General features: G+C 53.8%; 48 protein-coding genes and 1 other annotated feature (2 of these 49 cut by a window edge). Of the genes, 21 read left to right on the plus strand and 27 right to left on the minus strand.

Features of this window, described 5'->3' with window-relative positions:
• Together acrB and KWG64_RS00280 are read right to left on the minus strand one after the other, a co-directional pair.
• Positions 1-2,752: the 5' portion of a multidrug efflux RND transporter permease subunit AcrB gene (gene acrB, locus KWG64_RS00275; RefSeq protein WP_218520610.1), read on the minus strand. The gene continues 401 nt to the left of window position 1, outside the view; 2,752 of the gene's 3,153 nt are visible here — the first part of the coding sequence; the start codon lies at positions 2,750-2,752; its stop codon lies off the left edge, out of view.
• Between the two features lie 16 nt (positions 2,753-2,768).
• On the minus strand, positions 2,769-3,944 hold the full coding sequence (locus KWG64_RS00280; RefSeq protein WP_195814287.1) for an efflux RND transporter periplasmic adaptor subunit: 1,176 nt from the start codon (positions 3,942-3,944) through the stop codon (positions 2,769-2,771).
• 141 nt (positions 3,945-4,085) lie between these two features.
• Here KWG64_RS00280 and acrR point away from each other — a divergent pair, with 141 nt between their 5' ends.
• Together acrR and mscK are read left to right on the plus strand one after the other, a co-directional pair.
• Positions 4,086-4,733 carry a multidrug efflux transporter transcriptional repressor AcrR gene (gene acrR, locus KWG64_RS00285; RefSeq protein WP_218520611.1) on the plus strand — a complete coding sequence of 216 codons (648 nt, stop codon included), beginning with the start codon at positions 4,086-4,088 and terminating at the stop codon, positions 4,731-4,733.
• A 180-nt stretch (positions 4,734-4,913) separates the two neighbouring features.
• On the plus strand, positions 4,914-8,297 hold the full coding sequence (mscK, locus tag KWG64_RS00290; protein WP_370628593.1) for a mechanosensitive channel MscK: 3,384 nt from the start codon (positions 4,914-4,916) through the stop codon (positions 8,295-8,297).
• Positions 8,298-8,357: 60 nt separating this feature from the next.
• Here the strand turns inward: mscK and rsmS are convergent, their stop codons facing one another.
• Positions 8,358-8,531 (minus strand): pleiotropic regulatory protein RsmS, encoded by a 174-nt coding sequence (gene rsmS / locus KWG64_RS00295; protein ID WP_101075801.1) that lies wholly within the window; start codon positions 8,529-8,531, stop codon positions 8,358-8,360.
• A gap of 95 nt (positions 8,532-8,626) precedes the next feature.
• Entirely contained in the window at positions 8,627-9,163 is a 537-nt protein-coding gene (gene priC / locus KWG64_RS00300) for a primosomal replication protein PriC (RefSeq protein ID WP_218520613.1), read from the minus strand.
• Between the two features lie 135 nt (positions 9,164-9,298).
• Between priC and KWG64_RS00305 the strand changes: the two genes are divergently transcribed.
• The 9 genes from KWG64_RS00305 (at position 9,299) to KWG64_RS00345 (ending at position 18,978) form a co-directional block, all read left to right on the plus strand.
• Positions 9,299-9,667 carry a DUF454 family protein gene (locus KWG64_RS00305; RefSeq protein ID WP_195814284.1) on the plus strand — a complete coding sequence of 123 codons (369 nt, stop codon included), beginning with the start codon at positions 9,299-9,301 and terminating at the stop codon, positions 9,665-9,667.
• A 184-nt stretch (positions 9,668-9,851) separates the two neighbouring features.
• A complete protein-coding gene (gene apt, locus KWG64_RS00310; protein ID WP_104923034.1) occupies positions 9,852-10,403 on the plus strand; it encodes an adenine phosphoribosyltransferase in 552 nt (183 codons plus the stop codon).
• Positions 10,404-10,478: 75 nt separating this feature from the next.
• Positions 10,479-12,434, plus strand: a complete 1,956-nt coding sequence (gene dnaX, locus KWG64_RS00315; protein ID WP_218520614.1) for a DNA polymerase III subunit gamma/tau — start codon at positions 10,479-10,481, stop codon at positions 12,432-12,434.
• Positions 11,768-11,831, plus strand: a sequence feature (DnaX frameshifting element). It overlaps the preceding gene by 64 nt.
• Before the next feature lie 41 nt (positions 12,435-12,475).
• Positions 12,476-12,805, plus strand: a complete 330-nt coding sequence (locus KWG64_RS00320) for a YbaB/EbfC family nucleoid-associated protein (RefSeq protein WP_013576599.1) — start codon at positions 12,476-12,478, stop codon at positions 12,803-12,805.
• Positions 12,805-13,410: a recombination mediator RecR gene (gene recR, locus KWG64_RS00325; protein WP_095924987.1), complete on the plus strand. Its 606-nt coding sequence runs from the start codon at positions 12,805-12,807 to the stop codon at positions 13,408-13,410. Before KWG64_RS00320 ends, recR begins: the two co-directional genes overlap by 1 nt.
• A 170-nt stretch (positions 13,411-13,580) precedes the next feature.
• The gene (gene htpG / locus KWG64_RS00330; protein ID WP_218520977.1) at positions 13,581-15,446 is read left to right on the plus strand and encodes a molecular chaperone HtpG; all 1,866 of its coding nucleotides are present in this window, start codon (positions 13,581-13,583) and stop codon (positions 15,444-15,446) included.
• A gap of 217 nt (positions 15,447-15,663) precedes the next feature.
• The gene (adk, locus tag KWG64_RS00335) at positions 15,664-16,308 is read left to right on the plus strand and encodes an adenylate kinase (RefSeq protein WP_101075522.1); all 645 of its coding nucleotides are present in this window, start codon (positions 15,664-15,666) and stop codon (positions 16,306-16,308) included.
• Positions 16,309-16,657: 349 nt separating this feature from the next.
• The gene (hemH, locus tag KWG64_RS00340; RefSeq protein ID WP_152327903.1) at positions 16,658-17,620 is read left to right on the plus strand and encodes a ferrochelatase; all 963 of its coding nucleotides are present in this window, start codon (positions 16,658-16,660) and stop codon (positions 17,618-17,620) included.
• Positions 17,621-17,658: 38 nt separating this feature from the next.
• Positions 17,659-18,978, plus strand: a complete 1,320-nt coding sequence (locus tag KWG64_RS00345) for an inosine/guanosine kinase (RefSeq protein ID WP_218520615.1) — start codon at positions 17,659-17,661, stop codon at positions 18,976-18,978.
• Position 18,979: 1 nt separating this feature from the next.
• Here KWG64_RS00345 and KWG64_RS00350 read toward each other — a convergent pair whose 3' ends face one another.
• From KWG64_RS00350 to copA, 6 genes are all read right to left on the minus strand, one after another.
• Complete coding sequence (locus KWG64_RS00350; RefSeq protein WP_218520616.1) at positions 18,980-20,260, minus strand: sensor domain-containing diguanylate cyclase; 1,281 nt, start codon at positions 20,258-20,260, stop codon at positions 18,980-18,982.
• 146 nt (positions 20,261-20,406) lie between these two features.
• Entirely contained in the window at positions 20,407-22,098 is a 1,692-nt protein-coding gene (gene ybaL, locus KWG64_RS00355; protein ID WP_218520617.1) for a YbaL family putative K(+) efflux transporter, read from the minus strand.
• Positions 22,099-22,328: 230 nt separating this feature from the next.
• On the minus strand, positions 22,329-23,546 hold the full coding sequence (locus KWG64_RS00360) for an MFS transporter (protein WP_218520618.1): 1,218 nt from the start codon (positions 23,544-23,546) through the stop codon (positions 22,329-22,331).
• 61 nt (positions 23,547-23,607) lie between these two features.
• Positions 23,608-24,087, minus strand: a complete 480-nt coding sequence (ybaK, locus tag KWG64_RS00365) for a Cys-tRNA(Pro)/Cys-tRNA(Cys) deacylase YbaK (RefSeq protein ID WP_195814277.1) — start codon at positions 24,085-24,087, stop codon at positions 23,608-23,610.
• Between the two features lie 247 nt (positions 24,088-24,334).
• Positions 24,335-25,135: a TraB/GumN family protein gene (locus KWG64_RS00370; protein ID WP_195814276.1), complete on the minus strand. Its 801-nt coding sequence runs from the start codon at positions 25,133-25,135 to the stop codon at positions 24,335-24,337.
• A 49-nt stretch (positions 25,136-25,184) separates the two neighbouring features.
• Positions 25,185-27,734: a copper-exporting P-type ATPase CopA gene (gene copA, locus KWG64_RS00375; protein WP_218520619.1), complete on the minus strand. Its 2,550-nt coding sequence runs from the start codon at positions 27,732-27,734 to the stop codon at positions 25,185-25,187.
• Positions 27,735-27,928: 194 nt separating this feature from the next.
• Between copA and KWG64_RS00380 the strand changes: the two genes are divergently transcribed.
• The 3 genes from KWG64_RS00380 to cueR all read left to right on the plus strand — a co-directional run bounded on the left by KWG64_RS00380 (position 27,929) and on the right by cueR (position 30,079).
• Positions 27,929-28,849, plus strand: coding sequence for an extracellular solute-binding protein (locus KWG64_RS00380; RefSeq protein WP_218520620.1), 921 nt, complete (start codon positions 27,929-27,931; stop codon positions 28,847-28,849).
• Between the two features lie 16 nt (positions 28,850-28,865).
• A complete protein-coding gene (locus KWG64_RS00385) occupies positions 28,866-29,606 on the plus strand; it encodes a molybdenum ABC transporter permease (protein ID WP_195823985.1) in 741 nt (246 codons plus the stop codon).
• A 71-nt stretch (positions 29,607-29,677) separates the two neighbouring features.
• Positions 29,678-30,079: a Cu(I)-responsive transcriptional regulator gene (cueR, locus tag KWG64_RS00390; RefSeq protein WP_101075534.1), complete on the plus strand. Its 402-nt coding sequence runs from the start codon at positions 29,678-29,680 to the stop codon at positions 30,077-30,079.
• A 9-nt stretch (positions 30,080-30,088) separates the two neighbouring features.
• Here the strand turns inward: cueR and KWG64_RS00395 are convergent, their stop codons facing one another.
• From KWG64_RS00395 to tesA, 5 genes are all read right to left on the minus strand, one after another.
• Positions 30,089-30,544, minus strand: coding sequence for an NfeD family protein (locus KWG64_RS00395; protein ID WP_101075535.1), 456 nt, complete (start codon positions 30,542-30,544; stop codon positions 30,089-30,091).
• The gene (locus tag KWG64_RS00400) at positions 30,544-31,464 is read right to left on the minus strand and encodes an SPFH domain-containing protein (RefSeq protein ID WP_152327915.1); all 921 of its coding nucleotides are present in this window, start codon (positions 31,462-31,464) and stop codon (positions 30,544-30,546) included. The genes KWG64_RS00395 and KWG64_RS00400 overlap by 1 nt, the downstream gene beginning before the upstream one ends.
• A gap of 235 nt (positions 31,465-31,699) precedes the next feature.
• Complete coding sequence (locus KWG64_RS00405) at positions 31,700-32,557, minus strand: co-chaperone YbbN (protein WP_218520621.1); 858 nt, start codon at positions 32,555-32,557, stop codon at positions 31,700-31,702.
• A gap of 95 nt (positions 32,558-32,652) precedes the next feature.
• Entirely contained in the window at positions 32,653-33,429 is a 777-nt protein-coding gene (locus KWG64_RS00410) for an SDR family oxidoreductase (RefSeq protein ID WP_218520622.1), read from the minus strand.
• 111 nt (positions 33,430-33,540) lie between these two features.
• Positions 33,541-34,170 (minus strand): multifunctional acyl-CoA thioesterase I/protease I/lysophospholipase L1, encoded by a 630-nt coding sequence (gene tesA / locus KWG64_RS00415; protein WP_255562075.1) that lies wholly within the window; start codon positions 34,168-34,170, stop codon positions 33,541-33,543.
• Between tesA and ybbA the strand changes: the two genes are divergently transcribed.
• Together ybbA and ybbP are read left to right on the plus strand one after the other, a co-directional pair.
• The gene (ybbA, locus tag KWG64_RS00420) at positions 34,141-34,827 is read left to right on the plus strand and encodes a putative ABC transporter ATP-binding protein YbbA (protein ID WP_165059341.1); all 687 of its coding nucleotides are present in this window, start codon (positions 34,141-34,143) and stop codon (positions 34,825-34,827) included. The two genes, tesA and ybbA, sit on opposite strands and share 30 nt — an antisense overlap.
• Complete coding sequence (ybbP, locus tag KWG64_RS00425) at positions 34,824-37,256, plus strand: putative ABC transporter permease subunit YbbP (protein WP_218520624.1); 2,433 nt, start codon at positions 34,824-34,826, stop codon at positions 37,254-37,256. The genes ybbA and ybbP overlap by 4 nt, the downstream gene beginning before the upstream one ends.
• 158 nt (positions 37,257-37,414) lie before the next feature.
• Here the strand turns inward: ybbP and purK are convergent, their stop codons facing one another.
• The gene (purK, locus tag KWG64_RS00430; protein WP_195823619.1) at positions 37,415-38,479 is read right to left on the minus strand and encodes a 5-(carboxyamino)imidazole ribonucleotide synthase; all 1,065 of its coding nucleotides are present in this window, start codon (positions 38,477-38,479) and stop codon (positions 37,415-37,417) included.
• On the minus strand, positions 38,476-38,985 hold the full coding sequence (gene purE / locus KWG64_RS00435; RefSeq protein ID WP_195814268.1) for a 5-(carboxyamino)imidazole ribonucleotide mutase: 510 nt from the start codon (positions 38,983-38,985) through the stop codon (positions 38,476-38,478). Before purE ends, purK begins: the two co-directional genes overlap by 4 nt.
• A gap of 180 nt (positions 38,986-39,165) precedes the next feature.
• Here purE and KWG64_RS00440 point away from each other — a divergent pair, with 180 nt between their 5' ends.
• Positions 39,166-39,798, plus strand: a complete 633-nt coding sequence (locus KWG64_RS00440; RefSeq protein WP_195823618.1) for a tRNA-(ms[2]io[6]A)-hydroxylase — start codon at positions 39,166-39,168, stop codon at positions 39,796-39,798.
• On the opposite strand, the gene lpxH is transcribed toward KWG64_RS00440, so the two are convergent.
• Positions 39,782-40,504: a UDP-2,3-diacylglucosamine diphosphatase gene (lpxH, locus tag KWG64_RS00445; RefSeq protein WP_218520625.1), complete on the minus strand. Its 723-nt coding sequence runs from the start codon at positions 40,502-40,504 to the stop codon at positions 39,782-39,784. The two genes, KWG64_RS00440 and lpxH, sit on opposite strands and share 17 nt — an antisense overlap.
• Positions 40,505-40,515: 11 nt before the next feature.
• On the minus strand, positions 40,516-41,010 hold the full coding sequence (ppiB, locus tag KWG64_RS00450; protein ID WP_152327925.1) for a peptidylprolyl isomerase B: 495 nt from the start codon (positions 41,008-41,010) through the stop codon (positions 40,516-40,518).
• A gap of 228 nt (positions 41,011-41,238) precedes the next feature.
• Between ppiB and cysS the strand changes: the two genes are divergently transcribed.
• Both cysS and alkA read left to right on the plus strand, forming a co-directional pair.
• Positions 41,239-42,630 carry a cysteine--tRNA ligase gene (gene cysS / locus KWG64_RS00455; protein ID WP_218520626.1) on the plus strand — a complete coding sequence of 464 codons (1,392 nt, stop codon included), beginning with the start codon at positions 41,239-41,241 and terminating at the stop codon, positions 42,628-42,630.
• A gap of 64 nt (positions 42,631-42,694) precedes the next feature.
• Entirely contained in the window at positions 42,695-43,567 is an 873-nt protein-coding gene (gene alkA, locus KWG64_RS00460) for a DNA-3-methyladenine glycosylase 2 (RefSeq protein WP_255562057.1), read from the plus strand.
• Here the strand turns inward: alkA and KWG64_RS00465 are convergent, their stop codons facing one another.
• From KWG64_RS00465 to KWG64_RS00475, 3 genes are all read right to left on the minus strand, one after another.
• The gene (locus KWG64_RS00465) at positions 43,568-45,835 is read right to left on the minus strand and encodes a PAS domain S-box protein (protein WP_218520628.1); all 2,268 of its coding nucleotides are present in this window, start codon (positions 45,833-45,835) and stop codon (positions 43,568-43,570) included.
• A gap of 205 nt (positions 45,836-46,040) precedes the next feature.
• The gene (gene mgtE, locus KWG64_RS00470) at positions 46,041-47,480 is read right to left on the minus strand and encodes a magnesium transporter (RefSeq protein ID WP_195823613.1); all 1,440 of its coding nucleotides are present in this window, start codon (positions 47,478-47,480) and stop codon (positions 46,041-46,043) included.
• Between the two features lie 9 nt (positions 47,481-47,489).
• Positions 47,490-47,702: a YfgG family protein gene (locus KWG64_RS00475; protein WP_195823612.1), complete on the minus strand. Its 213-nt coding sequence runs from the start codon at positions 47,700-47,702 to the stop codon at positions 47,490-47,492.
• A 514-nt stretch (positions 47,703-48,216) separates the two neighbouring features.
• On the opposite strand from KWG64_RS00475, the gene KWG64_RS00480 reads away from it, so the two are divergent.
• Positions 48,217-50,448 carry an EAL domain-containing protein gene (locus KWG64_RS00480; protein WP_255562058.1) on the plus strand — a complete coding sequence of 744 codons (2,232 nt, stop codon included), beginning with the start codon at positions 48,217-48,219 and terminating at the stop codon, positions 50,446-50,448.
• Positions 50,449-50,520: 72 nt separating this feature from the next.
• On the opposite strand, the gene ppx is transcribed toward KWG64_RS00480, so the two are convergent.
• From ppx to purM, 5 genes are all read right to left on the minus strand, one after another.
• Positions 50,521-52,071, minus strand: a complete 1,551-nt coding sequence (gene ppx / locus KWG64_RS00485; protein ID WP_152327932.1) for an exopolyphosphatase — start codon at positions 52,069-52,071, stop codon at positions 50,521-50,523.
• A 22-nt stretch (positions 52,072-52,093) separates the two neighbouring features.
• Entirely contained in the window at positions 52,094-54,163 is a 2,070-nt protein-coding gene (gene ppk1 / locus KWG64_RS00490; RefSeq protein WP_152327933.1) for a polyphosphate kinase 1, read from the minus strand.
• 304 nt (positions 54,164-54,467) lie between these two features.
• Positions 54,468-55,043 (minus strand): spermidine N1-acetyltransferase, encoded by a 576-nt coding sequence (speG, locus tag KWG64_RS00495; protein ID WP_218520630.1) that lies wholly within the window; start codon positions 55,041-55,043, stop codon positions 54,468-54,470.
• 224 nt (positions 55,044-55,267) lie between these two features.
• Complete coding sequence (gene purN, locus KWG64_RS00500; RefSeq protein ID WP_218520631.1) at positions 55,268-55,906, minus strand: phosphoribosylglycinamide formyltransferase; 639 nt, start codon at positions 55,904-55,906, stop codon at positions 55,268-55,270.
• Positions 55,907-55,933: 27 nt separating this feature from the next.
• On the minus strand, positions 55,934-56,971 hold the full coding sequence (gene purM, locus KWG64_RS00505; protein WP_104922996.1) for a phosphoribosylformylglycinamidine cyclo-ligase: 1,038 nt from the start codon (positions 56,969-56,971) through the stop codon (positions 55,934-55,936).
• Between the two features lie 231 nt (positions 56,972-57,202).
• Here purM and upp point away from each other — a divergent pair, with 231 nt between their 5' ends.
• Positions 57,203-57,671, plus strand: the 5' portion of a protein-coding gene (upp, locus tag KWG64_RS00510; protein ID WP_104922995.1) for a uracil phosphoribosyltransferase. Its footprint extends 158 nt past the window's final position; only the first 469 of its 627 coding nucleotides appear in the window; its start codon is at positions 57,203-57,205; its stop codon lies beyond the right edge, outside the window.

The following is a 57,671-nucleotide window of genomic DNA, read 5'->3' on the forward strand; positions in this document are numbered from 1 at the left end:
GCATTGTTGCGGCCAGAAGAGCACCGACCACACCGAGCGGAACCACCAGCATAACCGAGAACGGTATAGACCAGCTTTCATACAACGCTGCCAGACACAGGAAGACGACAATCAGTGAGATGGCGTACAGCGCCGGCGCCTGGTTACCTGACAGACGTTCCTGATAAGACAAACCAGTCCAGTCAAAGCCGATGCCGTTTGGCAGTTTAGAAGCCAGAGACTCCATCATTGCCATCGCGTCACCACTACTTTTACCCGGTGCTGGCTGACCCAGAATTTCCATCGAAGGCAAACCGTTATAACGTTCCAGACGCGGTGAACCGTATTCCCATTTCGCGCTCGAGAACGCGGAGAACGGTACCATCTGGCCTGCGCTGCCACGAACATACAGATTATTAATATCTGAAGGCAGCATGCGGTATTTGTTTTCAGCCTGCACGTACACCTTCTTCACACGACCACGGTCGATGAAGTCGTTGACGTAGCTACCACCAATCGACGCACCTAGTGTGGTGTTGATGTCGGAAATTGAAACGCCAAGAGCCGTTGCTTTTTCCTGATCAATTTCGATTTTGAACTGTGGTGTATCTTCCAGACCGTTTGGACGAACCTGAGTCAGCAAGTCTGGATGTTGAGCAACCATGCCCAGCAACTGGTTACGTGCCTGTGTCAGTTTGTCATGCCCAAGGTTAGCCTGGTCAATCAGCTGGAAGTCGAAGCCTGTTGCCGTACCTAACTCAACAATTGCCGGTAAGTTGAACGGGAACACCAGTGCATCTTTGATGGTACTGAAAGCATGCATTGCACGGCCTGCGATAGCCGGAACTTTGTTTTCAGCGCCGCCACGTTCAGACCAGTCTTTCAGACTGATAAACGCGATACCGGTGTTCTGCCCACGACCCGCAAAACCAAAGCCGTTAACGGTAAACACGGAGTTCACGTTGGCTTTTTCTTTGGTCAGATAGTAGTCGCTGACTTCATCAAGCACTTTCTGCGTACGTTCCTGCGTCGCACCTGCTGGCAACTGCGCCATGGTCAGGAATACGCCCTGGTCTTCTTCCGGCAGGAAGGAGGTTGGCAGGCGAATAAACAGGAACGCCATGCCGACAACGATCAGCAGATAAATCACCAGATAACGACCTGTGCTGCGCAGAATGTTGCCTACGCTGTCGGTGTAGTGGTGCGTGCTTTGCTCAAATTTCTTGTTAAACCAGCCGAAGAAACCTTTCTTCTCGTGATGCTCGCCTTTGGCAACCGGCTTAAGCATGGTCGCACACAGCGCAGGCGTCAGGATCATCGCCACCAGAACAGACAACACCATGGCCGAAACGATAGTGATGGAGAACTGACGGTAGATAACACCGGTAGAACCGCCGAAGAAGGCCATCGGGATGAATACTGCGGACAGTACCATCGCGATACCGACCAGAGCACCCTGGATTTGCTCCATGGATTTCTTGGTGGCTTCTTTTGGCGGCAGGCCGTCTTCGACCATTACACGCTCGACGTTTTCTACCACCACGATGGCATCATCGACGAGCAAGCCTATCGCAAGCACCATCCCGAACATCGTCAGCGTGTTTATCGAGTATCCGAATGCTGCCAGAATCGCAAACGTACCGAGCAATACGACCGGAACCGCAATGGTTGGGATCAGCGTTGCGCGGAAGTTTTGCAGGAACAGGAACATAACGAGGAACACCAGAACGATAGCTTCGAACAGTGTTTTACCCACTTCCTTGATCGAGATTTTAACGAACGGCGTTGTATCGTACGGATAAACGACTTCCAGGCCAGCCGGGAAGAATGGCTGAAGCTTAGCCAGCGTTGCCTTGACCGATGCTGCTGTATCAAGGGCGTTAGCGCCGGTCGCCAGTTTGATCCCTAAACCAGATGCAGGTTGTCCGTTGAAGCGGGCAATAACATCGTAGTTTTCACCACCGAGTTCAATTTTTGCCACATCTTTCAGACGTACCTGAGAGCCATCCTGATTCACTTTCAGAATGATTTTGCCGAACTCATCAGCGGACTTCAGACGCGTCTGCGCCACGATAGAGGAGTTCAGTTGCTGGCCCGGAACCGGTGGTGTACCACCGAGCTGGCCTGCGGCAATCTGGTTGTTCTGAATTTTGATTGCGTTGATGACATCAACCGGCGTCAGCTGGAAGTTGTTCAGTTTGTTCGGATCCATCCAGATACGCATCGCGTACTGGGCACCAAACAGCTGAACGTCACCCACACCGGCGGTACGGCTCACCGGGTCTTTGATGTTCGAACCGACGTAGTCGGCGATGTCATCCTGGGTCATCGTACCGTTGTTGGAGATAAAGCCCGCTACCATGAGGAAGCTGCTGCTCGATTTCTCAACGGAGATACCCTGTTGCTGAACTTCCTGCGGCAGCAACGGTGTTGCCAGCTGCAGTTTGTTCTGTACCTGAACCTGCGCGATATCCGCGTCGGTTCCAGAAGCAAAGGTCAGGGTGATCTGAACCGTACCAGAAGAGTCACTGGTCGACGACATGTACATCATGTTGTCGATACCGTTCATGTTCTGTTCGATAACCTGCGTGACCGTATCCTGTACCGTCTGCGCATCCGCACCCGGGTAAGTTGCGGTCAGCTGGATAGCCGGTGGCGCAACGGTTGGATACTGTGCAATAGGCAATTTAAGAATTGCCAGTGCCCCCGCCAACATGATGATGATGGCGATCACCCATGCAAAGATGGGACGATCTATAAAAAACTTAGCCATGAATTACCGGCTCCTATTAAGACTTCGTCGCTGTAGCGGGTGCTGCTGCGTTTTGATCAACTTCCTGTGCAGTAACCGGTACGCCTGGCTTAATTTTTTGCAGACCTGTCACGATAACTTTATCGCCACTTTTCAGGCCATCGGTCACGACCCATTTGTCGCCGATTGCCTGCGTTGTGGTGACAGTGCGAAGTTCAACTTTATTGTCAGCACCTACCACCATCGCTGTCGCATCACCGCGTGGGTTACGGGTGATACCTTGCTGAGGAACCAGCAGAGCGTTGTTGTTTACCCCTTCATCAAGACGTGCGCGCACGAACATGCCCGGCAGCAACGAACCTTGTGGGTTAGGGAAAATGGCACGCAATGTAATGGAGCCCGTCGTTTCATCAACCGTCACATCAGAGAATTCTAATGTACCCGCCTGCGTATATTCTTTACCGTTATCCAACAGCAGCTTGACCTGTGCTTTACCGTCCACCTGTTTCAGGGAACCATCGGCCAGTTCTTCTTTCAGACGCAGGAAGTCATTGCTCGACTGGGTCACGTCAACATAGATAGGATCCAGTTGCTGCACGGTCGCCATCGCGTTTGTCTGGCCGGTAGAGACCAGCGCGCCTTCGGTCACAGAGGAAATACCAATACGTCCGCTGATAGGGGAGGTCACTTTGGTGTAAGCCAGATTGATACGCGCCGTTTCAACAGCCGCTTTGGCTGTCACAACAGCTGCATCGGCCTGCGCTGCGGTCGCTACAGCAGTATCGTAATCTTGCTTACTGATGTAGTTGGTGCCGAGCAGAGGTTTGTAACGGGTCACGGTAAGACGAGAAATTTGCGCATTAGCCTGCGCTTTTACCAGATCGCCTTTAGCGCTGTCATACGCGGCCTGATAAGTGGCTGGATCAATTTGATATAAAGAGGTCCCGGCTTTAATTTCGCTGCCTTCAACGAAGTTTCGTTTCAGAATGATGCCGCCAACCTGCGGACGTACTTCAGCGATACGGAAAGAAGCAGTACGGCCAGGAAGTTCGGTAGTCACATTAAGCGGTTCTGTTTTCAGTGTAACGACGCCTACCTGAGGGGCTTGCGGCGCACCTTGCTGGGCGTCTTTATCGTTACATCCTGTAAGTGCTAAACTTCCGGATAGCATCAGAACTACCGCCAGAGGCGTTAACCCTCTGTTTTTGTTCATAAATAAACCTCAAGTGTCCGATTTCAAATTGTCCAATGGATCACAAGACTTAAAATCCATTGCTGCGCTCTTAGTATGTGCATGCTATGTTACATACATTCAAGAATGTATGTAAATCAAACTCCCCTGAAAGATAACCCTATGGCACGAAAAACCAAATCACAGGCGCTCGAAACCAGACAACACATACTGGATGCGGCTGTGCGTGAGTTTTCTGCCCGGGGAGTATCGTCGACATCACTGACTGATATTGCGAATGCAGCCGGTGTGACGCGGGGCGCAATTTATTGGCATTTCAGGAACAAAGTGGAACTGTTTAACGCGATTTGGGAGGCCTACGAGTCCCAGATTAAAGTACTCGAACTAGAGTATCAGACAAAGTTTCCGAATAATCCACTGCGTATTTTGCGTGAAATCCTGATTTACATTCTGGTCGCCACGGTCACTGATCCTCAGCGTAAGGCATTGATGGAAATTATATTCCATAAATGTGAATTTGTTGGGGAGATGACGTCCGTTCACGAGGCCAGGAAATCCCTCTATATGGAAGGATACGGTAAAATTGAACGTATTCTTGAGAGATGTATTAAAGAAAAACAATTACCTGTCACGCTGGATACCCGTCAGGCCGCCGTTATTTTGCGTGCTTATCTGACCGGGCTGATGGAAAACTGGTTGTTTATCCCCGAAAGCTTTGATTTACAAAGTAATGCTGAGCGGTTTGTGGACACCTATCTCGACATGCTCCGCCACTCCTCTTTCCTGGTTCTCCCGCCCAAAACCGTGTAATCGTTTCCTCCTAATTAATAAGTCTGCAATCTTTATTGACCCTTCCGCCCTGAAATTACACTTTCTAATGTTGTATTCAGATACGCTTTTCTCCTTCCTTTAAAGTCGAACGCTGCTATTGTCATCTTCATATTATTCATTCGGCAAATGAGTTGAAGCTGACGTATGTTTATCCGGTGTATGACCGTTCCTTCAGATAACGTTTCTGACCTGAAAAGAAATGGGATTTGGCGTGTTTTCGCGCTCGTGATTTATCTCTCATTATTGATATTTTCCCTTCCCGGTCACGCCGCCAGCAACGATATTCCGACCCGCAATGAAGTCCAAAATCAGCTTGATGCGTTAAACCGGCAGAAGAACCTGACGCCGGTAGATAAATTGTCGCAGCAGGATTTGATTCACACGCTGGAATATCTGGATGCGTTAGATCGCGTTAAACAGGATGTTACTCAGCTTCATCAGCAGGTTGCCGAAGCGCCGCAGAAACTGCGTGTGGCGATGGACGGGCTCGATCAGTTAAAGAACAGCACCAAAGATGACGTGGATAAAGCGCAGCTTTCCGCGTTGTCACTGCGTCAGCTGGAGAATCGCCTCAACGATACGCTCGATGATCTCCAGTCCTCTCAGGAAGATTTGTCGACGTTCAACACCCAGCTGATTTCGCTGCAAACCCAGCCCGAACGCGTGCAGAACGCGATGTACAGCTATTCTCTGGCGATTCAGAAAATCCGTAATCAGCTCAACGGAATGTCGCCGGGGCAACAGGATCTTCGCAATACACAACAAACGATGCTGGTGACGCAGCAGGCGCTGCTCAGCGCGCAGATTGATTTACAGCGCAAAAGCCTCGAGGCCAACACCACGTTGCAGGATTTACTGCAAAAGCAACGTGACTACACCAACGCACACATAAATCAGCTCGAACATACCGCGCAGTTATTGCAGGAAGTGGTGAATGGCAAGCGGCTGATTTTGTCCGAGCGGACGGCGAAAGAAGCACAGACGCCGGACGATACCTCGAACATTCAGAACGACCCGCTGGTGGCGCAGGAGCTGGGAATTAACCGCAAGCTCAGCGAACGTCTGATTGCCGCTACGGAAGAGGGCAACCAGCTGGTTCAGAAAAATATCACGGTAAAAAACTGGCTCGACCGTTCTGCGCAGGCCGAACATGATCTTAAAGAGCAAATTACCGTGCTGAAAGGCAGCTTATTGCTTTCGCGGATCCTGTATCAGCAACAGCAAAATACCATTCCGCCCTCCGGTCTGATCACCGACATGAGGGCGCACATAGCCGATTTACGTCTCGAACAGTTCACTATTAATCAGCAGCGTGACGCGTTATTCCAGGGCGACAGCTACATTCAGGGCGTCGTCGCCACCAGCAAAGAAAACATTAACGAAGATATCAGCGACGCGCTCGATCAGATTGTGGACATGCGCCGTGAACTGCTCGATCAGCTGAATAAACAACTCGGTAATCAGCTGTCTCTGGCAATCAATTTGCAGATTAACCAGCAGCAACTGATAAGTATTAATCAGTCGCTGACCGAAACGCTGACGCAGCAGATTTTCTGGGTGAGCAGCAATAAACCGATGAACTGGGAATTCATAAAGTCGTTGCCTGACGATGTGAAAAACCAGCTGAGCAGCCTGAGTTTTAATTTCCCGCGCGGCGAACTGATGATGGGCGCGCTGCATTCATTGCCCGCTACGATCCCGGTTTTACTGGTCATTTTGCTTTTGCTCTGGCGAAGGAAATACATCAACCAGCGCATCGAATCACTGAGCAACGATGTTGGCCAGCTCAAGCACGACAGCCAGCTGCACACGCCGCAGGCACTGATCCTTCTGGCGCTTAACGTGTTGCCGGGTGTGTTTCTGACGCTGGGTGTCGGCTACTGGCTTTCACAATGCGATATCGATTCGAGTGATTTTTTATGGACGCTGGCGCAGCGTCTGGCCGTTTTCCAGTTTGTGATGGGCTTCTGTTACCGGATGCTCAAACCGGGCGGCATTAATGAACGCCACTTTAATACGCCGGTTGCCACGTGCGCACATTACCGGCGTTCGGTGATCCGCCTGAGCCTGGTGATGTTACCGCTGATCTTCTGGTCGGTACGCGGTGAAAAAGCGCCGCTGGGGCTGGTGGACGACATCATCGGGCAGATAGTGATATTCCTGACCTTGCTGGCGCTGAGCGTGCTGGTCTTCCCGATTGCCCGCGACGGCTGGCGTGAAAAAGATTCTCACAGCATCCGTCTCGTGATGGTCACGGCTATTGCGTTGGCACCGGTTTTCCTGACCGGGCTGGTGGTCACCGGTTACTTCTACACCACGCTGCGTCTGGCGGGGCGCTGGATTGACAGCCTTTATCTGCTGATTTTCTGGAACATCATGTATCTCACGGCGCTGCGCGGGCTCAGCGTGGCGGCTCGACGGCTGGCTTATCGCCGTGCGCTGGCAAGGCGGCAGACTGCCGTTGCGAAAGAGGGCGCGGAAGGGAATGAACCGGTAGAAGAAGAACCGCCGCTTGGGTTAGATCAGATTAACCAGCAGTCTTTGCGGCTGACCACCATGGTGTTGTTCTTCATCTTCGCCACCGTGTTTTACTGGATTTGGTCTGATTTGCTGACGGTGATTTCATATCTCGACAGCATTTCGCTGTGGCATTACTCCGGCACAGTGGCCGGAACCGTGACGCAACAGACGGTCACGCTGGGGAATTTACTGCTTGGATTCCTGGCGGTGATTGTGGCGTATGTTTTAACGCGCAACTTGCCGGGGTTGCTGGAAGTTGTGGTGCTTTCGCGCCTGCAACTGCGGCAGGGGACGTCGTACGCCATCACCACGATCCTGACCTATTCGATTACGGTGATTGGCGCGATAACTGCACTCGGATCGCTCGGCGTTTCGTGGGACAAATTACAGTGGCTGGTGGCGGCGCTGTCGGTCGGGCTGGGCTTTGGTTTGCAGGAGATTTTTGCCAACTTCGTATCGGGTCTGATCATATTGTTTGAACGCCCGGTACGTATCGGCGATACCGTCACCATCGGTACGTTCTCGGGTACGGTCAGCCGCATCCGTATCCGCGCGACGACTATTATCGACTTTGACCGCAAAGAAGTGATCATCCCGAATAAAGCGTTTGTTACCGAGCGGCTGATCAACTGGTCGCTGAGCGACACCGTGACCCGCGTGCTGATCAAAATCGGTGTGGCTTACGGATCCGATCTCGACAAAGTGAAAGAGATCTTATTGCAGGCGGCGCATGAGAATCCGCGCGTGATGAGTGATCCTTCGCCACTGGTGTTCTTCCTGAATTTCGGTGCCAGCACGCTTGATCACGAACTGCGGGTTTATGTCCGTGAACTGGGGGACCGCAGCTATACCGTCGATGAACTCAACCGCAGCATTGATAAACTTTGCCGCGAAAACGACATCAATATCGCCTTCAATCAGCTGGAAGTGTATTTGCATAACCAGGACGGGAACGAAGTGCAGGAAGTGAAGCGATCGCTGAGACAGCCGGGAGATGAACCGGACGCGCTGCCACAGGGCTGATTACCGCCGGACAATTCAGGGGAAAGCGACGGGTTCCCCTGAAACAGGCAGCCGGAAGGCTTAGAGATAACTGATAGAAAGCGTGTTTTTGCTGTTTTTCAGCTTTTCCTGATAATCGCGCTGAACGATTTCCAGTGCTGCAAGAGCCGTCTCGGGCGCTATTTCATTGCACTCAAGCAGGTAAATCAGATCGACAGCAAGCTGAAGTTCGGGGGGCGCATTTTCTACTGACATATTGGCCAACATTATTAGAAGCAGGTTTTGGACTTATCATTATAGATAAGAAAAGGCGGGCCCTGAATGCCGGATTCAAAAAATGTGATAAAGATTCAAAAACCTTTTTCCTGACGCTCGATTTGTCTCTCAATTTTAGCCAGCGCCTGACGACAACGCATCAGACGGCCTTCCAGCGCAGCCAGTTCTTTCTGTACCCGCTGCTGATCGGCGAAAGTCGCCAGTTGTCCGAGTGTCGTTTCCCGATCTTCAATCATGGCCACCAGACGGCGCTCAAACTGCTGAGTTTCCGCCAGTCGCGTATAATTATCATGGCTTTTGCGTTCCGGCGTCTGGTGCGTTTTCCGTAATGTTTGCGTCGCCAGTTCACGCTGCATGGCGGTAATTTGCGCCACCAGTCGTTCGGCAATAAAAGCCACCTGCGCCGAACGTTTTTCGACAACTTCCTGATTCAGTTGCTGCAAATTGATTTTGATTTCAGCCAGATAATCCCGCAGACGGGTGCCTTTGGTTGAAAACAGGGCGACATCAAAGCGCGCCTGAGAAGCCGACACGTGGGCAATCGGCTCAATTTCCCGCGCCAGCGTTTCTATCTGCTGATCAAGGACATGTAAAATTCGTTCTGTGCTCACGGCGACTCTCCTTGGATGACGCGCCTAGCTTACCTGTAACCCCCGGCGATACAAGTCTCACCCGGATATGACAGCCATCTCACACTTGTTTACACTGGGACACATCTTTCCTCATCCTAGAACCTGAACCTGTCCATGAAACGTATTCTGTTGATTATCGCTGGCTGGATATGTGTCGTGCTGGCCACGCTGGGTGTCGTCCTGCCGTTGCTACCAACGACGCCTTTTTTGCTGCTCGCCGCCTGGTGTTTCGCCCGATCATCGCCACGTTTCCACCAGTGGTTACTCTATCGTTCATGGTTTGGTGGTTACCTTCGACACTGGCAGCAACATCGTGCGTTGCCAAAAGGGGCAAAACCCAAAGCAGTGATCCTGATCGCAGTGACTTTCGCCATTTCGATTTATTTTGTCCCGCTATTATGGGTACGTATTTTATTGGTCTGCATGATGTTTATGTTGCTGATCATGATGTGGCGATTACCAGTGGTTGACCTTGAGCAATAAAAAAGGTGATCATGTCCGGCTGCGGGTTGCTTTTTAAAGCAGCTTTGCATAGATTTGGGCATCTCGTACGTCGGTGCGCTCCCAATTTCCTTCCTTAAACGGCATGCTTTATATGAGCGTGACGGGGGACATTTGACCGCCCGCGTTTAAGTATGAACAGCAGCTTTATCAGGCAATTAACATTATGACCGCTACCGCACAGCAGCTACAGTTTATTAAAGACAGTATTAAAACCATCCCTGACTATCCTAAGCCAGGCATACTGTTCCGTGACGTCACCAGCTTGCTGGAAGACCCGAAAGCTTATGCTGCAAGCATTCAGTTACTGGCCGATCGTTACCGCGACGCCGGTGTGACCAAAGTGGTCGGCACCGAAGCTCGGGGTTTCCTGTTTGGCGCACCGGTTGCCCTGGTTCTGGGCGTGGGTTTTGTCCCCGTTCGCAAGCCAGGCAAATTACCGCGTGAAACTATCAGCGAAACGTATGATCTTGAATACGGTACTGACAGCCTTGAAATCCACGTTGATGCCATTCAACCTGGCGAAAAAATTCTGGTGATCGACGATTTGCTGGCAACAGGTGGCACGATTGAAGCCACCGCGAAACTGATCCGCCGTCTGGGTGGGGAAGTGACCGACGCCGCATTCATCATCAACCTGCCGGAACTCGGCGGTGAGAAACGCCTCAACGATTTAAGCATCAACTGCTACAGCCTGGTTTCTTTCGACGGGCATTGATCCAGACAAGCCTCGCCTGCTCAGGCGAGGCTGTGATAGCATTGCCTTCATGATCCCCTGACTTTCCCGGTATTAATGAGCTATCAGGTTCTTGCCCGTAAGTGGCGCCCCCAAACTTTTGCCGACGTCGTCGGACAGGAACATGTGCTGACCGCACTGGCTAATGGCCTGTCGCTCGGGCGCATCCATCACGCTTACCTGTTTTCCGGTACCCGCGGCGTGGGGAAAACCACTATTGCCCGCTTGCTGGCGAAAGGGCTTAACTGCGAAACGGGCATCACGTCCACACCTTGTGGCGTTTGTGATAACTGCCGCGAAATCGAGCAGGGCCGTTTTGTTGACCTGATCGAAATCGACGCTGCTTCCCGCACCAAAGTTGAAGATACACGCGAATTGCTTGATAACGTGCAATACGCACCGGCCCGTGGCCGCTTCAAAGTTTACCTGATTGACGAAGTCCACATGCTCTCGCGCCACAGCTTTAATGCGCTGTTGAAGACGCTCGAAGAGCCGCCGGAGCACGTGAAATTCCTGCTGGCGACCACCGATCCGCAAAAATTACCGGTCACGATTTTATCGCGTTGTTTGCAGTTCCATCTTAAGGCGCTGGACGCTGAACAGATCCGCAAACAGCTCGAACACGTTTTAACTGAAGAAACCATCACGACTGAACCGCGTGCGCTTCAGCTGCTTTCCCGCGCGGCGGACGGCAGTATGCGTGATGCGCTGAGCCTTACCGACCAGGCGATTGCCATGGGGCAGGGCGCGGTGACGACAGAAACCGTGGCGCAGATGCTCGGTACGCTTGACGACGAACAGCCGCTGGCCATGCTTGAAGCGCTGGTCAGTGCGGACGGTGGCCAGATGATGGCGCAGGTGGAACAGGCCGCATCGCGCGGTGTGGACTGGGAAAATCTGCTGGTGGAAACGCTGGCATTGCTGCACCGCATTGCGATGGTTCAGCTGTTGCCTTCCGTCCTCGACAACCATTACGCCGCGATCGAACAGCGTTTGCGTGAGCTGGCGCGGGTGATTCCGCCAGCCGACGTCCAGCTTTACTACCAGACATTACTGATTGGCCGCAAAGAGCTGGCGTATGCGCCGGACAAACGCATGGGCGTTGAAATGACGTTGCTGCGCGCGCTGGCCTTCCATCCGAAAGTGATTATTGCAGAACCGGCGCCTCAGCCGGTGGCACCTGCAGCGTACGTTCCACCACTGGCACCGGCGCAGTCTGCCGCGCCGTACAATGCGCCTCAGGCTCCACAGAATTATTCGTCACCGCCGCCGCAGGGCAATGCGGAACCGGCGCAGATGCCGGACACCACCGCCCAGCTTTTGCAGGCGCGAACTCAGTTGCTTAGGCAAGGGAGTACCACCCCAAAAAAAGCTGAGCCGGCAGCGCCAGGAAAAGCGCGGCCGGCAAATTCAGCACTGGAGCGCCTCGCTTCGGTGACTGAACGTGCGCAGACCATGGCCAGCGTGAAGAAAGAACCCGCTGCGCCGGTAAAAGAAGAAGCGTACCGCTGGGTTGCGCAGAACGAGCCGGAAGAAGCGCCGGAACCGGTCGCCACGCCAAAAGCATTACGTGCCGCGCTTGAACATGAAAAATCGCCGGAACTGGCTTCGCGCCTCGCCGAAGAAGCTATTGAACGTGACGCATGGGCCGCTCAGATTAGCCAGATGCCAATGCCAAAACTGGTACAGCAGCTGGCACTGAATGCATTTTGTGAGCAACCCGAGCCGGGCAAAATTTGCCTGCATCTGCGTTCATCGCAAAAGCACCTGAATTCGCCGTCGGCGCAGAAAGTACTGTCGGATGCCTTATCGGCACTGCATCAGACTCCGGTTGAACTGACCGTGGTGGAAGATGATAATCTGGCGGTGAAAACGCCGCTGGAATGGCGTCAGGCCATTTATGAAGAAAAGCTGGCGCAGGCGCGTCAGTCTATTATTGCGGATAACAACATTCAGACTTTGCGTCGTTTCTTCGATGCAGAGCTGGATGAAGAAAGTATTCGCCCTATTTAAACGCCGCGGTTGTGACGCGGCCATTGCTGAGAGAGAAGACTATGTTTGGAAAAGGCGGCATTGGTAACCTGATGAAACAGGCCCAGCAAATGCAGGAAAAAATGCAACAAGCTCAGGCGGAAATCGCTCAGCTGGAAGTCACCGGTGAATCAGGCGCTGGTCTGGTGAAAATCACCATCAACGGTGCGCACAACGTGCGTCGCGTTGAAATCGATCCAAGCCTGCTGGAAGACGATAAAGACATGCTGGAAGATCTGATCGCTGCGGCGTTCAACGATGCAGCCCGTCGTATCGACGAAACTCAGAAAGAAAAAATGGCAGCCGTGTCTGGCGGCATGCAATTGCCACCAGGCTTTAAGATGCCATTCTGATGCAAACCAGCCCTCTCCTTGAATCTTTAATGGAGGCGTTGCGTTGCCTGCCGGGCGTTGGCCCGAAGTCAGCGCAGCGTATGGCATTCCAGCTGCTGCAACGCGATCGCAGCGGCGGAATGCGGCTGGCGCAGTCTTTAACGCGCGCTATGTCTGAAATCGGTCACTGTGCCGATTGCCGTACTTTTACCGAGCAGGAAATCTGTACGATTTGCGCCAATCCACGGCGTAAAGAGAACGGTCAGATTTGCGTGGTCGAAAGCCCAGCGGACATTCACGCGATAGAACAAACCGGTCAGTTTTCCGGTCGCTATTTTGTGCTGATGGGCCACCTGTCACCGCTGGATGGCATCGGGCCGGACGATATTGGTTTAGGCCGTCTGGAAGAGCGTCTGGAGAGTGAGAACATCCAGGAAGTGATTCTGGCGACTAACCCGACGGTTGAAGGTGAAGCGACCGCTAACTACATCGCAGAAATGTGCGGCCAGTATGGCGTGCTGGCGAGCCGTATCGCGCACGGTGTGCCGGTCGGTGGCGAGCTGGATATGGTTGACGGCACCACGCTGTCGCATTCTCTCGCCGGGCGCAATCCCTTCCGGTTCTGACTGTTATCGCCGGGCGTACCTTGCTGCGCCCGGCTTTATTTCTGCTATCCCTCTGCATTTCTTCTTAAAAATTTCCCCTTATGCTTGAAAACTCCGGCCCATAACCCCACTTACTCCTCAACGTCTGATTTGGTCACTAACAGTATCTGGATTGAGGTAATTTGATGAGTATGAAAGGACAAGAGACACGCGGGTTCCAGTCTGAAGTAAAACAACTGCTTCATCTGATGATCCATTCTCTGTATTCAAACAAAGAAATTTTCCTGCGCGAGTTAATCTCTAACGCTTCCGATGCCGCAGACAAACTGCGCTTTCGCGCGCTGTCTACGCCTGAACTGTATGAAGGCGACGGCGAGCTGCATGTGCGTCTGGCGTTTGATAAAGAAAAACGCACCCTGACGCTGAGCGATAACGGCATCGGGATGACCCGCGATGAAGTCATCGACAACCTCGGGACTATCGCGAAATCCGGCACCAAGGCTTTCCTGCAATCTGTCGGCTCAGAACAGGCTAAAGACAGCCAGCTGATCGGCCAGTTTGGTGTGGGCTTCTACTCTGCCTTCATCGTGGCTGACAAAGTGACCGTGCGTACCCGTGCGGCGGGCGCCAGCGCTGAGGAAGGCGTGTTCTGGGAATCCGCCGGTGAAGGCGAGTACACCCTGGCTGATATCGAAAAAGCCGATCGCGGGACCGAAATTACCCTGCACCTGCGTGAAGACCAGGACGAATTCCTGGATGACTGGCGCGTGCGTTCCATCATCAGCAAATATTCCGACCACATTGCGCTGCCGGTTGAAGTCGAAACCCGCAACGAAGAAGACGGCACCGTGACCTGGGAACAAATCAACAAAGCGCAGGCTTTGTGGACCCGCGGTAAATCGGAAGTGACCGACGAAGAATACAACGAATTCTACAAACACATTTCCCATGATTTCAGCGATCCGCTGAGCTGGAGCCATAACCGCGTTGAAGGTAAACAGGAATACACCAGCCTGTTGTACATCCCTTCGCAGGCACCGTGGGACATGTGGAACCGTGATCACAAACACGGCCTGAAACTCTATGTTCAGCGCGTGTTCATCATGGACGAAGCCGAGCAGTTCATGCCGAATTACCTGCGTTTCGTGCGGGGTCTGATAGATTCCAACGATCTGCCGCTGAACGTTTCGCGTGAAATTCTTCAGGATAGCCGTATTACCCAGAACCTGCGCAGCGCGCTGACCAAGCGTGTTCTGCAAATGCTGGAAAAACTGGCGAAAGAGGACAACGAGAAATATCTGCAATTCTGGAAACAGTTTGGTCTGGTATTGAAAGAAGGCCCGGCAGAAGACGGCGCGAACAAAGAAACCATCGCCAAACTGCTGCGTTTCGCCAGCACCCGCAACGACAACAGCGCGCAAACACTGTCGCTGGAAGAGTATGTGGCGAACATGGTGGAAGGTCAGGACAAGATTTATTACATCACCGCTGACAGCTATGCCGCGGCGAAGAGCAGCCCGCATCTGGAACTGTTCCGCAAAAAAGGCATTGAAGTTCTGCTGCTGTCTGACCGCATCGACGAATGGATGATGAGTTATCTGACTGAGTTCGATGGCAAAACCTTCCAGTCCGTCAGCAAAGCCGACGACACGCTGGACAAACTGGCTGACGAAAGCGAAGAGCAGAAAGAAGCTGAGAAAGCGCTGGAGCCGTTCGTTGAACGTGTGAAAACGCTGCTGGGCGATCGCGTGAAAGAAGTGCGTCTGACGCACCGTCTGACCGACACGCCAGCCATCGTCACCACCGGCGCGGACGAAATGACCACGCAGATGGCGAAACTGTTTGCCGCTGCGGGCCAGGACGCGCCTGAAGTGAAATACATCTTCGAGCTGAACCCTGAACACGCGCTGGTGAAACGGGCTTCTGACGTCACCGACGAAGCGCAGTTCAGCGAGTGGATCGAACTGCTGCTCGATCAGGCGCTGTTTGCTGAACGCGGTACGCTGGAAGATCCAAACCTGTTTATCCGCCGTATGAATACGCTGTTACAGGCGTAATCATCCGGTCTGTGTGAACAGAAACAAGAAGGGCGTCGCGCAAGCGATGCCCTTTTTTATGGGCGACATTTTGCCACCGGTCTGGTTTGCTTCTCCGGTTAATATGGGGTTTAACTCTCCTTCCCGAATGGCGTGTTCCTTGAGCAAAAGTGCTCAGAATGGTATGGTTGACCGTTTTTCGAGATTCATAAAAATTACATGCAAGGGGATTTACGCAATGCGTATCATTCTGCTGGGCGCTCCGGGCGCAGGTAAGGGTACTCAGGCTCAATTCATCATGGAGAAATTTGGTATTCCGCAAATTTCTACCGGTGATATGTTGCGCGCCGCTGTGAAGGCCGGAAGTGAGCTCGGCAAGAAAGCAAAAGAGATTATGGATGCCGGTAAACTGGTCACCGATGAACTGGTTATCGCACTGGTGAAAGAACGTATTCAGCAGGAAGACTGCCGCAACGGTTTCCTGTTAGACGGTTTCCCGCGCACGATCCCGCAGGCTGACGCCATGAAAGACGCAGGCATCAGCGTGGATTACGTGCTGGAATTCGATGTGCCGGACGAACTGATCGTTGACCGTATCGTTGGCCGTCGTGTACACCCTGGCTCTGGCCGTGTGTACCACATCCAGTACAACCCGCCGAAAGTTGAAGGCAAAGACGATGTCACTGGCGAAGAACTGATCACCCGTAAAGACGATCAGGAAGAAACCGTGCGTAAACGTCTGGTGGAATACCATGAGCTGACTGAGCCGCTGATTTCCTACTACAGCAAAGAAGCCGCTGCGGGTAACACCCAATACGTCAAAATCGACGGTACACAGCAGGTTTCAGCAGTACGTGATGAACTGGCTAAAATTTTAGGCTAATCCTCACAAGTTCTGCACTATCACGGGGTGACTTCGGTCGCCCCGTTTGTTTTTCTGGCATTCCATTTTCCCTGATACCCTAAATAATTCGAGTGGCAGGAAGGCGGCAAGCGAACGAGTCCCGATGAGCTTACTGAAGTAAGTGATTCGGGTGAGTGAACGTAGCCAACGCATCGGCCAATCGAAGTATGACGGGTATTAATAACAATTCGCATTGATAGCTAATGCCGTTGTTCCGATTGTCTTTGTTTTCGTTACAATGACGTGCGCCACTTTGCCACGTCTCAGTTAAACGGCGGCGCCCATCTTTTCACACTGGCTTCAGGGCCTTCAATTTAGGAAATTCCGCATGACGCAGACCAAATTCGGTGTCCTTCTGGTCAATCTCGGGACACCGGAAGCACCAACTCCGCAGGCCGTTAAAAAATATCTGGCTGAGTTTTTGAGTGATATCCGCGTTGTGGATACCCCACGTCTGCTGTGGTGGCCTATTCTGAATTTCGTGATTTTGCCCCTGCGTTCACCGCGCGTTTCTAAACTGTATAAAGCGGTCTGGATGGAAGAAGGTTCGCCTCTGATGGTGTTTAGCCGCCGTCAGCAAAAGGCACTGGCAGAACGTCTGCCGGGGACGCCAGTGGAACTGGCGATGAGTTATGGCAAGCCGGGCATGAAAGAGCCGATTGAAAAATTGCTGGCGCAGGGCGTAACGAAAATGGTGGTTCTGCCGCTGTACCCGCAATATTCCTGTTCCACCAGCGCGGCCGTATTTGACGGCGTGGCGCGTGTGCTGAAATCCCAGCGTCGCCTGCCTTCCCTGAGCTTTATCCGCGATTACGCCACGCATCCGGCGTACATTTCTGCGCTGAAAGCCAGCATCGAACGTTCATTTGCTCAGCATGGTGAGCCGGATCGTCTGGTATTGTCCTTCCACGGGATCCCGAAACGTTTTGTGGCGGAAGGTGATGATTATGAAAAACGCTGCCATGAAACGGCGCAGGCGCTGACCGAGGCGCTGCAACTGCCCGCCGGCAAAATTATGCTGACGTTCCAGTCGCGCTTTGGCCGCGAACCCTGGCTGACGCCGTATACCGATGAAACGCTGAAAGGCCTTCCGGCTCAGGGCGTTAAGCACATTCAGATTATCTGTCCAGGCTTTGCGGCGGACTGTCTGGAGACGCTGGAAGAAATCAAAGAAGAGAACCGTGAGATTTTTATTCATGCAGGCGGCGAGCGCTTCGAATATATTGACGCCTTAAACGACCAGCCCGAGCATATCGATTTGCTGCAACAGCTGGTCACTCAGCACTTCTGACTGAAGCCTGAGCTTTTTGAATTTCCCGAGAACAATGAATGAAATTTCCTGGTAAACGTAAGTCTAAACACTATTTTCCGGTCAGCGCACGTGACCCCTTATTGCGTGATTCCATGTTGCAGGAGATGCAGCCGGAATCAGAAGGCGGCGCGTCTTATATCGTGGGTATCGACCAGACCATGGTAGATATTGAAGCGCGCGTGGATGAAAATTTTGTGGCCCGCTACGGGCTGACGCCCGGCGAATCCAACATTCTGAATGATGATATGTCGGAAGCGCTTTATCAGGAACTGAGAAGTCATGATCTCATTTCTCATCAGTTTGCGGGCGGCACCGTGGGTAATACGTTGCACAACTATTCCGTACTGGCCGATGACCGTTCCGTCCTGCTCGGCGTGATGTGCAGCAACGTGAAGATTGGCGATTACGCCTACCGTTATCTGTGTAACACCTCCAGCCGTGTCGATCTCAATTACCTGCAAGGCGTTGACGGCGCAATTGGCCGCTGTTTCACGCTGATCAGCGATACCGGCGAACGCACTTTTGCCATCAGCCCGGGTAAAATGAACGAACTGCGTGCCTCAAGCGTGCCGGAAGAGGTCATTGCCGGGGCGTCCGCGCTGCTGCTGACGTCCTATCTGTTGCGCAGCAAACCCGGCGAACCGATGCCGGAAGCGACAATGCAGGCGATTGAATACGCGAAAAAACATCAGGTGCCGGTGGTCTTAACGCTCGGTACGCAATATGTCATTGCTGACGATCCGCAGGCCTGGCGTGATTTCCTGCGTGACCACGTTTCGATTCTGGCGATGAACGAAGACGAGGGTTTTGCGCTGACCGGCCTGAAAGACCCGCTGATGGCCGCCGACAAGGCGCTGGAGTGGGTGGATCTGGTGTTATGTACCGCCGGGCCAAACGGCTTATTTATGGCGAGTTATACCGAAGAGGAATTCAAACGCACTACGCAGCATCCGCTGCTGCCGGGCGCGATTGCCGAATTCAACCAGTATGAATTCAGCCGCGCAATGCGCCGCGACTGCTGCCAGCAGCCGATGAAAATTTATTCGCACATCGCGCCGTATATGGGCGGACCGGAAAAAATCATGAACACCAACGGGGCGGGCGATGGCGCATTATCGGCGTTGTTACATGACATCGCGGCGAACGGATTCCACCGCAGTTCGGTGCCCAACTCCAGCAAACATGCGCGTGAGTATCTTACCTATTCATCGCTGGCGCAGGTCTGTAAATACGCTAACCGTGTGAGCTATCAGGTACTGAACCAGCATTCACCGCGCCTGACGCGCGGCCTGCCGGAACGTGAAGACAGCCTCGAAGAGAGTTACTGGGAACGTTAAGTCAGTGTAACGGGGGGAACTCCCCCGTTACCGAACCTCTCGCCGCCTGAACCTGATTTCTGCCGGATGTTTTGGCCTGATAAAGCGCGTCGTCCACACGTTTAAACAGACGGGTAAAATCCTCTCCGGTTTCGTATTGCGCCACGCCAACGCTGACCGTAAGCGCCGGAAGATCCGGGCTGACCCTTTCTTCGACCGTTTTGCGCAAAGATTCCGCCACGTGCATCGCGCCTTCGAGACCCGTCAGCGGAAGCAAAATTAAAAACTCTTCACCTCCCCAGCGGAAAACCGTATCCGTTTCGCGGATCCCCGTTTCCAGCGTTCTGGCCAGCATCACCAGCGCATCGTCGCCTTTGTTATGTCCGTAACGATCGTTAATGGCTTTGAAATGGTCGGCATCCACCAGCATCAGGCTGAAATTGTGCGTTCTCTGCGGGTTCTGCGTGCGGGCATTTTCCACCAGCTGCATAAACTGGCGTCGGTTTCCCACGCCGGTCAGCGGATCCAGCAACGCCGCGCGCTCGAGTTCCTGCTCAAGGCGTTTCTGTTCAGTGATGTCGTGGATGATGCACAACATCAGCCGTGTGCCGTCCACCACCACCGGCCCGGCGTAAGTCTGAACATGGCGCAGATTTCCGTCTGCCAGTTTATGTACAAACGTCAGGGGCTTGTGGCCGCCGGGAAAGCGGGCAATTTCATGCATCACGGGCAACACGTCCTGGCCCATCGCATTGATTTCCCAGGTGTGTTTCATGCACATCTCATCGCGTGAATAGCCGTAAAACCGCGTGGCGGCCTGATTGGCATCGACAATCTGTCCGTTATTTTCAGGGGCGATCAGCAGCATCGGGGCGCTGTTGGTCTGGAAAAAGCGTTCATAGAAACCGCTTTCGTCACGACGGTAAGGCTTTGTTTCATCGGGGAAAGGATTAACCACTGGCACACTGGCAGACGAAGCGTACGAGCCTTCGAACACGATGGCCGGTTCCTGAATCCCGAATTTCGCGAGAGAAAGGCGGCAACTCAGCGGAAATGCGCGGCCTTCTTTATGGATGGTCCAGATTTCAACAATCTGATCGCCTTTCTTCAGATTGGGCAGATAGGCTTCGAGAGATTCCTGGGAATAAACAGAGAACTGGCCGTTGCGCAGGGGCCCCAAAAGGCTGTTGCCTGCCAGCTTTCTTGCCGCGGTATTGGCAAAAAGAATGTGCTGACTGTGCGCCGAAACGATCCAGACCGGCGTACTTAAAATGTTTAACGTTTCCAGATGGGATAACAACATTGCGCCTACCGATCACTATTTGGCATAAACACAGAATACAGAGAATTGATTTGAATTCGAATATTTTTATAGAAGGGAGTTAAAGGAAAAATGCGCAGAGGAAAAAGAGGCTCAGTCAGTGTACTGAGCCTCTGTTTTTTGCCCGATCAGATCGGGCAGAAAGGCCGTTTTTCTTCTTCAGTCATGATATCGATTTGCAGCATATCGATCATGCTGTTGGCAATTTCACGCTCGCCCATCACCACGCGGTCAGCGCCGCGCTCCATGATATACGTGACTTCGTCATCGTAATGCGCGCGGGCGATAATCTCGATATTCGGGCGTTTGGTTCGGGCAGATGCGACGATTTCACCGGCTTCATAACCGTTCGGAATCGTCACCAGCAGCCAGCGGGCACAATCAAGGCGCGCCAGATCCATAATTTCCTGATTGGCGGCATTCCCCAGCACCGTGCTGATCCCCTGTTCGCGCAAGGCTTCCACGCGTGGCCGGGAATTCTCGATGACCACCAGCGGAATTCCTGCAGCCTGAAGCTTCTCGCCAAGCAGGCTTCCCACGCGGCCATAACCGACCAGCAGGGCGTGATTGCACAGATCAAACGGGATCTGTTTTTCGTCTTCCACCGCTTCTTCAACACTCTGATCTTCGATGGTCTCGGTTTTTTCCAGATACTTTTCCAGCAAACTGAACAGCAGCGGGTTAAACATAATCGACAAGATTGCGCCCGCCAGAACCAGATTACGACCATGCTCAGACAGCAGCCCCAGCGAAATACCCAGACCGGCGAGGATAAATGCGAATTCACCGATCTGCGCCAGGCTGACTGAAATCGTCAGCGCCGTGCGCCGCGAATGCCCGAACATCTTCACCAGGAAGAAGGCGGCAATCGACTTGCCGAACACGATAATCGCCAGCGTAGCGACAACTGTCAGCGGTTCGCGCACCAGAATCATCGGGTCAAACAACATGCCCACCGACACAAAGAACAGAACCGCGAAAGCATCACGCAACGGCAAGGTATCGTGCGCGGCACGCTGGCTGAGTTCGGATTCGTTCAGCACCATCCCGGCGAAGAACGCGCCCAGTGCAAATGACACGTCGAAGAATTCGACCGCGCCGTAGGCGATGCCCAGCGCCAGTGCCAGAACCGACAGCGTGAACAGCTCGCGTGAACCGGTGCTGGCGGTTTTTGCCAGGATCCAGGGGACCACGCGGCGGCCGACAACCATCATCAGCACCATAAAGGCAATGACTTTGCCGATGGTAATCGCCAGTTCAGTCAGCAGGCCGGTAATGCTGGCGTGGTTGCTTTCGAGCATGCCGCTGAATGCCGGTAAAAGAACCAGCGTCAGCACCATCACCAGATCTTCAACAATCAGCCAGCCGATGGCGATTTGCCCGCGCTGACTTTCAATGAGTTGCCGTTCTTCCAGCGCACGCAGCAAAACCACGGTACTGGCGGTGGACAGACACAGCCCGAACACCAGACCGGTTGCAATGTCCCACCCGAGTAAACGCGATAAACCCATCCCAAGCAGCGTCGCTACCGCGATTTGCGCTACAGCGCCGGGAATGGCTATCGACTTTACCGCGAGTAAATCTTTCATGGAGAAATGCAAACCGACGCCAAACATCAGCAATATGACGCCGATTTCGGCCAGCTCCGGTGCAAGTGAAGTATCAGCAACAAAGCCCGGTGTAAAAGGCCCGGCCAGCACGCCTGCGGCGAGATAGCCAACCAGAGGGGATATTCGCAGGCGGTTGGCGAGCATTCCTAACAGGAAAGCGAGTACCAGACCGCCGACGATGGTAGTGATGAGAGGCGTAGAATGATGCATTCAGACTCCTTCTGGTTATGCATGGCACAAATGTGTTGCAGATTGTTTCTAAGTTTATGGTAAAAATCGTTTACGCGTTGGTATTTTTTGGCCTTTTTTGCGCTAAATGCCCGACAGACCGAAAAAAAAATTCGAACGGACGATTTAAATGGGTTTTCGCGGGCGAATCTCAAGAGGCAACGGCTTTTTTTGCTGCCGATAAATGATTATCGGCAGCGGAAGGGAATGCTTCAGGCTTGTTTACGTTCAATATTTGGCAGGAATGCGGTCAGTATCCCCAGCAATGGCAGGAAGGCACAAATTTGATAAACCAGCTCGATGCTGGTTCTGTCCGCCACATAGCCCAGCACCGCAGCGCCGAGGCCGCCCATGCCGAACGCCAGGCCAAAGAACAGCCCCGAAACCATACCGACTTTTCCCGGCATCAGTTCCTGGGCAAACACCAGAATCGCCGAAAATGCCGAGGCCAGAATCACGCCGATAATGACGCTCAGAACGCTGGTCCAAATCAGATTGGCGTGCGGCAAAAGCAGGGTAAATGGCGCGACGCCGAGAATTGACGCCCATATGACGTATTTGCGCCCAATCTTATCCCCAACCGGACCGCCGATAATGGTCCCGGCCGCCACAGCGAACAGGAAAACGAACAGATGGATTTGCGCGTTCTGCACTGAAACACCAAATTTATGAATCAGATAGAAGGTGTAGTAACTGCTCAGGCTGGTCAGGTAAAAATACTTCGAGAATACCAGCACCAGTAAAATCCCCAGCGACATCGCCACCGTTTTACGCGGCAATACGGTTACGGTATTTTTCACCGGCCCGCGCTTTTTCGCGATCAGATGCTGCTGGCGATACCACTTACTGATTTGCAGCAGAACGACAATGCCGAGCAGCGCCGCCAGAGAGAACCACGCGACGTTGCCTTTCCCGTAGGGCGCGATGATTAACGCCGCCAGCAACGGGCCGAGCGATGCCCCGAAATTACCGCCAACCTGGAACAACGATTGCGCCAGCCCATGACGTCCGCCGGAAGCCATACGCGCCACGCGTGACGATTCGGGATGGAACACCGACGAACCTGTACCGACCAGCGCGGCTGCCAGCAGTACAACCGGGAAACTTTGCGCCACGGCCAGTAACAGCAGGCCCGACAGCGTAAATCCCATGCCGATGGGCAGCGAATACGGCTGCGGATGTTTGTCGGTGTAATAGCCAATCAGCGGTTGCAGCAGCGACGCGGTAATCTGATACGTCAGCGTGATCAGGCCAATCTGAGTAAAACTGAGTGAGAATTCGTTTTGCAGCAACGGATAGATCGCCAGGATCAGCGACTGAATCATGTCATTAAGCAGATGAGAAACGCTGATCGCCGCCAGAATAGAAAACGCAGTCTTTTTGACTGCGTCTTTCTGCGGGCTGTCTGGCGTGGCCGTATTGTCGGTCATAGCAGATGAACCTGTCTTATTTGTGCATATAGGAATGCGTGTCGGGAATGCATCGATACGGTCAGCCGGCTTTTGCGATCTCAGCAAACTGGCCTTTCAGTAAGCGGCAAAGATCGCCTGCCGCCAGTTCAAGATCAAGCCCGCGTTTACCACCTGAAACATAAATGGTGGAGAAAGTCTGCGCCGGGCTGTCGATCACCGTCGGCAGCAGCTTTTTCTGCCCCAGCGGGCTGATGCCGCCCACCAGATAACCGGTTACGCGCTGCGCAATGGCGGGATCGGCCATATCGGCTTTTTTGGCGCCAAGCGCTTTGGCGACTTTCTTCAGATCCAGCATTGATGCCACCGGCGTAACGGCAACGGCGAGATTTTTGGGATCGCCATTCAGTGAAACCAGCAATGTTTTGTAGACCTGACGCGCATCCAGCCCGAGCTTTTTCACCGCCTCGTCGCCAAAGTTGGTTTCTTCGCTGCTGTGTTCATACGGGTGAAGGGTAAAACTGACTTTATTTTTTTCCAGGAGCAATACGGCAGGGGTCATACCTGTCTCCTAATTTTGCTTTTTTGTTCGAAAAAACGTCATCAGCTCAATCTGATGAAATTTAACAACAAAGTATCTTTATTACGCGGAGGGGAAATAGTAGAGCAATGAATGGTTATTGCCAAGACCCGCTACAGGTTGCTACCCTGTGCGCGCCGGTGCTGTGCCTGAAAAGGCTCGCACTGAAGCTATAACAAAAAAATGAAATTCCTCTTTGACTGGCCGGCCTTAAAAACCGGCCATTTTTTTATCCTTTCAGCAATTCCGGCAGATTCCCTTCACCATACAAATGCAGCGCGCCGACGGCGACCACGTAATTTCCTGGCGGAAGTTCGGAAAGCTGTTTTTTCCAGCGTACGTTGCGCTGATTCATCAGAATATCGTAGAGATCGTTGCTGAAAGTATTCGGCAGCTGTTCAATCGCCAGCCCCGGTTTGGCATCAAGCCACCAGCTGATCATGGTTTGCAGCAATCGGGCGTTGGTGTGCCAGTGCGTCAGCGTGTCTTCGAGCAGTGCTCTGCCGCCGTCGGGCAGTTGCTGCAACAGTTCAAACTGTTCCTGCGGCCCTTCCAGTTCAATCACCTGCGTGTTCTGCTGCTTTGCCGATTGCAGCAACTGATAGTCGATGCCGTAATCCCCGCGCAATCCCAGACGCTGTGCCTGTGTTGCCTGCAACATCAGCGCGACCTGCCACGAAGGAAGCGGGTTCAGCGTCCACATAGAAACGCCAAGCTCTTCGCATAAGCGTTCAACGTGGAGATATTCGGATTCGGTCAGACGATCGGCCAGAGGCGGAAATTCACCGGACATGCTGAAAGGGGATTCTGTTCCGCTGATATCGGCTTCGACAATCAGGGCATCGGCTTTTTGCAGGCGGCGTAACAAAGCCGCGGGCAGCGGTTGCATATCCTGCGTGCCCATATGAATGCTGCCGACCAGATGCAGCGAGCGGTTGCCGGGAAGCCGGATATCCATGGCAGGATAGGAATACTCGACAGGAAACAGCCTGCGTAGCCAGCTGAAAGCCTGGTTGAAAAACTGCGCCATATCGCATGGTCTCCCGAAAAATGAGAGACCATGCTAACGCGTCAGCGTTTTAGCGAACAGAGGAAACGTCTTGTTTTTTCGGGGTAAAGCGTAAGAGGCGGTTTGCGTTAGTGACAACGGTAATGGAAGACAACGCCATCGCCGCGCCTGCGACAACCGGGCTGAGCAATGTGCCGGTCAGCGGGTAGAGCACGCCCGCGGCAACCGGAATGCCAATCACGTTATACACAAACGCGCCTAACAGGTTCTGCTTCATATTGCGCAGCGTGGCCTGCGACATCGCCAGCGCATCGGCAACGCCGTTCAGGCTTGGCCGCATCAGCGTGATGGCTGCCGTTTCAATCGCCACATCGCTGCCGCCGCCCATTGCAATCCCGACATCTGCCTGCGCCAGTGCGGGCGCATCGTTAATGCCATCGCCAATCATCGCAACCTGCTGGCCTTTGGCCTGCAACGCTTTAATCGCCTCGGCTTTTCCTTCCGGGCGTACACCCGCAATCACCGTATCGATGCCTGCCTGCGCGGCAATAGCTTGTGCCGTGCGCGGATTATCGCCGGTCAGCATCACCAGCTGATAACCAAGCTGATGCAGGCGTTGCAGTGCGGCAATGCTGTCACTGCGCAGCGGATCCCGCAGGGCGAACAGCGCGGAAATTTCACCGTCTGCCGCCAGAAGTACCGGCGTTGCACCTTGCTCAGACATCGCTTCCAGCAGCGCATCGGCCTGCTGCGTATCGACGCCGTTTTCCTGCATCAGCGCCTGATTCCCCAGCAACAGCGTTTTGCCTTCTGCTTCACCGCGCAGGCCCAGCCCGCCGAGCGTGCGGAAATTCCGCACGTCAGGAATAACCAGACCTTCTGCTTTATCGACAATCGCCTGCGCGAGCGGGTGGTGCGAGCCCTGTTCCAGCGCCGCGGCAAAGCGCAGTGCCTGCTGTTCAGTGACACGGCCGAAGGTGTGAATATTCGTCACTTTCGGCTGGCCTTCCGTCAGCGTCCCGGTTTTATCGAAAACCAGCGTCGAAAGGATGCTGGCTTTTTGCAGGGCATCGGCATCTCGAACCAGCACACCAAACTCAGCGGCGCGCCCGACACCGGCGGTAATCGACATCGGCGTTGCGAGCCCCAGTGCGCAAGGGCAGGCGATGATCAGCACCGTGGTGACGATCACCAGCGTGTACATCAGTTGTGGCTGCGGGCCGAAGAAATACCAGATGGCACCGCTGAACAGGGCAATAAGCACCACGACGGGTACGAAGACGGACGAGATCTTATCCGCCAGTTTGCCGATTTCCGGTTTGCTGCTTTGCGCTTCCCGCACCAGTTTGATGATGCGCGAGAGTGTGGTCTGGCTGCCAATCGCATCCGCGCGGAACAACACGCTGCCGTCTCTGACCAGCGTACCGGCATGCACTTTTTCGCCCTGAGATTTTTGTTGCGGGACAGGTTCGCCGGTCAGCATCGCTTCATCCATCCACGCTTCGCCGCTCTGGATTTCGCCGTCAACCGGAACGCGGTCGCCGGTGGTCAGGCGCAGCGTCATACCCTGCTGCACATCGGCCAGCGGCAGCGTTTTTTCGCCTTCCGGAGTCACCACGCGCGCCGTCGGCGGCGTGAGATCCAGCAGGCGTTCCAGAGCCCGTGATGAGCGCTGACGCCCGCGTTGTTCCAGCGCATGGCCGAGATTAATCAGGCCGATGATCATCACGCTGGCTTCGTAATAAAGATGCCGCGCCTGCATCGGAAAGGCATCCGGCCACAGGCTGACGGAAATGGAAAATATCCACGCCGCACCGGTACCGAGTGATACCAGCGTGTCCATATTGGCACTGCCGTGCATCAGGCTTTTCCACGCGCTGCGGTAGAAATGGCCGCCTGCGACAATCATGATCAGCAGCGTCAGCAGGCCGACAATCAGCCAGCCGGTCTGGTTGCTGGCGGTGACCATCATTTCGCCGCCCAGCAATCCCCATAACATTAGCGGGATACCCGCCGCCAGCCCGACCGCCGCCTGCCAGCTGAAACGGATCATGCTGCTGCGCGCCGTTTGCTGCTGGCGCTCGCGGCGTCTGGTTTCATCAATAATGATTTCAGCGCCGTAACCCGCGCGTTCAACCGCCGCAATCAGGGCATTCTGGTCAGCATCACCGCTGACCAGCGCACTGCGTTCCGCCAGATTGACCCGCGCACGTTCGACGCCGTTCACGCCTTCCAGCGCCCGCTGCACTTTACTGACACAGCTGGCGCAGCTCATGCCGCTGAGCAACAGCTGCACGCTGTCGTCAGAGGCTGAGGTTTTAAGAATGTGGTTTTCAGCCGGAACAGGTGACGCGGCCGCTGACAGGGGTTCCGGCAAAACACTCGCCTTATCGGTCAGCGGCTCAGATTTTGGGGACGCGTCTTCCAGCAGTTGTGCTTCATATCCGGCATTTACGACGGCGTCGATCAGGCTCTGGCTGCTGGCGTCGCCTTTCACAATGGCTTTATCCAGAGAAACTTCAACGGCGGTGGTGCCGTCAACTGCTTCGAGCGCTTTACGCGTTGAAGCCACACAATGCCCGCAGGACAGGCCTTGCAGAGATAATACGGTGGTGGTCATAGTGGTTTTCCTTGGGTTAACTTTCACTAAGGACAGAGGATAAACCTTCCAGCAAGGGGAAGGTCAAGCAACGGTTTCGCCTTACCGGTATTTTTCATTTTTCTCTCATTTACACTTTATTTAGAAATTCCCTTGCGGATTGGCTTATCGTTATCTCCCAAATTATATAACGATGAAGGGTAAGGGGATTTTCAATGGCTAAGATGCAGACAACGCTTCTGCTTATTGCAGGGCTAATGGCGGCGCAGGCTTCCCAGGCTGCGGATGATTTCCGCGTCACCTACGCCGGTTCGATGGGCGTGGTGATGGATAAGTATCTGGGGCCCGATTTTGCGAAGCAGAACAAGGTGAATTATCAGGGCCAGGGGCAGGGCGCGTATGGTATGGCAAACCTGCTGGCATCGAAAAAAGTGGTGGCGGACGTTTTTGTTTCCATCACGCCTGGGCCGGTTGAAATCCTGCAAAAAGCGGGCATGGCCGGGCAGGCGATCCCGGTGGCCAGCACCAGCATGGTCATTGCTTATAATCCGAAAGGAAAGTATGCCGAAAAATTTGCCGCGATAAAGGAAGGCAAAGCGGGCGCTGAACCTTGGTGGAAAGTGCTCCAAACTCCCGGATTACAGTTCGGCCGTACCGATCCGGTCAGCGATCCCCAGGGCCAGAACATTATTTTCACCATGATGCTGGCTGAAAATTACTACAAACAGCCGGGTCTGGAAAAAGCCGTGCTGGGCGATGTGCAGAATCCTAAGCAGATTTCGGGCGAGGGCGGTCTTCTGACCCGTCTGGAAGCCGGTCAGGTTGATGCCGCATCGGGCTACGAAAGCGCCACGATTTCCGCGCACCTGCCGTACATCAAACTGCCGGATGAAATTAATCTGAGCAATCCGCAAATGTCGAAAGACTGGTACAGCAAGGTGACTTTCAACGTGAAAGATTCCACCGGCAAAGAGAAAACGCTTAGCACGCAGCCGCTTGTCTTCTACGCGGTGGTGCTGAACAACGCGCCGCATCCGAAACTGGCGAAAGAATTTATCACTTACCTGCAAAGCGCCAAAGGTCAGAAGCTGTTTGAACAAAACGGCTACGACAAACCTAAAGGCGGAAACCTTTAAGTTGCGCGCGTCAGGAATGGCGGTTCCCGCGCTGGCACTGCTGATGGTGCCTTTTGTCACGCTGCTTTTCCTGACGCCGTGGTCAGATTTTCATCTGGCTTACGGCGACAGCCATGCGGTGGTGGTTTCTCTCGGCCTGAGTCTGATATCGGTCGGCCTGATTATTCTGCTCGGGCTGCCGGTCGCGTTCTGGCTGGCAAAAACGACCTCGCGCTGGCGCACTTTGGTGGAAGTGCTGGTGCTGATCCCGCTGCTGACGCCTCCGCTGGCGATGGGGATTTTGCTGGTGTCGGTTTACGGGCCCTACGGTTCGGTCGGTGAAACACTTTCTGCAATCGGTATGACGCTCAATAACAATGCGCCTGCGTTTGTGCTGGCGCAGATTTATGGGGCGTTGCCTTATTTCATTCTCTCGGCGCGTGGCGCACTGGAAGCGGTGCCGCGCGATGTCGAAGAAGCCGCGCAAACGCTGGGCGCACGGCCTTTTCAGGTGCTTATCCGGCTCACGTTGCCGCTGGCCTCACGCGGAATTGCCGCCGGGATCGCCATTGCCTGGGTACGGGCGATTGGTGAATTCGGCATTGTCATGGTGTTCTGTTATTTCCCGCAGGGTATTCCGGTCAAAATGTTTATCAACTTGCAAAACGACGGCGTGACGTCGGTGTATTCGCTGCTGTGGATCCTGCTTATCGTGACGTTACCGCTACCCATGTGGCTGCTGATGCGCACCAAAAAACAGACCGTGCATTACAGCTGAGCATTTTCGTAAAACAGTAAACGCGTATACTGTTCAGATAAAGTGCAAAAACAGGGCGACGCGGAGGCGAAATGAATATCAGTGATGTGGCGAAAAAAACCGGGCTGACCAGCAAGGCAATTCGTTTTTACGAAGAGAAAGGGCTGGTGACGGCACCGGCGCGCAGCGAGAACGGATACCGCAGCTATGCACAAAAACATATCGAAGAACTGACGTTACTTCGTCAGGCGCGGCAGGTGGGGTTTACGCTGGAGGAGTGCCAGGAGTTAGTGGCGTTATTCCATAATCCGGATCGCCACAGCGCAGATGTGAAAGCACGCACTTTAGAAAAGGCCGCCGAAATTGAGCGGCACATTGAAGAACTTCAGCTGATGCGCCAGCGCCTGCTGACGCTGGCGGAATCCTGCCCCGGCGATGACGGCGCAGACTGCCCGATAATCGATAATCTTTCTGGCTGTTGCCACAAACACTAACGTCAGGCGCTACTGCGCAGGGCGTTCCACGCGCAGCGTCGCGCCCTCAACACCGGTAATCACCACTTTATCACCGACTTCCAGCGGCGAAGCGCATGACGCCCGCCAGCTGCTGTCGCCGATTTGTACCCGCGTATACTGATTTTTCAGCGGTTCGAGCACGGTGGCGTAAGTACCTACTAACTGCTGTCCGCGCTGGTTCAGCGCCGAATTACCGCTGGTTTTGTCCGTGCGCTGATTCAGCCATTTCCACCACAGCCATGCGGCGATAATGGTCAGAAGGGCAAACGCCACGCCTTGCCATTCCCACGGCAGCGGCAAAATCCACGTCACCAGCCCGACCAGCGCCGCCGCTACGCCACTCCACAGTAAGTAACCACTTGCTCCTACCAGCTCTGCCGCCAGCAACAGGCCGCCTAAAGACAGCCAGAACACATGCGGACTTGCCATGAAATCGCGAAGCATTATTTGCCGCCTTTGGTTTCTTTCAGCAGCTCAGCAATCCCGCCAATGGAGCCCATCAGGCTGGTGGCATCAAGCGGCATCATGATGACCTTGCTGTTGTTCGCCGAGCCGATTTTGGTCAGCGCATCGGTATATTTCTGTGCCACGAAGTAGTTGATGGCCTGAACATCCCCGGCAGCAATCGCTTCAGAGACCATTTTGGTGGCCTGCGCTTCCGCTTCTGCCGCACGTTCGCGGGCTTCAGCTTGCAGGAACGCCGACTGACGCTCACCTTCGGCTTTAAGGATCTGCGACTGTTTTTCACCTTCCGCACGCAGGATCGCGGACTGACGAACGCCTTCGGCTTCCAGAATGTCGGCACGTTTTGTACGTTCCGCTTTCATCTGTGCGTTCATCGCAGAAATCAGTTCAGCCGGTGGACGCACATCGCGGATTTCGATACGCGTAATTTTCACGCCCCACGGATTGGTGGCTTCATCGACGATATGCAGCAAACGTGCGTTGATGTTGTCGCGTTGTGACAGCATTTCGTCGAGCTCCATCGAACCCAGCACGGTACGGAAGTTGGTCATGGTCAGATTCACGATCGCCTGTTCCAGATTGCTGACTTCATAGGCGGCACGCGCCGGATCAATAACCTGGATAAAACACACGGCGTCGATGGCGACATTGGCGTTATCGCGGGAAATCACTTCCTGAGAAGGGATATCCAGAACCTGTTCCATCATATTGATTTTGCGGCCAATGCGGTCAACAAATGGCACAACCAGGTTCAGCCCCGGCATCAGGGTTTTGGTATAACGGCCAAAGCGCTCGACGGTCCACTGGTAGCCCTGTGGCACGATTTTGATCCCGGCGTAAACCACCAGCAGCGCCAGTACGATCAGAATAAGGATAGGAATGGGAATGAGGTCAAACATAGTATGAAACTCCTGTAAAACTGTGTCCTGAATATTCCGGCGGAATATTCGAGTAAAAACATGTCCCTGGCGCACTCACCGATAGTAAGGCGCGTGCGCAATTGTCGCACAAATAACTAACGCGTCGTATTAATAAAGGATAGTTCAGGGGATAAAAGGCAGGGAAAAAGGCGAAAAAAAACGCACGTCAGGAAGGGGGGAGTGCCCGACGTGCGTAAGAAATTTTTAGCGTGAATCAGTACAGCAGGGAATATAACTGGCGACGATATTTAGCCGCCAGCGCGTCACCGGTGCCGAGTGCCGCCATGATATCCATCAGCGTTTTGCGCGCAGCGCCGTTAGCCGCACCTAAATCTTTTTTCAGCGGAGCCATCAGCAGTTCCAACGCTTCTTCGTTACGCCCGACCTGATGCAGTTGCAGACTGAGTTTAACCACCAGCTCGGCGTTCTCGGGATCCTGCTGTAATTCCTGTTGCAGCAGCTGAATTTCAGGGGTGTCAGCCGCCTGTTTCAGCAGTTCAATCTGGGCAATCAGCCCCTGATAACGGGAATCTTTATCCTGCAACGGAATGGTTGCCAGCACGGCTTCCGCATCGTCGGAGCGGTTGAGATGGATCTGGGTTTCTGCCAGCAGCAGCCCGATATCACTGCGCTGATTACTTAACTGCCAGGCCTCTTTCAGCAGCGGTAAAGCCTCCGCCACATTGCCTGCCTGCAACAGTTCCTGTGCCTGAGCGAGTTTCAGTTCTTCTTCTTTCGGCAGAACTTTTTGCAGCAATTCGCGGATCACTTCTTCCGGCTGCGGCCCCTGGAAACCATCCACCGGCTGACCGTCTTTGAACAGGTAAACCGCCGGGATAGAACGCAGGCCAAACTGCTGGGCAATCATCTGCTCGGCATCGCAGTCCACTTTCGCCAGAACCAGCTGACCGGCATATTCCGCCGCCAGTTTGTCGAGAATTGGCCCCAATTGCAGGCAATGCTGGCTGCGCTCAGACCAGAAGTAGAACATCACCGGCACCGACATGGATTGTTCCAGCGTCTGATGCAGATTAGTTTCGTTGATATCGATAACAGTAGGTTGTGCAAGCATGGATCAGTTCTCTCTGCTTAAGGCTCAAAATCATTTAACGCTTTAAATATCAAATGGGGGCAGCTTTTACGGCTTCAACCCCCGGCAGCGTTTACTTAGCTGTTTCCGCGCAATATTTTGTCCAGCAAACGTGAAGGTAAAAGGCGTTTCAGGACGGTGAGCGCATGGGCGACCAGCGTCACCGGATACCGCAGACGCGCCTTCGGGTTTTCTAAAGCATGGTGCAATTTCGGCAAAACGGCCTCCGGCGGCAGCGTAAAACGCCGCGCGATCCCCGGGTTTTCGACCGGCCGGTCAGCCTGTGACTGATTCACGTTAGCCGTAAAGTTGCTGCTCAGCGGGCCGGGTTCAATCAGGCTCACCTGAATGCCTGTGCCGTGTAACTCCATGCGTAATGTATCTGACCAGGCTTCGAGCGCGAATTTGCTGGCGGCGTAGGTTCCGCGGCCCGGCGTCGTCACCAGCCCCATCACCGAACTGGTCTGAATAATGCGGCCTTCGCCGTGCGGCAACATTGCGGGCAGTAAAAGCTGCGTCAGCTGATGCGTGCCGAACAGATTGGTGGAAAATTGTTGCTCAAACTGCTCGCGGCTGATGGTGTTCAGCGGGCCGTAAACACCGTATCCGGCATTGTTGAACAGGCCGTAAAGACGATTACCGGTCAGTGCGATAACCTCCGCGGCGGCGAGCTCTACGCTGTGTTCGTCATCAAGATCGAGCGCAATGGTTTCAAAGCCGAGCTGGCTGAGAGTCTCGATATCTGCACTTTTACGGCAGGCGGCCAGCACACGGTAACCGCGAGTCCGTAAATCTTGTGCGGCAACCAGCCCGATTCCGCTGGAGCAACCGGTAATTAATACTGCTTTTTGCATAACTTTACCTGTGAGGTGTCCCTATTTTTTATGGCTGTGATTTACTAGGGAGTCGGATGAAAAAGGTAACGTCTTGGTTTTAATCACGTCACGGTATTATTTATTGTAACCCTACTGCGTCACCAGCGGCGCGAGTTTGTCGGCCATCCAGTCGGCAATAAAAGACTGTGCCGCCAGTGCCGGATGTAAACCGTCGTCCTGCATCCACTCAGGTTTTGCGGCGACCTGTTCCATAAAGAACGGCACCAGCGGGATGTTTTCCTGCTTTGCCAGCGCCGGATAAATGGCGTAGAACGCATCACCGTAACGGCGGCCATAGTTTGGCGGCAGACGGATTTGCATCAGCAGCGGTTCGGCGTTGGCCTGTTTTACCTGACTGATAATCCGGGTCAGCGTTTGTGAAATGTTCTGCGGCGGAAAGCCGCGCAGTCCGTCGTTCGCGCCCAGTTCAATCAGCACCCAGCGCGGATGATGTTGTTGCAGCAAAGTCTCTAAACGGGCCAGCCCTTGTTCGGCGGTATCTCCGCTGATGCTGGCGTTAATAATCGTGGGTTTATCCCCTTCTTTTTGCCACTTATTATTGAGCAACGACGGCCAGGATTCGGCTACCGGAAGGCGATAGACGGCGCTTAAACTGTCGCCGATAATCAGTAAGTTATCAGCAGCTACGGCGCGAAAACTCAGCAATCCCAACAACATAAGGAAGGGGAGATGCCAGCGGAAAACGTTCTTGAAGTTCATCATCTTAGTAAGCACGTCGGTCAGGGTGAAGGTCAGCTCACCATCCTGTCCGGTGTCGAGCTGGTTGTCAAACCTGCCCAGACAATTGCCCTGATTGGCGAATCCGGTTCCGGTAAATCGACGCTGCTGGGGATCCTCGCCGGGCTCGATGACGGCACCTCGGGCGACGTGATGTTGCTCGGCAAATCCCTGAACTCTCTCAATGAGGAAGGGCGCGCCGCGCTGCGGGCAAAAAACGTCGGCTTTGTATTTCAGTCCTTTATGCTGGTGCCGACGCTGAACGCGCTGGAAAACGTGCAACTTCCGGCGTTGCTGCGCGGTGAAAGTGACAGTAACAGCCGTCAGCAGGCAGTGCAGTTGCTGGAAAGTCTCGGACTGGGCGGGCGTTTGAATCATCTTCCGGCGCAGCTTTCCGGTGGCGAACAGCAGCGTGTGGCGCTGGCGCGTGCGTTTATCGGTAAACCTAAACTGCTGTTCGCCGATGAGCCGACCGGCAATCTGGATCGCGCCACCGGTGAACGTATCGTTGATCTGCTGTTTTCACTGAACCGCGATGCGGCCACCACGCTGATTCTGGTCACGCATGACGAGCAACTGGCGGCGCGTTGTCAGCGGCGTCTGCGTCTGCGTGACGGGAAATTGTGGGAGGAAGCATGATCTGGCGCTGGTTCTGGCGGGAATGGCGATCGCCCTCGCTGCTGATTGTCTGGCTGGCGCTTACGCTGGCGGTGGCCTGCGTGCTGGCGCTGGGCAGTATCAGCGACCGCATGGACAAAGGGCTGAGCCAGCAAAGTCGCGAGTTTATTGCGGGCGACCGCGTGCTGCGATCTTCTCATCCGATTACTGAAGCCTGGTTGCAGGATGCCGAAACGCAGGGGCTGAAAGTCAGCCGTCAGCTCTCTTTCATGACCATGACCTTTGCCGGAAACACGCCGCAGCTGGCGTCGGTAAAAGCCACTGATCTGGCGTATCCGTTATACGGCGCGTTGCAGACGGAGCCGGCGGGGCTGAAACCGCAGCCGGGCACCGTTCTGGTGGCACCCCGTTTGCTGGCCCTGCTGAACGTGAAAGTGGGCGATGATCTGGATGTCGGCGACAGTACGCTGAAAATTGCCGGTTTGATCGTTCAGGAGCCGGATGCAGGTTTTAACCCGTTCCAGACTGCACCGCGCGTAATTATGAATCTGGATGATGTGCCGAAAACCGGCGCGGTTCAGCCAGGCAGCCGCCTGACGTACCGCTATATGTTTGCCGGTTCCCCGCAGGCCATTCAAACCTACGGCGACGCCATTAAAGGGCTGCTGAAACCCGATCAGCGCTGGACCGGCATGGAGGATTCCGAAGGCGCGCTGGGCAAATCATTACAGCGTTCACAGCAATTCCTGACGTTGTCGGCCCTGCTGACGCTGATGTTGTCGATTGCCGCCATTGCCGTGTCGATGGGGCATTACTGCCGCAGCCGGTACGATCTGGTGGCGGTGCTGAAAACATTAGGCGCCGGGAAAAAGGCGCTGCGAAAACTGATTATTGGTCAGTGGCTGGCGGTTCTGGTGCTGGCGGGGATTTGCGGCAGCCTCGTCGGGCTGGCCTTTGAAGCCGTTCTGATGAAAGTACTCGCGCCGGTGCTTCCCGCGCAACTGCCGCCCGCCGGTGGCTGGCCGTGGGTCTGGTCGATGGGCGCAATGGTCGTGATTTCACTGATGATTGGCATCCGTCCTTACCGTCAGTTGCTGGCCACGCAACCGTTGCGCGTTCTAAGAAATGACGTTGTGGCGAATGTCTGGCCGCTGCGCTATTTCCTGCCGGTAATGGTGCTGGTTGTCGTCGGGCTTCTGGCCGCGCTGATGGGCGGAAGTGCATTGCTGTGGTCGCTGCTCGGCGGCGTTCTGGTGTTATCGCTGCTGCTGGGCGTGATTGGCTGGGGCGCTTTACTTTTGCTGCGCCGCCTGTCTTTCCGCCAGCTTCCGTTGCGTCTGGCGGTCAACCGTCTGCTGCGACAGCCGTGGGTAACGCTCAGCCAGCTGGCGGCGTTTTCCATGTCGTTCATGCTGCTGGCGCTGTTGCTGGTGATGCGCGGGGATCTGCTGAACCGCTGGGAGCAGCAGCTTCCGCCGGACAGTCCGAACTTCTTCCTGCTCAACATTACCAAAGAGCAGGTTCCGCAGGTGACGGATTTTCTGCATCAGCATAATGCGCAGCCGGAAGCGTTCTATCCGATTGTGCGGGCGCGTCTGACGAAGATTAACGCCGAAGCCGCGACGGACAAAATCAAGCCGGACGATGCGGGCGGGGAAGCGGTAAACCGTGAACTGAATCTGACCTGGATGGACGGATTGCCGGATCATAATCCGCTGACCGCGGGCAATGGCGCACCGAAAGCGGGTGAAGTGTCCATCGATGAAGGGCTGGCCGGACGTCTCGGGCTGAAAATCGGCGATTCGGTGACGTTCACCGGCGATACGCAGGATTTCACCGCCAAAATCACCAGTCTGCGTAAAGTGGACTGGGACAGCCTGAAGCCGAATTTCTACTTTATCTTCCCGACGGGCGCGCTGGATGCCCAGCCGCAAAGCTGGCTGACCAGTTTCCGTTATCACGGCGATGACAGCACCATTACGCAGCTGAACCGTCAGTTCCCGACGCTAAGTTTACTGGATGTCGGTTCGATTCTGCGGCAGGTCGGGCAGGTCTTACAGCAGGTCAGCCGGGCGCTGGAAGTGATGGTGATTCTGGTGATGCTGTGCGGCGGTTTGCTGTTGCTGGCACAGATTCAGGTCGGGATGCGTCAGCGCCGTCAGGAACTGATCGTCTACCGCACGTTGGGAGCGAGTAAAAAGATGCTGCACCGCACGCTCTGGTGCGAATTTGCGGTTCTCGGGCTGGTGGCGGGCATTGCGGCGGCGATAGGTGCCGAAGTGGCGTTATGGTTGTTGCAGCGCAAAGTGTTCGATTTCCCGTGGCAACCTAATTACCTGATGTGGATTGCCGTACCGGTGGTCAGTGCGTTGCTGCTGTCTGTCTGCGGAGGCTGGCTGGGCGTGAGATTACTGCGGGGCAGGGCGTTGTTCAGGCAATACGACGCGTAACCGTCATACTTCGAGCTGCGGATGCGTTGGCTGCGTTCAGTCACCCGAATCACTTACTGGAGTAAGCTCATCGGGACTCCTTTACTTGCCGCCTGCCCGCAACCCGAATTATTTAGGTTCCCAACAGCTCTTCCCGTCAAAGGGGAGAGCCGTTGGATTTAAAGCTTCTCAACGGCCCAGGCGATTCCGCTGGCGTATTCTTCCGGCAACATCGGCACCAGTGCGTTCAGGTTTTCTTTCAGCAGACTGGCGCTGGCGTCGTTGAGATTCAGGTGTCCGACTTTACGACCCGGACGCACTTCTTTCTCGTACCAGTGCAGATTCACCAGCGGCAGGTTCAGCCATTGTTCTGATACATCGGTGCCAATCAGATTGACCATCACTGACGGCGTGCTGACCACCGGTTTCGGCAGCGGCAGCCCGAGGATTGCGCGCAGGTGCATTTCGAACTGGCTGTAGGATGCGCCGTTCTGCGTCCAGTGCCCGCTGTTGTGAACGCGTGGTGCCAGTTCATTAATGAGCAAACCTTCGGCAACCACGAAACATTCCATTGCCATCACACCGACGTAATTCAGTTCGTTCAGAATCGCCGACAGCATGCTTTCTGCCTGCTGTTGCAGCGCAGCGTCCGGCTCCGGCAGTGCAACGCTGGTGCGCAAAATACCGTCCTGATGCAGATTGTGCGTCAGCGGATAAAAGACGGTTTTCCCGTCGTGACCGCGTGCGCCAACCAGTGAAACTTCGCCGGAGAAATTGATGCCTTGCTCAACGATGCATTCACCGTAGCAATCCTGCGGCAGCGCGGTTTCTTCGCCGGAACGCAGACGCCATTGCCCGCGGCCGTCGTAACCGCCGACGCGACGTTTCACAATCGCCAGTTCACCGAGCGTGGCGAAAACCTGCGGCCATTCAGCGGCACCGGCCAGCAACTGCCACGGCGCGGTCGCCAGACCGAGCTGGTCGAGTAACTGTTTTTGCGTGAGGCGATCGGCCAGACGCGGGAAAATATCGCGGTTAACGAACGCATTATGCGTTGCCAGTTCGCGGGTTAAGGCGGTTTCCGGCCAGCGTTCAATTTCAGCCGTAATCACGCTTTGCTGAAAAGGCACCGCTTCCGGCTCCGCATCCAGACCGACCGGATAAACGGCGATCCCCAGCGGTTCACCGGCCTGACGCAGCATTCTGCCTAACTGACCGTTTCCGAGTACGCAAACCGGTTTCATGCTTCTTCCCTCGGATCGGGATTATTCAGCACTTCATCCGTTTGTGCGACACGCCACGCGGCCAGGTTTTCAGCAATTTCGGTATCATGGAGTGCGAGAATTTGTGCAGCGAGCAGGGCGGCGTTGGCGGCTCCGGCTTTACCAATCGCCAGCGTACCGACCGGAATGCCGCGTGGCATCTGGACGATAGAATACAGGCTGTCGATGCCGCTCAGGGCGGCGCTTTGCACCGGCACGCCGAGCACCGGCACCAGCGTTTTCGCCGCCAGCATGCCCGGCAAATGCGCCGCGCCGCCAGCACCTGCGATGATCACATCAAACCCGTTAGCGGAAGCCTGTTCAGCAAAGGTGAACAATTTGTCCGGCGTGCGGTGTGCGGAGACGATATCGACATGGAAAGGAATATTCAGCGTTGTGAGCACTTCGGCGGCGAACTGCATGGTCGCCCAGTCACTTTTAGACCCCATAACGATGGCGATTTTTGCCGGGGTAACGTTGGATGACATGTCTGTATAGCTCCTGTGATTCGGATTTAAAGCGTGCGAGGGCGCAAATGATATCACGCTCACGAAGCAAGGAAAACGGTTGCGTAGCCGGAATACGGTGCATTTTTGATGAGAAGTGCGCAGCAGATTTGTATAATCCCAGGCACGATAATATTCGCCATCCCCACTGGAAACTGAACTATGACGCAGGCTTTACTGGCACCGATTTACGATTTTCTTCACTGTGAAACACCGGCTCTCTGGGTGGATGTTGCGCTGGAAAATCAGACGGTGTTGCTGATTGACCACGCCAACTGTGAAAAAAAAGCGGCGGCCACGGCCATGAGCCTGATGACAAAATATCTGGATCGCACCGAGCTGCTGTTTTGTGCGGCGCGCCTGGCCCGCGAGGAACTTCACCACTTTGAACAGGTGGTGGAAATCATGCAAAAGCGCAATATCGCTTACACCCAGCTTTCGCCGTCGCGCTACGCCAGTGGCATGATTAAGCATACGCGGCATCATGATGATGTGAATATTCTGGTCGACCGGCTGATTATCGGAGCGTATATCGAAGCCCGTTCCTGCGAGCGTTTCGCCAAAATAGCGCCGTATCTGGATGAAACGCTGTCGCGATTTTATACGTCGCTGCTGCGCTCAGAATCACGTCATTTTGCCGATTATCTGGCGCTGGCGGAGCAGTATGCGGGAACCGATATCAGTGAACGCGTGGAGGAGTTTGGCCGGATTGAAGCGGAACTGATTTTGTCGCCGGATGAGCAATTCCGCTTTCATTCAGGCGTACCCGTTTGCAGCCTTAAAACGGGAAGCTGATCAGTTCCACGTTATCGGCGGTGACTTTCACCATTGAGCCTTCTTCGTGCCATGCGCCTAATACCACGCGGTGGCCGGTTTTATTTTCTAAAGGCACGTCATGAATAGCCGGGCGATGCGTGTGGCCGTGGATCATCCACTCGACGCCTGCCGCCTGCATTTCACTGATCACCGCCTGCGGATTCACGTCCATAATCTCCAGCGATTTTCCCTGATTAGACGCTTTACTGTTGGCGCGCATTTTTGCGGCAATCGCCAGCCGCCATTTCAGGGGCAGCATCAGGAATAATTTCTGGATAAACGGGTTGTGAACTTTTTTGCGGAAATTCTGGTAGGCAATGTCATCGGTACACAGCGTGTCGCCGTGCAGGATCAGCACGCGGCGGCCATAAAGCTCGAGAACTTTTTTCTCCGGCAGCAGCGTCATCAGGCTTTCACGCGCAAAACGTCTGCCGAGCAGAAAATCGCGGTTACCGTGGATGAAAAAGCAGGGGACGCCTTGCTGGCGGAGCTGGTTTAACGCCGCAGCGATTTCTGCGTGTAACGGTTCCGGGTCATCGTCGCCAATCCAGGCTTCGAATAAATCCCCGAGAATGTACAGCGCATCGGCCTGCGGCGCATCTTCGCGAAGAAAACGCAGAAAACCGGCAGTGATTGCCGGTTCCTGTGCGCAAAGATGGATATCTGCGATAAAAAACGTGGTCATCCCGACGCTAATTATTCGCTGATGGTGACGCTTTTGATCACAACATCTTCTTTTGGAACGTCCTGGTGCATACCGCTGCGGCCTGTTTTCACGGCTTTGATCGCGTCAACCACGTCCTGACCTTCAACCACTTCTGCAAATACGCAGTAACCCCAACCCTGCGCGTTTTTGCCGCTGTGGTTCAGGAAATCGTTGTCAGTGACGTTGATGAAGAACTGTGCGGTAGCTGAATGCGGGTCATTGGTACGCGCCATAGCCAGCGTGCCTTTGGTGTTTTTCAGGCCGTTATCCGCTTCGTTATCGATAGGTGCGTCGGTGTTTTTCTGGTTCATGCCTGGCTCAAAACCGCCGCCCTGGATCATGAAACCGTTAATCACACGGTGGAAAATTGTGTTGTCGTAGAAGCCTTTACGGCAATAGTTCAGGAAGTTTTCAACCGTGGCTGGCGCTTTGTCAGCGAAGGTTTTAATGACGATGTCGCCGTGGTTGGTGTGGAAAGTGACCATATTTATCATCCTGCTAATGTTAATGTGTGCTCTCTGTCAGAGCGGCTACTATAGCCTTTTCTTATACCATAACTCAAAAGTTGCCGTCAGCACTGGCTTTGTGGTGACTAAAGCCCGTCCGGCGGCCTTATGCCGTTTCGGTAAAGCCATTTTCGTTATATTATGAGCCTTAGTGACGCCGAAAAGGCGCCAACGTCATTTTCTACGCCCAACACACGGAATAGCCTGATGCTGAAGATTTTTAATACCCTGAGTCGCCAAAAAGAGGAATTCAAGCCAATTCATGCCGGTAAAGTCGGGATGTACGTGTGTGGGATCACTGTTTACGACCTGTGTCATATTGGCCACGGTCGCACCTTTGTGTCTTTCGACGTGGTATCGCGTTACCTGCGTTACCTCGGTTATGACCTGAAATATGTGCGTAACATCACCGACATCGACGACAAAATCATTAAACGTGCCGCTGAAAATGGCGAATCTTTTACGGCATTAACCGACCGCATGATTGCTGAAATGCACGCAGATTTTGCGTCGCTCAATATTTTGCCGCCAGATTCTGAACCCCGCGCCACGCAGCACATTGCTGAAATCATCGATATCGTGCAGAAGCTGATCGACCGCGATCACGCATACGTTGCGGCAAACGGCGACGTGATGTTCTGGGTCGAAAGCGATCCGGATTACGGTTTGTTGTCCCGCCAGGATCTGGATCAGCTTCAGGCCGGTGCGCGCGTGGAAGTTGAAGCCAACGTGAAACGTAATCCGATGGATTTCGTGCTGTGGAAAATGTCCAAACCGGGCGAACCGAGCTGGACCTCTCCGTGGGGCGAAGGCCGTCCGGGCTGGCATATCGAATGTTCTGCGATGAACTGCAAGCAGCTGGGCGCGCATTTTGATATTCACGGTGGCGGTTCTGACCTGATGTTCCCGCACCACGAAAACGAAATCGCGCAGTCAAGCTGCGCACACGACGGCCCGTATGTGAATACCTGGATGCACTCCGGTATGGTCATGATTGACCGTGAGAAAATGTCCAAATCACTGGATAACTTCTTCACCGTGCGCGACGTGCTGAAATATTACGACGCGGAAAGCGTACGTTACTTCCTGATGTCTGGCCACTATCGCAGCCAGCTGAACTACAGCGAAGAAAACCTGAAACTGGCACGTACCTCGATGGAACGTCTGTACACCGCACTGCGCGGCACAGATGCCAGCGCAACGCCAGCCGGCGGTGACGCGTTCGTGGCCCGTTTCCGCGCGGCGATGGACGACGATTTCAACACACCGGAAGCGTATTCCGTGCTGTTTGATATGGCGCGTGACATCAACCGTCTGAAAACCGAAGATCTGACTGCGGCAAACGGTCTGGCCGCAGAGCTGCGCCAGCTGGCGGGCGTTCTGGGTCTGCTGGAGCAGGATCCGGAGCAGTTCCTGAAATCCGGTGCGCAGGCGGATAACGACGAAGAAGTGGTTGAAATCGAAGCGCTGATCAAACAGCGTAACGACGCCCGTGCCAGCAAAGACTGGGGCATGGCCGATAAAGCGCGCGACCGTCTGAATGAAATGGGTATCGTCTTAGAAGATGGCGCCAACGGAACCACCTGGCGCAGAAAATAATCTCCTTCATACTTTTGGTTTCATAAAGCCTCCTTTGCGGAGGCTTTTTTATAAGGATCGTTCTGTGACAAAAACGCTTCTGGCTTATCAGCCGCCGTACGACTGGCAGTGGATGACCGCTTTTCTTGGCGCACGCGCCTTGCAGGGCGTCGAGCAGCAGGATGGCGAGTTTTACCAGCGCACGCTGGCCGTCATACACAACGGAAAGCGGCTGACCGGCTGGTTGCGGCTGCGTCCGTTGCCGGAGAAAAACGTTGTCGAGCTGGACGTTTCGCCTTCGCTGGCTCCGGTTGCAGAAAATGTAGCGCAGCAGGTGAGGCGGTTGCTGGACCTCGACGCGCAGCCGGACGCGATTGCGCAAGGTTTGGGGCGGCTCGCCGAAAACTCGCCGGGCCTGAGACTGCCGGGCTGCGTTAACCGGTTTGAGCTGACGATCAGGGCAATCCTCGGGCAACTGGTCAGCGTAAAAATGGCGGCGACGCTCGCCACCCGCCTGACGGAAAAGTGGGGCGAGCCTGTCACCACGCCTTTCCCGGCGCTGACGCATCTTTTTCCGACCCCCGCGATTGTGGCTCGGCTGACCGTGGAGGATTTACGTGGGATCGGCGTGCAGGCAAAGCGTGCTGCCTGTTTGATTGGAATTGCGCAGGCAGTGGAAGCGGGGCGTTTGCCGCTCGATGAAATGAAAGATGTGCAGGACGGCGTAAAACAGTTGCTGGCGATGCCGGGCATTGGCAGCTGGACGGCGAGTTATGTGGCGATGCGTGCCTGGTCTGCGCCGGATGTTTTTCTGGGCGGCGATTATCTGATTAAGCAGCGGTTTCCCGGAATGACGCCGGGGAAAATCGCCCGTTACGCCGAAGTCTGGAAACCGTGGCGCACTTACGCCACGCTGCATTTATGGTTTAACAATGACTGGCAGCCTGATTTGCCCTGACTACTCCGTTCCGTTCTGAGGCGGCGACGAGGATTGCGGCGCGTGGGCGGTCGCGGTTTTCTGGTCAGCTTCGTATTTGAAAACCTGCCCGCGGCCGTTACGTTTAGCGGTATAACAGGCCATATCGGCCTGCGCCATAAATTCACTGCCGCTGATATGCGGATTACAAATTTGCGTCAGACCTGCGCTGGCGCCGATACGGTACATTTTCCCTTCCCACATAAAGTGGTACGCGTTGATCTTATCCACCAGTTGCTGAACCATGCCGAGCCCTTGTTCCATCGGACAATCAAACAGAATCAGCGCAAATTCATCACCACCCAGACGCGCGAGCCGATCGCTGTTGCGGATATGTTCCTGCATCAGCGCGCTCAGCTGACGCAATAACTCATCGCCCGCCGCGTGGCCCGCGCTGTCATTGATCGCTTTGAAACGGTCGAGATCGATAAACGCCAGCGTGTGAACCTGATGACGCGTCGCTGTCAGGTTCAGTGCTTTTTTCAGGCTCGATTCAAAACTGCCGCGGTTAGCCAGCCCGGTCAGTAAATCGTGGGACGCGCTGTGGCTGAGTTTGCGCATCAGCTCGCGGGATTTACTGACGTCCTGAAGCACCAGCACGATACCGATCGGCTCATCTTTCAGCGTGCGCAGCGGCGAAACGGCCAGCTGGACATCAAACAAACCGGTGTCGTGGCCGTGCAGTACGAGGGAACGTTCCACGGAAGAGTGCAGGTTTTCGTTGATATCAAATTGCAGCAGGTTGTCGATAAGCGGCCCGTCCGGCCCTTTACTGATCAGCACGATCCGGTTCACCGGCTGCCCCTGCGCCTGTTGTTCTGCCCAGCCGGTCATTTTCTCCGCCACCGGATTCATGAACGTAATATTCATATTCCGGTCGGTGGAAATCACGGCTTCGTTGATCGAATTCAGGGTGATGTGCAGCAGCTCTTTTTCTTCATGCAGCGCTTCCGACAGCCGTTTGTTGGTCATTTCCGTGTGTTTGAGTTCGTTAATATCCTCAACCTGAGAAATGAAATACAGCGGATTATGGTGTTCATCGCGCACCAGCGAAACCGCCAGCAATGCCCAGACGATTTCACCGTTGCGGCATAAATAGCGTTTTTCCATGGTGTAGCTCTGGATTTCATCATCGAGCAGCTGCTGGAACAACGTGAGATCTTTGCCTAAGTCTTCCTGATAGGTAATTTCCTGAAATGACAGCGTAGTCAGATACTCCGCTTCATAACCCAAAAGGTTACACAGCGCCTTGTTGACCTGGAGCAGTTTTCCCTGCGGGGAAACCAGCGTCATCCCGATGGCCGAATATTCCATGGCGTTGCGGAAGCGATTTTCGCTCTGTGTAATGTGCGATTTCTCCATGCGCAGGGAATGCATGGCCATGGCCATCGCATTGGCAGGCATGAGGATCAGCAGCAGCGGCAGGAAAATTAAGCCCTGCGGGATTTGCATCACCGTATGGGGCTGAACGCTGATAATCCCGCTGGTGTGCAGCAGGGCAATCATCAGTGTCATCGAGAGGAAAATAATAAAGGCTTCAATGCGCGGCAGACGGATGGCGCACCACAGCAGCGGAATGGTGATAAACGCGAAGGTGTAAGGCAGCCATTTCAGTGCGAGAAAACCGGCGATCAGCGTCAGAACCAGTGTCAGAGCCAGCTCAAAAAAACGCTGAGAAGTAAGGTTTTTGCTGAAATAACCGCGCTGATAAATCAGCCCCAGCGGCGTGAGTGCCAGGATCGCCACGGCCTCAGACATAAACCAGGTGGCAAAACGGTTTTGCAATTCGCCCGGTGAATGAATGTGCAGGATAAAGAGCATCATGATCACAGAACTGACCAGCGGGCAGAAAACCACGGCAATCAGCAAAAACTTCACCCAGGAACCAAGACCGGAAAGCGGATCCTGCTGCGGCAACATCCGGCGCAACAATACGGCACACAAAGACGCTTCAATCAGGTTGTTGAGCAGATAAGGGAAATAGCGCGGGAACGGCGTGCCCATGACCGCGTGGGCAGCAGCAATACCCAGAGACGCGGCGCAAAGCAACGGCAACCACTGGCGATAATGGTGATGGAACAGAACCGGGATGAGCAACGCCGTCGGCAGCCATAAACCCGCGAGGCTGGACTGTCTCTGAATAATGTTCATGCACGCGAGCGCCAGCAGGCAGATAGCAATGCCTAAAAGCAGCGGGGCTTTCCAGTCTGCCCTGTGAACAATGAGAGAAGGTGGTTGGCTTCTTTCCACGATGAAAACCCTTTTCTGACCGGCGGCTAATGACAAACAAATGCGGTAATAGCTGTTGTTCTATTTTTTACTCGTCGCGGCAGTGTGGGGATCGCGCGGCGGCATGTTATCAGTATCGGAAAATCAGAATGAATTATTAATATAAATTCTACATTACGTTGTAATAGATAACGAATATTCCGGCCCGAAAGCCGGAAAGTGTGCGTTAAAGCAAGAAAATGGTGGCAAGACCCAGGAAGATAAAGAAACCGCCGGTGTCAGTCAGCGCGGTGATCATCACGCTGGAACCCACGGCAGGGTCACGGCCAAGGCGAACCATGGTCAGAGGGATCACCACGCCCATCAGCGCGGCCAGAAGCAGATTCAGCACCATCGCCAGCGTCATCACCGCGCCCATTTGCCAGTCGCTGTACAGCAACCAGGTGACGACGCCCATCAGCCCGCCCCAGACCAGGCCGTTAATCAGCGCAACGCCAAGCTCCCTGAACATCAGAAATTTCAGGTTGCCCACCTGAACGTGGTGCAGTGCCAGCCCGCGGACAATCATGGTAATCGTCTGGTTGCCGGTGTTACCGCCAATCCCGGCAACTATCGGCATCAGTGCGGCCAGCGCCACCAGCTGCGAAATGGTATGTTCAAACAGGCCGATCACGCGCGAGGCGACAAACGCTGTACACAAATTGATGGCCAGCCACGCCCAGCGGTTTCGCACGGCTTTGCTGACCGGAGAAAACACATCCTCTTCCGGGCTCAGACCACCCATGCGGCGCAGATTGCTGTCGGTGTCGTTATTCACGAAATCAACAATCTCTTCCACCGCCAGACGTCCCATCAGTTTGCCCTTTTTATCCACCACCGGGGCGGTAATCAGGTCATAACGTTCAAACGCGCTGGCCGCGTCTTCGGCCTTATCTTCCGGCTCAAAGCTGGTGAAGTCGGTGATCATGACGTCGGAAACCGGCGTATGCGGCGGGTTCAGCAAAATCGTGGTCAGCGGGAGTTCGCCGAGCAGCGTATTTTTCCGGTCGGTAATGAATAACTTATCGGTCGCCTGCGGAATGGTTTTTCGCAGGCGAAGAAAGCGCTGCACGGTGCCCAGCGTGACATCCGGGCGGACGCTCAGCAGCTCGAAATCCATGATACGGCCCACGCATTCCTTGCTGAACTTCATGACTTCGCGGACTTTATCGCGCTGGCGCGGGTCGAGCGACGTCAGAACCCGGCCAATCAGATCACGCGGAAGGTATTCGGCGAGATACACCTGATCGTCCACGTCGAGCAGCGACATGGTTTTGAGCAGGTCTTTATCGCTCATCTCTTCAATCAGGCTGTCCCAGACAGTTTCTGAAACTTCGACCAGCGCTTTACCGCGCGCCGACGGCTCAACCAGGCTCCACAGCGCCAGACGTTCGCGGATGGGTAATGCTTCCAGCACGTCCGCGACGTCCGCCGCATGCAGTTTTTGTACGCGCGCGCTGAGTTCGGCGGTGTTATCCATCAGCGTTGCGCGCGTTGCGTCATCCACATCCGGGTCTTCGCCCAGAATGCTCTCAGCCAGATTGTCGGTATTCAGAAGGAGATCGAGGATCCTGCTGCGGCTTTCCGCCAGCTTTTGGCCGTAATTCTTAGGTTTTTCGGCAGACATTAGAGATCCTTATTCCTTGAAGTAGCGGCAACTTTTCAGCGTGCCGGTACATGTTTTTTCGGGTGTCTGATCTTGTCGGGTTTCGGTTGGCGTTTCAGGCTGTTTTTGGTTCTGATGATGCGTATACGCGCCGATAGCTGAGTAGACGAGACGCCCGAACAAAATAATGAAGCTTATCGATAAAACGATTTTCGTCATCTTGATGTTGGATTTTCGAGACATAATTAAGATCGCTTAAGTGAGTCTTTGCTCCGGTGGCGGGAATGAAAGAGGACAAATGATAATATTTACAATATATAACAGAACTAAACAGGCAACCAGATAATCGGAAAAACTGACAAATCTGAGGTTTTATCGTGCCGGAGACAGAGTATCGCGGCCAATTTTCCTCATTTTTCATAGTGCTAATTCAAATAAGATTTTTCATCTTATTCATCGCGTGATTAATTTGTTTTAGATGATTTTTAGTGAAAATCGTAAAGATTCTGTTTAATGATCTGCATCAAAAGATTTAAGATAAGTCGCATTAGAATCCAGCCATATTTTTAAATATCTGCGACATGGCTTTCGTCAGCTGTATTCTATTTTCTTCTTCACTTTTCTGTGAAATGACATTTTACAACGAAACATGAGAGCGGAGCCGTCGACATTACAGCCGGACTGCCTGTCTGCTGCCTGTCAGATGCTAAATCACTCACCGCTGCATGAAACTCATGCGCAAACGTAGATGGACTTGATGCGTAAAAATTTCTCCTGGCATGACCTGCGCCACAAATGGTGGGGACTTCCTGTTATTTGCGCGCTGGTATTGATCCCAGTGACGTCATGGCTTTCGCCGATCATTATGCTGCCGGAAGGCCGGACGTATCTGATATACATGCCGCTGGCAACGTGCGTTGCCTTATTGATGGTATTTGACTGGGCGGCTTTCCCCGGCATTGTCCTCACGCTTTTCCTGCGTTATTACCTGCGGGTCGGCTTCGACATGAGCGTGCTGATGACGGTGATTTATTTCACGTCACTGTTTCTCGCGTGGCTGGGCTATCGCTGGCAGGCCGGGAACCGCTGGTCGGCACCGTTGGGATTGATGACGCTGGCAAAAGCCCGTGTCGGCTGGCTGCTGATTTTCCTGACGTTCTTTTTTATGATCGTCTTGCAGATTGTCGTGGAAAGCGGGCTTTTGCCCGGTTATCTGGGCATGGCGACCGCAGAGTTTGTCACCCTCAGAACGCTGGTCAATTTGCAGGCAATGATTCTGGGGATCTTGCTTAACTCGCACGTTATTTATCTGGTTATCCGCCTGATCCGTCAGCCGCGTTATTTCCGCGTGCTGCGCATGATGCTGAGAAAACAGCGTGCGCCGGGCGTGAAACGTCTCGAAGTGCTGCTGTGGTTTGTTGTGCTTATCTTCATGGTGACGCTGCTGTGCATACCGGGTCTCAGCGAGCCGTTTACCAAGATTTTGCTCAGCGACTACACGCTGACGCTGCTGTTCCCGGTGCTGTTGTTCGGCGCGCTGCGTTATGGCTATTACTTCATCAGCATCGTCTGGACGGTTACGCTTACCGTCTTATTCAATAACTATCAGGGCTTTATCTCTGAACACGGGTTTACACATAATCTGGTCTTTGTTTCTGCGCTGATGCTGGTTTATACCGTGACGCTGTTGCTCATGTCGGTGCTTTCTTCCCGTCAGCGTCTGCTGATGAAAAAATTCAGCGCTGCGGCGTTGCAGGATCCGGTCTTTGGTCTGCCCAACCTGCGCGCGTTTAACCGTGATCTGGCCCGCCATCCGCGCTCAATGTTGTGCTTCATCCGCGTTTCCGACATGGACGTGCTGAGCCGCAACTACGGCATGCAGCTGCGTATCCAGTTTAAACAGCAGCTGGCGCTGGGCCTGAAACCGTATTTACAGGACAGTGAGCGGGTTTACCATCTGCCGGGATATGATCTGGTTCTGCGGTTAAACTGCGAAGACGCCGATAAAAAGCTTCAGTATTTGCATGATTATCTGGAAGATTTCCGGCTGATCTGGAACGGTCTGCCGCTGCATCCGAACATCGGTTTATCCTACTGCACGGTCTATTCGCCGGTTGAACATTTGCCGATTTTGCTCGGCGAACTCAGTGGTATTGCGGAAGTTTCCCTGACCACCGGCCAGCCGGAATCCAATAAAAGCGACCACAGTCAGGTTCAGCTGGAGATTAAAGAGAAAGTCGACATGCTGCATAAAATCCAGCGTGCCCTTGATGATGACCGCTTTGTGCTGATGGCGCAGCCGATACTGGGCGTGCGCGGCGACAGTTATCATGAGATTCTGCTGCGCCTGTTTGATGGCGAACAGGAATCACTGGTGACGCCGGATAAATTCCTGCCGGTGGTGCATGAGTTTGGTCTTTCTTATCAGATGGATATGTGGGTTCTTCGGCATACGCTGATGTTTATTCATCAGAACCGCGTGCGTCTTCCCAGCCTGCGTTTTGCCGTGAACTTTACGCCATCCACGCTGTGCCGCCCGACGTTTACCCGTGATTTTAAAACGCTGATGCTGGAATTTGAGATCGAACCGTTCCAGATCGTTTTAGAAGTTACGGAATCGCATTTACTTCAAAATATGAAATATGCGGATTATGCGATGCGTGAACTGCGCTCTTACGGCTGCCGGATTGCGATTGACGACTTCGGCACCGGTTACGCCAGTTATGGCCGCCTCAAGGCGATTCAGGCCGATATTCTGAAGATTGACGGCAGTTTTGTGCGCAACATGCTGACTGATCCGCTGGACGGTTACATCGTGCAGTCAATTTGTCAGGTGGCGCGCATGAAACATCTGTCGATTGTGGCGGAATACGTGGAAACCGAAGAGCAGAAAGCGGCACTTCACGCACTGGGCGTGGATTATATGCAGGGGTATCTGGTGGGCAAGCCCCAGCCGCTGGCCTCGCTGCTGGAATTTCAAAAAAACTGATTTATCAGAACGCTGAACAGTAAAAAGCCCTCTGAGCACAAAATGCCAGAGGGCTTTTTTTATTGTGTGGATTTATTTGTCAGAAGGCTCAGCGTCTTCTTCTTCGAGCATCAGTTTCCAGCCCGTGACATCGTTCCAGTAGCTTTGTTCGCGTTCGAAATCGAGCTGGACCAGGTTGTTCTGGGCCAGATATCCGGCCGGGAAACGCAGCGTCCAGTGATTATCATCGGTCGATAACCGCAGGGATTCCGGCGTGGTTGTCGACTGGCGCTGGTTGTTGAGCAACGCGCCCAGACGCAGCAGCTGAATCAGCGGAATGTAATGCTTCTTCTTGAACAAATTCAGGCGCGGCAGTTCTTCCAGCTTGATGGCTTTGCGGTGGAAACGCACCAGCGTCGCCAGCAGCGTTTGCTGTTCCTGATTAAAGCCCGGCAAGTTGGTATTTTGCAGGATATATGAAGAATGCTTGTGCATGCCGGTGTGGTTGATGCTCAGGCCGACTTCATGCAGCATGGCGCTGAATTTCAGCAGAGATTCGAGCTGCGGCTGCACCAGTTTGGTATTTTGCGCCAGCCATTGGGCATACAACTGTTCGGTTGTTTCCAGCACGCGGCGCGCCTGTTCCCGGTCGATATTGTAATGCTCGGCCAGACTTTTCGCCGTGCGGGTGCGGATATCCTGATGACGGAACCGGCCTTCCATTTCATACAACACGCCTTCACGCAGCGCGCCGTCGGAAAGGCGTAATTCTTTCACCGCCAGCGCATCAAACACGCCGCGCAGAATCGCCAGGCCGGGAACGAATACCGACTGACGATCTTCTGATAAGCCCGGTAACTCCAGTGCACTGAAATTCTTAAAGTTCAGCACCGCTTCGGTCAGCATTTCCAGCCGTTCAGGGGTAATCAGACCGTCTTTTTCACCCATTTCGACCAGCACTTCATGGGCGGCTTTGATACTGCCTGAGGCGCCCAGCGCATACTGCCAGCCTTGCAGTCGATACTGCCACGCCAGCGTTTCGAGTTTCTGTGCGGCGGCGAGTTGAGCGCGTTTGAAATTGCTGCGGCTGATTTCACCGTCCGGGAAAAACATCTGCGCAAAACTGACGCAGCCCATGCGGCGGCTTTCGGCCAGTAACGGCTCGAAATCTTCGCCGATGACCAGTTCAGTCGAACCGCCGCCAATGTCGACCACCAGCTTGCGGCCTTTTTCCGGCTGCGTGTGCTCAACGCCCATAAAAATCAGACGTGCTTCTTCCTGACCGGAAATAATTTCTATCGGATACGGAATCACTTCAGCGGCGCGCTTGAGGAATTCCTCAGCATTCACCGCCTGACGCAGCGTATGGGTTCCAACGATAGTGACGTTATTTTCCGGAAAACCCTGCAGGCGTTCAGCAAATAAAGCCAGGCAATCCAGCCCGCGTTGAATGGCTTCTTCACTGAGCACATTTTTATTGTTGAGGCCATCGGCCAGGTGAACGCGCTGTTTCAGGCGTCCCAGCACCTGCAATGCGCCGTTAACGACGCGGGCGATCACCATATGGAAACTGTTCGATCCGAGGTCGATCGCAGCAATTTCCTGTGGCTTGGCATTCAATGGGCTGCTGCTTTTAAGGGGCATAGTTGTGTAACGCTCCAGGGGTTCAGGCTTGCTGACTTTGTTGTTCCAGATCTTTGAGATATTCGTAAATCGCCAGTTGTGCGCGCACTTTGCGACGATTTCCGCGTGGAACATACCGGTTGCTCAGTTCTTTATCAATCACTCTGGCTTTTACCGTGTCGCTGAACAGGAGTTCGAGAATGTCCAGAACGCGCTGTTTCAGGCGCGGATCGAGCAGGGCGACAGCCACTTCAATGCGGTAATCGATATTTCGGGTCATCCAGTCAGCGGAAGACAGGAAGACTTTGGTATCGCCGCCATTTTCAAAGACATAAACGCGATCGTGTTCAAGATAGCGGTCGATGATACTGGTGACCTGAATGTTTTCGCTGAAGCCGGGCAAGTTGGGCACCAGTGAACACATGCCGCGGATCAGCAGGCGGATTTTGACGCCCACATTCGACGCAACATACAGACGATCAATCAGCCCTTTGTCCACCAGGTTGTTGATCTTCAATGTAATGCCGCCGGTTCCGCCAGCCTGTACGTTGGCGATCTCTTTGTCGATCAGGCGGTAAAGCATGTCGCGCGAGTTTTGCGGCGACACCATCAGATGTTCGAAAGAAACCGGGCGGTAAGGGTTTTCAATAAAGTTGAAGACGCGGCGAACTTCGTTGGTGATACGCGCATCGGCGGTCAGCAGCGAATAGTCGGTATAAAGCCGCGCGGTTTTCTCGTTAAAGTTACCGGTCCCAATATGAGCATAGCGGACAATTTCATCGCCTTCGCGGCGCGAGATAAGAAAGAGTTTTGCGTGAATTTTCAAACCCGGCGCAGAGAAAATAACGTGTACACCGGCTTCCGTCAGACGTTTCGCCCAGTGAATGTTAGCTTCTTCATCAAAACGCGCCTGCAATTCAACAACGACCGTCACTTTCTTGCCGTTATGCGCGGCGTGGATCATCGATTCAATAATGCGTGAGTCTTTCGCCACGCGGTAAATATTGATTTTTATCGATAAAACGTTCGGATCAAACGATGCCTGGCGCAACAGTTCGAGAACGTGCTCAAACGTGTGGTACGGGTAATACAGCAACACGTCCTGCTCACGAATAGCGGCAAAACCGTTACGGAATTTATCGAACCACAAATGACGCAGGCGTGGCAGAGGGCGGTTGACCAGATTGGCTTTGCCGACATTCGGGAAGCCAATGAAATCTTTGAAATTGTGGTAACGGCCACCGGCGATCACAGAATCGTAGTTGGAAATCCCGAGCTTGCCGCGCAGCAATTCCACCATTTCATCCGGCATGTCGCGCTGATAAACAAAACGCACCGGCTCGGCGGTCAGACGCTGTTTCAGGCTCGATGACATGAGTTCCAGCAGGCTGGATTCCATTTCCGTGACCAGATCGTATTCGGCGTCACGGGTCATTTTCATCGAATAGGCATTCAGCGCATCGTAATCGAAGAAGCCTTTGAAAATGTCGTCGAGGCAATAACGCAGAATGTTATCGAGCAGGATCATCGGCTTGCGGCGGCGCGGCGCTTCCGGCGGCAGGTTGACGAAACGCGGAACTTTATCGGACGGGATCTCCAGCAGGGCGTAATGAATCTCTTCGCCGCGGATAATTTCTACCGCCAGATAGGTGTAATCGTCTTTGAGGAACTGCACCAGATTGGTGTCGTGATTAATGAGGATTGGCGTAATGTGCTGGCGCAGCTGATGTTTGAAATACTGACGCAACCAGGCTTGCTGGTTTTCCGACACCTGACGCTCGTTAATCAGGAAAATTTGATTACGTGCCATTTCCAGCAGTAAATCGTTGTAGAGACTGTCGAATTCCTGATCGATACGAAGCACTTTTGCCTGAATTTTTTTCAGCAAATGACGGGACGCGCCAAGAAAACCCTGCTCCTCGCTGATGAGGATCCGCCGTTTTAAATCAGCAAAGCGGACTTTATAAAACTCATCCAGGTTATTGGAATAAATCCCTAAAAAACGCATCCTTTCGATCAGGGGATTACTTTTGTCTGCCGCTTCCTGCAACACGCGCTCATTGAAGGACAGCCAGCTTAGTTCTTTCTCGATATAAAGCTTTTCCTGACCCATTTTCACTCCGTTCATTTGGCTTACAACCTGGCCCATACAGGCAAATTTGCCTGAAAACACCGCAATTTAGCTCAACGTGATCTTCATGTTACCCGTCTGTTTAAAAGCCGGGCGCAACAGGAAGCCTTTTGTGAGAGGGCCTAGTGTCTACTACCAATATTGCGAAAGATTGACAGGAAAGTCCAACACTACAGGGGATGAATTCAGGAGAGTTTTTGCAGGGGGAATAAATGCGGCTAAAACGCGGGAAAAGTCTTGCCGGTGAAGGCATTGTCACCCTCACCGGTAAGGGTTTTATACGAAATCAGACAGCGCTGGCACCAATAAGTGATTCAGTTTTGACCTGAACAGGCTTGGTTTTGTATTTCGCCAGGAACTGCGGCTGGAAAATACACATGCGGATGGCGCTGCGATATTCGCCGTTCACAAAGAATTCCTGCTTCAGTTCGCCTTCCAGTTCAAATCCGAGTTTGCTGTAAATATGAATCGCCTTTTTATTTTCTTTGTCGACGATTAAATACAGCTTATAGAGGTTCAGAACGGAGAAGGCATAATCCATGGCCAGACGGACGGCATCACCGGCAAAGCCTTTGCCCTGATGCTGCGGGTCGATGATTATCTGAAATTCCGCGCGGCGGTGAATATGATTAATTTCGACCAGTTCGACTAATCCGACCGGTCCGCCCTGGAATTCAATAATAAAGCGACGCTCGCTTTGGTCATGAATATGTTTGTTATAGAGATCTGTCAGTTCGACGAACGCCTCGTAAGGCTCTTCAAACCAGTAACGCATGATGCTGGCGTTATTATCAAGACGGTGAACAAACGACAGGTCATCCTTTTCCAGTGGACGTAATCTGACGCTGTTATTGCTAAACATGGGGTGTTCCTCAAAAAATCAAAAAGCCGTTTTACCTGAGGTAACCTTCGTGAATATGAGATCTGAAACAACCGTGTTTCAGATGAAGGTCGGCGCACAAACGACGTTTAAACGTGCGCCGGGATGGGCATTATATCGGGTGAAATGTAAACAAGTGTCAAATGACAGAAAATAAAAAACCGGCACGGGGCCGGTTTATAGTGAAATCATCGCGTTTAAGCAGATTAATCCGCCGCGTAACCCTGTTCAGGTAGTGGATTGTTATCCAGTAACGCCTGACCATTTTGCAGGGACAAACGTCCATCAACAAACCAGCCGACCACCAGCGGATAAATGCTGTGTTCCTGTGTTTGCACACGCGCCACCAGCTCTTCTTCTGTGTCTTCGGTAAACACCGGGACTTTCGCCTGCAATATGACAGGGCCGCCATCAAGCTGCTCTGTGACAAAATGCACCGACGTGCCGTGCTCGGCATCCTGATTTTCAATCGCCTGGCGGTGAGTGTGAAGGCCCGGATATTTCGGTAACAGGGAAGGGTGGATGTTGATCATCCGTCCGGCAAAGCGCTGAACGAATTCTGCGGTGAGGATACGCATATACCCGGCAAGTACCACCAGATCGGGCCGGAACGTGTCGATGGCATCGGCCAGTGCGACATCAAACGCAGCGCGATCTTCGTAGGCTTTGACATCCAGCGCATGCGCCGGAATGTGGGCAGAACGGGCTCTTTCAAGCCCGTAAGCGGCGGATTTATTGCTGAAAACAGCGCAGATTTCTGCGTTGATTCTTCCCTGCTGGCAGGCATCGATCAGGGCCTGTAAATTGCTTCCCTCGCCCGATACCAGAACCACAATCCTTTTCATTTCTATACCTGTCTTCAGTGAGTTGAATTACTGGATGACAACACGTTCAGCGGAGTCAGAGGCTTTAATGTAGCCAATTTTCCACGCTTTTTCGCCATTATCGTTCAGTAAAGCAATCGCCTGTTCAGCCAGCTCAGCCGGAAGTGCAACCAGCATGCCAACGCCACAGTTGAAGGTACGGTACATTTCGTGACGGCTGACGTTACCGGCGGTTTGCAGCCAGGTAAAGACGTCTGGCCACTGCCAGCTTGATTCATCAATGATGACCTGAGTATTTTCCGGCAGAACGCGCGGAATATTTTCCCAGAAGCCGCCGCCGGTCAGGTGGACGATACCGTGCACCTCGACGTTTTCGATCAGATTCAGGATCGATTTCACGTAAATTTTGGTCGGTGCCAGCAGATGGTCGGCCAGCGATTTGCCTGCCAGATCGGTGGTTTCCGGATTGGTTTTGCTGACTTCCAGAATTTTGCGCACCAGCGAATAGCCGTTGGAATGCGGGCCACTGGCGGCCAGGCCGATCAACACGTCGCCGTCAGCCACTTTGCTGCCGTCGATAATTTCTGATTTTTCCACCACGCCGACGCAGAAGCCCGCGACGTCGTAATCTTCGCCGTGGTACATCCCCGGCATTTCGGCGGTTTCGCCGCCCACTAACGCACAGCCAGACTGCTTACAGCCTTCTGCAATACCGGTGATCACGCTGGCGGCGGTATCAACGTCCAGTTTGCCGGTGGCGTAGTAATCGAGGAAGAACAGCGGTTCAGCGCCCTGAACGATCAAATCGTTGACGCACATCGCGACCAGGTCGATACCGATGGTATCGTGGCGTTTTAAATCCATGGCCAGACGCAGCTTGGTGCCAACGCCGTCGGTACCTGAAACCAGCACGGGTTCGCGGTATTTTTGCGGCAGCGCGCAGAGAGCACCAAAACCGCCCAATCCACCCATAACTTCCGGGCGACGGGTCTGTTTTACTACACCTTTAATGCGGTCTACCAATGCGTTACCGGCATCGATATCTACGCCTGCGTCTTTATAGCTGAGAGAGGTTTTGTCGGTCACTGCGAAGTCCCCACGGCGGTTTGGGTTGGTGGTTGAAAAATAATGCGGGGCAATTCTAACAGTGGAAGCAAACGTTTGCGAGCGCCTTATTCGGATGATGTTTTCAGGCTGTCTATACTCTAACCGGGTTCCTGATGATCCAGATCAGGCAATTGGCAGTGGCGTTCAAAAAAAATGGCGTTATAATCTCGCGATTTTTTTTGCAGCCCAACCACCTTAGGAGAATAAACAATGAAGATCGTCGAGGTGAAACACCCGCTGGTGAAACACAAGCTGGGCCTGATGCGTGAAAACGACATCAGCACGAAACGTTTTCGCGAACTGGCTTCTGAGGTGGGTAGTCTTCTGACGTATGAAGCGACTGCCGATTTAGAAACTGAAAAAGTCACTATCGAAGGCTGGTGCGGTCCGGTTGAAATCGACCAGATCAAGGGCAAGAAAATTACCGTTGTGCCCATTCTGCGTGCCGGTCTGGGCATGATGGAAGGCGTACTGGAACACGTCCCGAGCGCACGTATCAGCGTGGTGGGTGTGTACCGTGATGAAGAAACCCTGAAGCCTGTGCCGTATTTCCAGAAGCTGGTTTCTAACATCGAAGAACGTCTGGCGCTGGTGGTTGACCCGATGCTGGCAACAGGCGGTTCCATGATTGCAACCATCGACCTGCTGAAAAAAGCGGGCTGCCAGAGCATTAAAGTTC

The organism is Rahnella sp. PD12R, assembly GCF_019200965.1.
In the GTDB taxonomy this organism is placed as follows: Bacteria; Pseudomonadota; Gammaproteobacteria; order Enterobacterales; family Enterobacteriaceae; genus Rahnella; species Rahnella laticis.

Bases quoted from the DNA above. Each gene is read 5' to 3' on its own strand.
- KWG64_RS00280 (WP_195814287.1), bottom strand. From the start codon at position 3,944: ATGAACAAAAACAGAGGGTTAACGCCTCTGGCGGTAGTTCTGATGCTA.
- acrR (WP_218520611.1), top strand. From the start codon at position 4,086: ATGGCACGAAAAACCAAATCACAGGCGCTCGAAACCAGACAACACATA.
- mscK (WP_370628593.1), top strand. From the start codon at position 4,914: ATGACCGTTCCTTCAGATAACGTTTCTGACCTGAAAAGAAATGGGATT.
- rsmS (WP_101075801.1), bottom strand. From the start codon at position 8,531: ATGTCAGTAGAAAATGCGCCCCCCGAACTTCAGCTTGCTGTCGATCTG.
- KWG64_RS00305 (WP_195814284.1), top strand. From the start codon at position 9,299: ATGAAACGTATTCTGTTGATTATCGCTGGCTGGATATGTGTCGTGCTG.
- apt (WP_104923034.1), top strand. From the start codon at position 9,852: ATGACCGCTACCGCACAGCAGCTACAGTTTATTAAAGACAGTATTAAA.
- dnaX (WP_218520614.1), top strand. From the start codon at position 10,479: ATGAGCTATCAGGTTCTTGCCCGTAAGTGGCGCCCCCAAACTTTTGCC.
- KWG64_RS00320 (WP_013576599.1), top strand. From the start codon at position 12,476: ATGTTTGGAAAAGGCGGCATTGGTAACCTGATGAAACAGGCCCAGCAA.
- recR (WP_095924987.1), top strand. From the start codon at position 12,805: ATGCAAACCAGCCCTCTCCTTGAATCTTTAATGGAGGCGTTGCGTTGC.
- htpG (WP_218520977.1), top strand. From the start codon at position 13,581: ATGAAAGGACAAGAGACACGCGGGTTCCAGTCTGAAGTAAAACAACTG.
- adk (WP_101075522.1), top strand. From the start codon at position 15,664: ATGCGTATCATTCTGCTGGGCGCTCCGGGCGCAGGTAAGGGTACTCAG.
- hemH (WP_152327903.1), top strand. From the start codon at position 16,658: ATGACGCAGACCAAATTCGGTGTCCTTCTGGTCAATCTCGGGACACCG.
- KWG64_RS00345 (WP_218520615.1), top strand. From the start codon at position 17,659: ATGAAATTTCCTGGTAAACGTAAGTCTAAACACTATTTTCCGGTCAGC.
- KWG64_RS00350 (WP_218520616.1), bottom strand. From the start codon at position 20,260: ATGTTGTTATCCCATCTGGAAACGTTAAACATTTTAAGTACGCCGGTC.
- ybaL (WP_218520617.1), bottom strand. From the start codon at position 22,098: ATGCATCATTCTACGCCTCTCATCACTACCATCGTCGGCGGTCTGGTA.
- KWG64_RS00360 (WP_218520618.1), bottom strand. From the start codon at position 23,546: ATGACCGACAATACGGCCACGCCAGACAGCCCGCAGAAAGACGCAGTC.
- ybaK (WP_195814277.1), bottom strand. From the start codon at position 24,087: ATGACCCCTGCCGTATTGCTCCTGGAAAAAAATAAAGTCAGTTTTACC.
- KWG64_RS00370 (WP_195814276.1), bottom strand. From the start codon at position 25,135: ATGGCGCAGTTTTTCAACCAGGCTTTCAGCTGGCTACGCAGGCTGTTT.
- copA (WP_218520619.1), bottom strand. From the start codon at position 27,734: ATGACCACCACCGTATTATCTCTGCAAGGCCTGTCCTGCGGGCATTGT.
- KWG64_RS00380 (WP_218520620.1), top strand. From the start codon at position 27,929: ATGGCTAAGATGCAGACAACGCTTCTGCTTATTGCAGGGCTAATGGCG.
- KWG64_RS00385 (WP_195823985.1), top strand. From the start codon at position 28,866: ATGGCGGTTCCCGCGCTGGCACTGCTGATGGTGCCTTTTGTCACGCTG.
- cueR (WP_101075534.1), top strand. From the start codon at position 29,678: ATGAATATCAGTGATGTGGCGAAAAAAACCGGGCTGACCAGCAAGGCA.
- KWG64_RS00395 (WP_101075535.1), bottom strand. From the start codon at position 30,544: ATGCTTCGCGATTTCATGGCAAGTCCGCATGTGTTCTGGCTGTCTTTA.
- KWG64_RS00400 (WP_152327915.1), bottom strand. From the start codon at position 31,464: ATGTTTGACCTCATTCCCATTCCTATCCTTATTCTGATCGTACTGGCG.
- KWG64_RS00405 (WP_218520621.1), bottom strand. From the start codon at position 32,557: ATGCTTGCACAACCTACTGTTATCGATATCAACGAAACTAATCTGCAT.
- KWG64_RS00410 (WP_218520622.1), bottom strand. From the start codon at position 33,429: ATGCAAAAAGCAGTATTAATTACCGGTTGCTCCAGCGGAATCGGGCTG.
- ybbA (WP_165059341.1), top strand. From the start codon at position 34,141: ATGCCAGCGGAAAACGTTCTTGAAGTTCATCATCTTAGTAAGCACGTC.
- tesA (WP_255562075.1), bottom strand. From the start codon at position 34,170: ATGAACTTCAAGAACGTTTTCCGCTGGCATCTCCCCTTCCTTATGTTG.
- ybbP (WP_218520624.1), top strand. From the start codon at position 34,824: ATGATCTGGCGCTGGTTCTGGCGGGAATGGCGATCGCCCTCGCTGCTG.
- purK (WP_195823619.1), bottom strand. From the start codon at position 38,479: ATGAAACCGGTTTGCGTACTCGGAAACGGTCAGTTAGGCAGAATGCTG.
- purE (WP_195814268.1), bottom strand. From the start codon at position 38,985: ATGTCATCCAACGTTACCCCGGCAAAAATCGCCATCGTTATGGGGTCT.
- KWG64_RS00440 (WP_195823618.1), top strand. From the start codon at position 39,166: ATGACGCAGGCTTTACTGGCACCGATTTACGATTTTCTTCACTGTGAA.
- lpxH (WP_218520625.1), bottom strand. From the start codon at position 40,504: ATGACCACGTTTTTTATCGCAGATATCCATCTTTGCGCACAGGAACCG.
- ppiB (WP_152327925.1), bottom strand. From the start codon at position 41,010: ATGGTCACTTTCCACACCAACCACGGCGACATCGTCATTAAAACCTTC.
- cysS (WP_218520626.1), top strand. From the start codon at position 41,239: ATGCTGAAGATTTTTAATACCCTGAGTCGCCAAAAAGAGGAATTCAAG.
- mgtE (WP_195823613.1), bottom strand. From the start codon at position 47,480: ATGTCTGCCGAAAAACCTAAGAATTACGGCCAAAAGCTGGCGGAAAGC.
- KWG64_RS00475 (WP_195823612.1), bottom strand. From the start codon at position 47,702: ATGTCTCGAAAATCCAACATCAAGATGACGAAAATCGTTTTATCGATA.
- KWG64_RS00480 (WP_255562058.1), top strand. From the start codon at position 48,217: ATGCGTAAAAATTTCTCCTGGCATGACCTGCGCCACAAATGGTGGGGA.
- ppx (WP_152327932.1), bottom strand. From the start codon at position 52,071: ATGCCCCTTAAAAGCAGCAGCCCATTGAATGCCAAGCCACAGGAAATT.
- ppk1 (WP_152327933.1), bottom strand. From the start codon at position 54,163: ATGGGTCAGGAAAAGCTTTATATCGAGAAAGAACTAAGCTGGCTGTCC.
- speG (WP_218520630.1), bottom strand. From the start codon at position 55,043: ATGTTTAGCAATAACAGCGTCAGATTACGTCCACTGGAAAAGGATGAC.
- purN (WP_218520631.1), bottom strand. From the start codon at position 55,906: ATGAAAAGGATTGTGGTTCTGGTATCGGGCGAGGGAAGCAATTTACAG.